This is a genomic window from Blautia caecimuris (assembly GCF_024622975.1).
Taxonomy (GTDB): Bacteria; Bacillota; Clostridia; order Lachnospirales; family Lachnospiraceae; genus Blautia_A; species Blautia_A caecimuris.
The window spans coordinates 1-57,671 of the sequence record NZ_JANJZT010000006.1 but is presented as its reverse complement, the minus strand read 5'-3'; the positions used below and the strand labels follow the sequence as shown (position 1 = coordinate 57,671).

Here is a 57,671-nt window from a genome sequence, read left to right as displayed (position 1 = left end):
GCTCCATGCGTTTCCACCAAATTTTGACACCCAGTTTGTAGGCGGAAGACCATTTTTTCCTTTTTTGAAGATATAATAGTTTCTGTATTTCGGATCACCCTTCAGAGCCTTCTGAAACCACTCATGCTTTGTGGATGTATGGTTCAGAACCATATCCATCATCAGGTACATGCCGCGCTTGGCAGCCTCCCGTACCAGCTCGTCAAAGTCCTCCATAGTTCCGTATCTGGGGTCAATATTTCTGTAATCCGCGATATCGTATTCGTTGTCATACTGAGGAGAGGTAAAAAACGGAGTGATCCACAGATAGTCCACACCCAGCTCTGCCAGATAATCCAGATGCTCAATTACGCCTCTCAGATCTCCGAAACCGTCTCCGTCTGTATCCTGAAAAGACTTGGGATAAATCTGATATACTACTTTTCCGCCTAATTCCACCATAGTTTTTCTCCTTTAGTTTTTCTTTCTGTTTTCACTGTTCAGTGATGTTTTTGATAAAAGCAGCGTAAACAGAATTGATAATACAATACAAAGCGCCATAACTCCAATATATGGAAGCATATACTGGGCTTTCATGGAAAGGAATGCAGGAAGTCCGCCGACACCTACACTGTTTGCAATTACTCCGATCAATCTGGAAATCATTCCTGTAACTCCTGTTGCAAGCATGGCTCCCACAAACGGATACAGATATTTCAGGTTAATACCGAACATTGCCGGCTCTGTAACTCCCAGATATCCGGAAATAAACGCCGGAACACCAACCTCTTTTGCCTTTGCATTTCTTCTGTTGATGATTACAAAAGCCACTACTGCAGAAGCCTGGGCAATATTATTGAGAGCAACAACCGGGAAGGTATAGATTCCGCCTACAGTTTCCGCAGCCTGAAGGTCGATAGGAAGCATTGCATGATGAAGTCCTGTAATAACCATAAGTGGATACAGAAGGCCGTAAATACCACTGACGATCCAGCTGAAGGAAGAATCAAAGCCTACCTGAATGATCTTTGCCAGTCCGTCGCCGATCACACGTCCGAAAGGTCCGATCACTGTATGGGCCAGAAGAACCGCCGGCACCAGTGAAAAGAACGGTACTACGATCATGGAGATCATTTCCGGCACATGCTTTTTCAGGAATTTATAAAGCACAGAAAACAGAATTCCAACAAGGATTGCCGGAATTACCTGTGACTGGTATCCTACCATATTGATATGGAAAGCGCCAAAATCCCATGTTTTGATGTCCCCGCCTGTAGCCACTGCCTGCACATAGTCACTGGCTGACATCAGCTGCGGAGAAACCAGAGTAATTCCAAGGACAATTCCGAGAACCGGATCAGAATTCATTTTTTTGCACACAGAATAAGTGATAATTACCGGAAGGAAGGTAAAAATTGCCTCACCGATCAGCCAGAGGAAATTATACACACCGTTCCAGAACGGATACACTGCTGTGATTGTTTTTGTTCCATTTTCCAGAAGCGCAATATCGCCGATAATGTTACGGAATCCAAGAATCAGACCACCTACGATAATTGCCGGGATAATCGGCGCAAAAACCTCTGCCAGGTTTGCCAGAAGGCGCTGAAGAAGATTCAGATTGCCTTTTGCCTCTGTTTTTACTTCTGCCTTACTTACGCCTTCAATTCCGCTTGCCTCTACAAAATCATCATAAAAAGTAGAAACCTTGTTGCCGATAATGATCTGAAACTGTCCGCCCTGAGTAAAGCTTCCTTTTACACAGGAAAGCTCCTCAATCGCCTTCACATCTGCCTGTTTCTGATCTTTAAGTACGAATCTCATTCTTGTTGCACAATGAGTAAATGACACAATGTTTTCTTTGCCGCCCAAAAGCTCTAGCATCTTTTTTGCATCATTTGCAAATCCTGCCATCTTTCCATCCTCCTTATACGTATATCTTTTTTCTTTATTATATTTGTACGTACAACTTATATTTATATATTAATTTATACGTTCATTTATGTCAAATACTTTTGTGTTGTGTTTTTGAATAAAATTTTGACTTTGTTTTTGTGTACTTTGTCCAATAAACTCCCCAGAATTACAGGAAATGACTTTCTTATTTATCCTGGATTTTCCGGTTCAAAAAATGTATCTGCCGGATTCAGACTGCCATGTGAAGTCCTGTTCCGCATATATCCGACCGTCTCCTCACGGAGCGTTTTCCGGGAAGATCCGTACAGAATATACTGCTTTCCTGATCAGTAAAAAATAAAACTGCCCCGGTTTTAAAACAGGACAGTTGTTATTTCCATAAACTATATATAATTCTCAAAAACTCTGCCGGCAGGAATCTGGAACTGCGGCTGAATTCTCCTACAGTTTTCTCTTTGCCAGATCTACAAATCGGAATTTATCCGGCCTGTGACGGGATTCTGTACACTGAAACAGCGTATTATTTTCCAGATATGTGTGGCTTTTTACCACCACGACCATGTTATAATCCCCCATGTCCAACAATTCATAATCCTCTGCATTTGCCTTCTGCACCGTAATTTCCTTTACCGCATAGCTGATCTGAAGCCCAAGCTCTTCCTCCAGATAACGGTAGACGGACACCTTACATTCATTCAGAGGAAGACGAGGAACAACATCCCTTACAAAATAGTCCTTATCAAGAATAACTGCCTCATCTTTCATGCGCCTTACCCGGATCAGTTCATAAACCTCTCCGTTTACACTCTGCTGAAAAATTTTTTTAATTTTGTGGGAATCCTGCAAAATATCAAGATTTACCACCTCTGTCTCCGCATGGGCATTTGACAGCTTATTTACCTCCTGAAAGCTTGCAATTTCAGAAAGCGGGAACGTATACCTCTGTTTTGGCATTACCAGCGATGCCCGTCCTCTTCCTCTCTGAATATATCCGTTCTGCTCCAGTAAATTCAGGGACTTGCGGACAGTATCCCGGGAAACCTGATAGCTTTCCATCAGACTGCTTTCTGTAGGCAGCCGTTCTCCTTCTGCAATCTGACCGCTTTCGATTTTTTCCTTCCATTCTTTATATATAGTTACATACTTACTTTCTTTCATATGTGCTCCAAACCTTCCACTGCTGTCTTATCCTGCCTCAGTAATTTTCTGCCGCAGGCTGAACCATAAGCCGCACCGCTCTGTTCAGTTATGCCACGCCAGACGCTTTACATCTGCATGGACTTCTCCTGTCATCCAGTCCACATCATTTGTGATCCAGTCCATAATCTCAAGCTGACGCATTTCCCAGGAAACCGTTGCTTCTCTTGAAGCAATCGTTTCCTCTGTTTCCATGGTAGTGTCAATTTCATCATAGCCGAAAATATATCCTCCGGCGCTCCAAATACTGAAATTACTGTCCGGACCGGGATCTGCAGTCTCTCCCCGCTCTGCGACCAGCCTGTCATGGCGGGCCTTATACTCTTCTTCGCATCCGTCTTTCAGTCTGGTCATAAAAACTCTGTGGCGGATCAGTTCTTTGTTTTTTCTCACAATGCCAAAATTATGATACATCAGCCGCATATCCTGACCCGGAGTGGAAATCCAGTCAAACGTATCCTGGATTTTTTCTGTAAGAACTGCAATTTCTGCCTTTTCCCCTTCTCCTTTGCATCTGTTATCCTGGTTTTCATAATATCCAAAAATCAGATCCTCCGCATTCCAGATACTGAAATTACTGATCTCATTTCTGTCCAGAAATCCGGTCAGCTCCGGCCATATTTCGCCAAGCTTTTTCCTGTATGCGTTCATCTGCCCTTTTTTTATTTTCATTGCAAATCCATGTCTTTCCATAAAAATCTCCTTCCTGTAAACCGCCTGCTGCTTTATCATAAATTCCTGCCTGTCGGCATCATGCCATACTTCCGGACCTGTGTAGATCCCTTGTCATATTTTGTATATGCCAAAAAATAAATAAAAAATTCGTACTCTTTTTAACCTGTTCATTTATAATTAAAAAATACATTACTTAAATTTTATCACATGCCTCCTGACTTTTCCAGATATTTGACAGATTCCAAACCGTTCTATATACTTAAATTACTGTTTACACCATTCACTGTAAGAAACCGGGGCTTGTTCCGGAGTACTTCTCACAACAAATTTTACATTTAACAGAAAAACCTTAAAATCATTGTTGCCGGCAGTATCGTTCACACCGGCTGCCCGTAAAAGGAGGCATAAATATGGATTTCTCCACACATTTTCCCATATGGGATAAACTGACACCTGCCCAGCAGAAAACAATTTCCCAGACATCTTTTCAGCGGTCTGTCTCTAAAGGGACCGTCCTTCACAACGGCTCTGTAAGCTGTCTTGGAATGCTTCTGATCCTTTCCGGACAGCTTCGGTCATATATCGTATCTGATGAGGGAAGAGAAATCACTCTTTATCGTCTTTTTGAGCGGGACGTATGTATTTTTTCCGCATCCTGCGTGATGCAGAACATCCAGTTTGAAGTTATCATTGAAGCCGAAAAAGACAGTGAAATACTGGTTCTTCCACCCCATATATACAAATCTCTGATGGAAGAATCTGCTCCAATGGCAAACTTCTCCAATCAGATCATGGCAAGTCACTTTTCCGAGGTAATGTGGCTGATCGAACAGATTATGTGGAAAAGCTTTGACAAAAGACTGGCCGCCTTTCTTGTGGAAGAAACTCTTCTGGAAAACACTGATATATTAAAGATCACTCACGAAAAAATAGCCAATCATCTGGGAACTGCCCGGGAGGTAGTCACACGGATGCTCCGCTATTTTCAGAGTGAAAATCTGGTGAGACTGTCCCGTGGAACCATCGAGATCACGGACAAAAAAGGACTGGAAGAACTTTCAGAATGAACATGTTCAATACAAAAACAGGGAACTCCTTTTCCGGACTGTCCGACCTGAAGGAAATTCCCTGTTTTGTACTTTTTATTTCGTTTTACTGAACCATGTCCAGGATCTCTTCTTTTGGCTTCACTCCCATAGAACGGTTCTGAATCTGTCCGTTTTTGATAACCACCAGTGTTGGGATTGTCATTACCTGGAACTCAGATGCCAGTTCCTGCTGCTCATCCACATTTACCTTGCATACCTTAATACTGTCATTTTCTTCTGCAATTTCTTCCACTACCGGGGAGAGCATCCTGCAGGGTCCGCACCATCCTGCCCAAAAATCCAGCAGAACCGGTTTATTACTGTTCATTACTTCTTCCTGAAAATTATTTTTTGTAATATTTAAAACTGACATATGATCCTCCTCCTGCCCGGCGTTCCGTCTCCTGCATCCCGGACATTGTGTATTTTTATTTATTATTTCCATTTTTACAGGATTTATTTTCATGCTCTGCTTTTACATCACACTTCTGTATCAGATTTATTTCTGTACCTTTTTCCTCCTGTTTATGTATGTATCATACACGAAGATTCTCGGCCAGTCTGTGACTAAATCACCTTACTTCCATTTTCAATATATTTCAGGCCTTTTCGCATCCTCAGATATTTCTCATATTTTTTTTCACAAAAACTTGCAGCTTTCCTGTCCGGTTGATAACAACATTCTGTTATTACATTGCCTTCTGTTATTCTTTGTAGTGATGAAAAATTCTCATTTTTATAAGATGCTAACAAAGCAATTCCAAAAGCAGGTCCTATCATTCCTTCCATTTTTTCAACTGAAACGTTAAGAACATTTGCCATTGTTTGAAGCCATACCGGGCTTTTCGCTCCTCCACCTACTACTTTTACACTTCCATATTCCCTGATAGGCAATTTCATTTTTTCTGCCAGTTCTCGAAATCCCATACACAGACCTTCTATAACTGCATAAAACAGGTCTTCCTGGGTAGTAGAAAGATTGATTCCTGTAAATGCTCCTCTCAGTTCTGTATCTGCATAAATTGTTTTTTCACCGTTTAAATGAGGATAAAACATTAATTCATTTTCTGCCATTTTACTAACATCCAGTTCTGTTGTCATTTTATGAAAATTCCTCATTTCCATAATATCACGATTCCACCAGTCAAATGTATTTCCATTACATTGAACTGCTCCCTGAACCAGAAAAGAATATTTTTTATCATCAAAAGAAAACAATATCTTTTTCCCTCTTGTCTGGCTCTCAGGCTTCTCTATTGGCATCATAAATATCCCGGATGTCCCCAGGGAAATAACAGGATATCCAAGACCCAGACATCCTGTAGAAATAGCTGTTGCAGGATTATCTCCTGTCCCTACAATCACCTCCACATCTGAACTGAACTGGAATTCCTCAGCTATTTCAGGTAAAATTTTCCCTGCTTTTCGGGCGCTTCCTTTTATTTCCGGATATGTATTTTTTTCTAATCCTATTAGTTGCCTTATTTCTTCTGACCATTCTTTTTTATCAATTCTATAAAGACATGAGGTTGATGCTTCACAGTAGTCTGTTACTGTATTTCCGGTAAGGCAAAATACTAAATAATCCGGTCCTATCAAAAACTTTTTTATTTTTTCCAAATTCTCCGGTTCATATTTTTTCATCCAGTAAAGATTTGCTGCCGGACTTCCTGTTGAAATTGTTTTAGACAAATATTCCCCTTCTGGAAACTTTCTGATTTTATTTTTTAACTCTGGAAGAATTATTTTTGTTCTTGTATCATTCCACATCATTGCAGGACGGACAGCTTTCCCATCTTCTCCCAGAACAATCAGCGTATGCATCTGACCGGTAACCCCAATTCCAGCCAAAGCACTTGTATCCTGCCCTTCCATTATTTTATGGATACCTTTTTTCATAGCAGAATACCAGATTACGGGATCAATCTCACTCCATCCGTCTCCTGCATGCACTGCTTCGTATTCCTCAGAAACCTGTCTGAGAACAGCCTTTTCCGAGTCAATAAGCACCATTTTCATCGCGGATGTTCCCATGTCTATTCCCAAATATGTATGTTTCAAACTAACACCACCTACAGAAGAAATTTAGTGTTCATTAATCATTGTTACCAGCTCCCGTGCCCGTCTGCTTACCTCTTCCACTGCCTCCAGGCTTAAATGTATTACATCATGTTCATTATGATTACTTTCATATGCACTTCCAAATGTCTTAATATATTCTTTACGAAGATCAGAGCCGTAATTAATTTTTATCAGTCCGTATTTTTTAGCTTCCCATATAACTTCTTTAGGTATTCCAGATCCACCATGTAAAACCAGCGGCACCTTACTCACCTGATTAATTTTCTCCAGAAGTGGTATATCAATCTGAGGATTCAAACATAACCCATGAACATTTCCCACAGACACAGCTAAAGTATCACATCCTGTCCGTTCCACAAAATCTGCTACCATATCGGGATCTGTTTTACATTCTGCCTCATTTATAATATCCTCTTCTTTTCCCTTCAATGCTCCCAGTTCTGCTTCTACTGGAATTCCATAAAAATGGCAGTAGTCTGCTGCTTTTCTGCATTCCTTTATATTTTCTTCAAAAGGAAGGTAAGATGCATCAATCATAATTGATGTAAACCCCGCATCTATACATGCTTTTACATCCTCAAAAGATTTCCCATGATCCAAATGCAAACCAATAGGTGTCTCTGACTTTTTGACCGCATCTGCTGCCATTTCGGCAATAATCTCCGGATTTGACAATCTCAAATTGTTTGAAGAAATCTGAATATATCCTGGAAGCTCTGCTTTCATTAGCCCATCCGCAATAGCATACGTCATTTCTAAATTTGTCGTATTAAATGCGGGAAGTACATAATGATACCTTTTTGCAAATTCCATTAATTTAAAACCATTTACCAGCCTCATTGTTTTAACCTCCACATTTTTATCTAAATCTGTGCATTAACTCATATAGTTCCTTATATTTTTTAAATTTTTCATTATAATACCGATGCATCTCCGAATCTGGTTTAAAACATTTTTTTATTCTTACTGTCTTTTTTATCCCTGCTTTCAAAGACTTATAGGCTCCTGTAGCAACTGCTGACATCAACATACACCCCAATGTTCCAGCCTCTTCACTTTCCAGAGAATATACCTCCATTCCAAACACATCTGCTCTTATCTGAAGGGTCAGATCTGAAACTGATCCGCCTCCTGTTGCTGCAATCTTTTTCATCTTCGTACCAATTACATTCATTCTTTCATACGCCAGATACATCTGAAATGCCATTCCCTCAAGAATCGCTCTGTATATTTCCTCTGGTTTTGTATGAATTGTTAATCCTGTAATTGTTCCTTTTGCATCCATGGAAAGATCCGGATTTCCTGCCGAGCCAAATTGGGGTAATAACAGTATGTCTGTATGTATATTTTTTGCCTTATCCTCCATTTCTCCCCAAAAATCCTTACCCTGTTTTTGGCACTCCATAGATATACCCTGAAAAATAGTATCTCTTGCCCAGTTTTTCAGTATTCCACAGGTAGTTACTTCAATACTGGATAAATATGTATTGTTCAACACATACGGAATACAGGTAAAATTATTTTGTATCATATAAGGAGTCATTTTTATTTCCGGCAGCATTGTAAACATAAATTCACAGGTACCCATGCCAATTTCGCCGTTTTCTGAAGATATCAATCCACTCCCCAGAGCCGCACAGGTCTGATCGTGCCCACCTGCTATTACTTTTAGCTCATGATTTAATCCCAGTCTTTCAGCTATCTCCGGCAAAACAGTTCCAATAACTGTAGACGGTGCCACAGGTACGGACATCTGTTGTAAAGAAATACCAGCTGCCCCCAGAAGTTCTTCTGACCACTCCTTTTTTCTGATATCAAAAGCCATACTTCTTGCCGCCGAGGAATAACTCACCATTCTTTTTCCTGTAAGGATATATCCAATAAAATCTTCATAATATAAAATAGCTTTTGCTTTTTTTATCACATCTGTATTCTGATTCAGCCACATATATTTCGGAAGACCATATAATTCATTTGGCGGAAGCCCTGTTATTTCAAAAATATGCTGTGCTCCAAAATGCTGAATCAATTCCTGAATTTCTGTGATTCCCCTACAGTCTCCGGTAAGCATCGAATTGGCCAGAATATTATTATTCTCATCAAGACATACAACTGATTCGCCAAGACTGGCTACTGCCAAAGCTTCTATATTTTCCGGACAATTTTTTCCGGCTTCTGATAAAATAATCTTGACATTTTCCAGAACCACTTCAGGATTCAGTTCTCTAAATCCATCCCTTCCCTCTTCCCGATACTTTCTGGATGATCGAAAAATCACATGTCCTTCCAAATCATATACCAGCAGCTTACATCCACTGGTTCCTATATCAATTCCTGCAAAAGCCATTTTTCTCACTCTTTCGTTTTTGTTTTTCTTACTACATCAATAACGACAGCAACAAGAATAATAATGCCTTTAAATACTTCCTGCCAGAAAGAATTGATGCCCATAAGATTCAGACCGTTTGTGATTACCCCAATAATTAAAACTCCAATAAAAGTTCCTCCAACAGTACCAACACCGCCTGACATACTTGTTCCGCCAATAACAACAGCTGCAATAGCATCCATCTCAAATCCACTTCCCAGAGTTGCAGCTGCACTTCCCAGTCTTGCTGACCAGATCAATCCACTGAGGCCACAGAAAAGACCAATAAGAACATACGGAAGCATATTATATTTTTTTACATTCACTCCGGAATACTGAGCTGCCAGTTTATTTCCACCAATCGCATAAATATAGTATCCGAAACGTGTACGGTTCAATAAAAACCATGTAAATACCAGAATCACTGCAGCATAAATAATAATAACGGAAATTCCTCCTATGGAAGTATTGCCAATAGCTGTATAGGAATCATCTCTTACACGAATAGTAACTCCTCCCGAAATAATTTCCGTAAGCCCACGTCCAATACTCTGTGTTGCTAAAGTTGCTACAAAAGCAGGTACCTTTAAATAAGAAATTGCAATGCCATTTACAATACCTACCAGGGCACCTACCATAAGGCAGATACAAATTGTTGGTCCTGCCGGAAGCCCCATATTTGTCATCATATAAGCCCCAATAATGCCTGACAGACCTACTGTAGATCCAACAGAAATATCAATCTCTCCCATAAGAATTGCCATCAGCATTCCACAGCTGATAATCGCATTTACAGAATTAGATTTTAGTAGATTTAATATATTCGAAGTTGTCAAAAATCTTGGCGTAGATATGGTAACAACTATGATTAAAAGAATTAAGCCAATAATTGTTCCTATATTTCGTTTAAAAAAATACATGCCTGGTATTCTTTTTTTCTCTGTATGCATTTCCAGACCTCCTGCTTCTTTTTTGTCTACTGTTTTTGTTAAATAAATATTATCTCTGTGTTGCCAGCTTCATCATCGTTTCCTGAGAAAATTCATTTTCACTGATCTCTCCTGTAATCTTTCCCTCACACATCACATAACATCTGTTGCACATATTAATAATCTCCGGAAGTTCTGAAGAAATCATAATAATACATACGCCACTTGCAGCCAACGCATCAATAATTGCATAAATCTCTGCCTTTGCTGCAACATCAATTCCCCTTGTAGGCTCATCCAGAATAATCACTCTTGGATTATTTGCCAGCCATTTACTTAATACGACTTTTTGCTGATTTCCTCCACTTAAATTTCCTGTAAGCTGTTTTGAAGATGTAATTTTAATAGAAAATTTTTTTCTGTACTCTTCTACCATTGAATTCCACTCTTTATTTTTTACACGAATTCCTTTTACAAAATCCTTCAAACAGACAAGACCCATATTGAATTTCACATCATTTTTCAGGATAAGCCCTTCACCACGTCGATCCTCTGAGACATAAGCAATACCATTTCTGATTGCATCTTTCGGATTTTTAATTTCAAGAGACTTCCCATCTAACTGTATCTCTCCATTCTTTTTAGCATAAGCTCCAAAGACTGTTTTCATTAATTCTGTTCGTCCTGAACCTACCAGTCCGGCAAAGCCTACAATTTCTCCATATCGTGCTGTAAAACTCGCATTACTGAAATATTTTTCATGAGAAAGATTTTTTACCGATAATGCTATTTCCCCAATGTGATGCTTGTTTTTTGTATAAAAACTATCCAGTTCTCTTCCTACCATCAGATTAATCAAATTATCTTTTTCTGCTTCTTTTGTTTTAATATCTCCCACCATTTTCCCGTCACGAAGCACTACTATTCTGTCTGTAATTGCAAATAATTCTTCCAGTCTGTGAGAAATATAAATGATGCCTATGTTTTTTTTCTGAAGCAGCTGAATAATTCCAAACAAAATCTCCACCTCTCCCTGTGATAAGGAAGATGTTGGCTCATCCATTACTACAATTTTAGCTTCTGCTGAGATTGCTTTTATGATTTCAACCAATTGCTGCATTCCCATTGTCAGGCTTCTGACTAACTGATCTGCCCTGAGGTTCAGGTTAAGATCATCAATCAGTTTTTGTGTCTGTCTTTCCATCTCAGGTACATCTACCAATCCAAACTTATTTCTTGGTTCTCTCCCCAAAAATACATTGGCAGCAATAGTTCTATCCGGAACAAGAACAATTTCCTGATGAATGATTCTGATCCCATTTGCACCGGCTACTGCAGCAGAAGATATATTCTTTACCTCTCCATGTATACGGATTTCTCCCGAATCAGCTTTATAAATTCCACCCAAAATTTTAATCAGAGTTGATTTTCCTGCACCGTTTTCACCGAGGATAGCAACGACCTCTCCTTCATTTACAGAAAGCTTCACACCGTTCAACACAATATTGGATGAAAATGCTTTGGTTATATCATTCATTTCCAACAACTTTGTTTCGCTCATATTTATGCTTCCTCTCATAAATTCTTTAAAAATTGGGCGTTGCAATACACCCGCAACGCCCTGCTTTAATCCAGCTGTATTTAGCCGAATGTTTCCATATCAATTACTCTTCCAGAGAATCCCATGCGTCCAGGTCATAATCATCAATGTTGTCTGCAGTAATGCTGTAGGACTCAATCGCTGTATTAAATTCAATTTCTTTCCCTTCCAGAAGATCTATTGCTTCTTTTACTCCAAGATATCCCATATAGGTAGGTCTTTGTGCAGATGTCTGAACCATAGTTCCATCTTTGACTGCATGCTTTCCAATAGGCGCTCCATCTTTTCCAAGAATATCAATTTGACCTGTTTTTCCGGCATCTTCTACCGCCTGTACTGCTCCCAGTGCAGAAGTGTCATTAATGCAGTAAATAACATCAATATCATCATGAGCCTGAAGTGCATCTGACACTACATTAAACGAAGTTTCTGTTGAACCTTCTCCTTCTACTACCTGTACTTCTTTAAATGCCTCAGCATTTTCTGTATTATCCTTTATTCCTTTCCAGAAGCCATCTACATTAATAATACAGGATTCTGCAGTCTGCAAATGAACAACCAGTACATTTGCTCCATCCGGATGATTTTCTGCTACCCACTGACCTGACAAATAGCCAAGCTGGGTATTATCTGAAGCAATGATTCCATCTACCAGCTCATAATCATCTTCTGTAATAACATTATCAATATTAATAACCTTTACTCCTGCATCCTTACATGTCTGAAGTACAGTCTGCGCTCCTGCTGAATCGTAGGGAATATAAATCAATGCATCAATTCCACTGGCAATCATATCGTCAATCTGAGAAGCCTGCTGTGTTGGATCATTCTGAGGATCAAAATAAATCAACTCATTTCCTGTCTCATCACAGGCTTTTTGTACTCCATCAAGAACAGCTGTAAAATATTCATTTGTCAATGTATACGGTGAAAATCCAATTGTATAACTCTCTTTTTCATCAGCTTTTACTGTAATACCTGACACCATAGATACTGCCATTGCTCCTGTAAGAAGCACTGCCATAAACTTTTTCTTCATATCTGAAAACCTCCCTTTGTCTTATAATTTTGTTTGTTTTTGGAATTGGCCGTTTCCTTTTTGTTTATATGAACATATTATCATAACATTTTTTTTAATTCAATGTGATTAATTACCAATTATACTTATTATATTTTGTGCATTTCATCTTTTAAGTGTTTGATTTTCTCTATTATATTGTTTGTATTTAATTTATTTTTCCCTGTTTCCCTCTCATTTTTCATAGTTTTTCACACTTTCCCCAGGCACATAATGTTCGTTTTTAGTTCGCAAAATGTTCGTTTTTAATTCATGGAAATTTATAGAATAAATTGTTTGTTTGAACAAAAAAAGTCTGATACAGAACATATTTCTGTACCAGACCTCAGAGCCTTACATTTATTCTGTTATTCTGCAATCATCACATTTACGCGATGACGCTTCATTAAAATCATTCCTTCTTCATCTATCCCTGCGTCTGTTATTAATCCATCTATTTGAGACAGACTTCCAAATTCATTCAAATCATATGTATTAATCTTAGAAGAATCAGCAAGTACATAAACCTTTTTGGCAACTGAAAAAAGGGAACTCTTTAGCCGTGCTTCCGGCGAATATCCATCATATAACTTTCCATCTGTACCAATAGCTGCTGCTCCGATAAAAGCAATATCCAGCTGATAATTTTTTAACTGTTCTTCTGCCACCGGACCTGAGCTGCAATTTGTAATTCGAATCATATCGCCTCCCAACATAATGACCGACAGATTTTCGAACTGCAACGCCTGTTCCGCAACTTTAAGATGATTTACAACTACCACGGCCTTCGTTTCCTCATTCAAATAATTAAGAATGATTCTGGTAGTTGAGCCTGCATCTACAAATATCCTCTGACCACTTCGTATCATTGTTGCCGCCATAGCTGCAATTTTTTCTTTTGTTTCTTTATGAGCAATTCTGGCTTCATCAAATGAAATCATTCTTACTACAGGCTGATTACCCAATTCAGCACCTCCATGAGTTCTGGAGATGTTATATTGACGAGCCAGAAAATTCAAGTCTCTCCTTATTGTCATTTCTGATATTCCGAATCGCTGCGCTAAATCAGTAACTGTTACTTTATGCTGTCTCTGTAGTATTTCCAGAATAGCAAGGCATCTCTCACTCTTCTTCACAGGAGTACCATCCTTTTCAAATATTTACCTGTTTCTATTATAGCATTTAGGTAAGCTTTTTCAAGCGATTTTATATTAGCTTTAATCAGATCTTCCTGTGACTAAATCACCTTACTTCCCTGTACTTCTGTATTTTTCCACCACCAGCGTCAGGCACACAAACACCACTCCGAATACAAGCTGAATACCAACCGCCTGGTATATCTGTATTTTTGCGCTGCCGGTCAGTACAGTAAACTCTCCCAGAATTTCATTTGCGGTTTCATACCAGTATACAGGAAGAAACTGACTGACGTTTTTTACTCCTGTGGAAATATAGTCCAGAGGAACAAATACTCCGCAGAGGAAACACATTCCCAGAGAAATAATGTTCATGGTTCCTGTCAGTGCATCCTTATTCGTTACAAGACTTCCTGAGAAATAGGCAATAGAAACAGCTACAAAAAACAAAGCTGCTGTATTCATAACAAGATATCCCCAATTACCATTTGCACACAGTTCTTTTCCATACCAGATCAACGCAACCAGAATAATCAGTACAAACAGTGCTGTGCCGGTCACGATCATACATAGGATTCCCTCCAAAGCCTGGCGTCTGGAAGAAACCGGAGATGCCAGCATTCTGTGCTTCAGGCCTTTTTTACGAAAAACAAGAAGCACATTTCCTATCACAAAACCCAGAAGGGCCAGCGCCAGGTATGGAACATACCGAAAATAATAAATATACTGAGGTGTCTCTCCGGAACCCATTGACGTGTCAAGCTCTACTTTCACCGGTATGTCCTTTACGAGAGCATCTGCCATTTCCTTCTCTGTAAATCCTGCTGTCTGACAGGTTCTTGCATTGTTCAGAAAGCTGTTGATCTGCTGATCCACATAAATGCCGGAATAGGTATCCGGAACAGTGGTAACAGGAAGCATTCCTCCACTCACAATACATTTCCGATAAAAATTTTCCGGGATTCTTACAATATACTCCACATCACGGTAAAAAAGCTTTTCCTGCATAGCAGAAATGTCATTTTCCAGCGGTATCACTTCATGAAAGTTATCCAGATATGTTCTCAACGCCATAGCAAACGTTCCTCCGTCCTCATCTGCGATTCCTATCTTCAAAGACTCTGCCTGAAAGCTTTTCTCCGTCTTTCCTGCCGCTGACTGCATCAGAAGCGTGCAGGCAAAAAAGATTGCCACATACATAAGTATCAGCCATCTGCTCTGTCTGATCACTTTCATATAGCCTTTAAATACTGTCATAGCGAACCCTCCTTACTACCAAAAATGAACCGGCCGTCAGTACCACAGCCATGATCAGAAGCGTAATAAGATTCGTCTTCATTCTCTCCGGATCATCATAAACATTAATGCAGTAAAATGCATCTGTGATCAGAGCTGCCGGATTCAGTTTATTGATGATCGGCATATTCTGGTCTACTGCAAATTTAATTTTAGAATTCATTAATCCTGCAAGAGTACTTCCTGTCATGGAAATGCCAAGCATGATCGCCACTTTCATGTTTTCGCTTAACTTTGACGCACTGGAAACAAAAACTCCCATACTGACCCCCACAATACACCCAACCAGGGAAATCAGGAGCATCTGCGCCATACTTTCCTGAAATTCCATACGAAGAACATATCTCAGATAAAGCAGGAGAATCACTACGTTCAGGAAATGGATAAAAAACGAAGTCAGCATTTCTGTAAGGATCATAGTCATTCTGTGTACAGGTGACACACACTGCCTTGCCGCAAGATCTGTTACATTTGCCTGAAGCCAGAAAGCCGATCCCATTCCCACAAAGCAGCCATAAAGGCAGGCCATACCTACCAGAGCATAAAAAAACACAGAATTATTATTTGTACTTTTTCCTCCAAGAGATACATTTTCCACAATTTCCTTATAATCCGACATGGCTGCCACTGCCTGCTCCATATTTTCCGGATGGATCTCTGCCACGGTTTCCAGCGTATTCTTACCGTTCAGGTAGCTTTCCAGAAGACTCTGCATCACACTTTGCGCCATTCCGCTTTTTGCAACCTGCAGATAAGGTGTGTCTGCTCCGAAAAAAATCCCGTCCAGCTGTCTTTCCTTCAGCTGTTTCTTTGCCTCCGTTTCTGTCATAGTCTCCACATGGATAAGAATTCCACCTTTTTCAATTTCCTCAAGATACTGAGAAAAAACAGGATTGCCCGCGCCTTCCTCTACATATCCGGCCTGAACAGTCTCAAAATCAGACTCTGACATATTTCCAAATCCAAAGTAAAACAGAGTTCCCATAATAAGGGGAAAAATACAGGGCCAGAATATAATGTTAAAGTTCTTTATTTTACGGATAATGCTGTATTTAATTAACTGAACCATAAACCTTTCCTCCTAATCCCGAAGCTCTTTTCCTGTAATTTCCAGAAATACATCATTAAGAGTAGGAAGCTCTGAGTAAACTCTTCCAAAACTGATCTCCTGATCTTCCAGATACCGCAGGATCCTCACAAGATTATGCTTTGCCTCTGTACACTGCACCCTGAGAATGTCGTTTTCATAATCTACCTTAAATACATGAGACAGTTCCCGAATCTGTACAAGCTGCTCTTCTTTCAGTACAACAGCCTCTACCGTCACCTTTTCCCCTGTTTTTATCATTCCTGTCAGCTGTTCCTTTGTTCCTGATGCAATACTTCTTCCATGATCCATAATTGCTATTCTTGTACAGATCTGCTCCACCTCTTCCATATAATGAGAAGTATAAATAATAGTGGAGCCCTGTCTGTTCAGCTGCTGGATTCCTTCCAGAATCCGGTTCCTGCTCTGAGGATCCACAGCTACAGTAGGTTCATCAAGAATGATCAGCCGTGGTTTATGTGCGATTCCACAGGCAATATTCAGACGTCTCAGAAGCCCTCCTGAAAGCTTCTTTGGGCGTATTTTCCTGTAATCCTCAAGTCCCACAAATGCAATTGCTTCCTCCACAAGCTGTTTCCTTTTTTTCCTGTCGTTTATATACAGGCCGCAGAAATAGTCAATATTCTCATACACAGTAAACTCATCAAATACTGCCACATTCTGCTGTACAATACCAATCTGCCTTTTTGCCTCATAATTATCAGGCTCCATCTCCTTACCAAAAATCCGGATGCTTCCCTTATCATATTTTAAAAGAGCAAGTATGCAGTTGATGGCCGTTGTTTTTCCCGAACCGTTTGGTCCCAGAAGACCAAAGATTTCTCCCTCCCGGATATCCAGATTCAGATGATCCAAAGCCACCAGAGAACCGTATCTTTTTACCAGATTTTCTATATGTACAATTCCTTCTTTTGCATAATCTGTTCCGCTCATCTTTTTCCTCCCGATAAATTTTTATTTTCTGTTTCCTGTCTGTAAAGGAGCAAATATAAAATTCTTCGCAGACAAATATGCCATATACATACACCAAAATATGCGAACCTCTGTATGTGTCCCCCTGCAAAGACACGTAAATAAAAGCTTTTGTTTATTTTCAGGCTCCATACCTGCTGCTTATCCTGAGCATGAAAAAATTATAACCTCTGACAGCTTCTTCCGGTAGTGAATACCGTCATTTTCTCATATGACAAATGTCACTTTCTTCTTTTCTTCCTTTGTTTTCTTTGCCCCGGTGATTGTTTTGTATTATACTGAAACCATCTGGAACATAGGATCCATAAGGATTCTTAACAGAAATAATAATCAGGAGAGGAACTGTCATGCGCCATCTTGAGAATACAGGATTACTTATCTTATCAGGTTTCTTTTTTCTGTTTTTTCAGAAACCAGATGAAACGTTTATCTGCGCTTTCCTTCTGAGTGTGGGAACCTGCTGCGCAGGCTATTTCTCAGAATCAAAAAAACTTCATCTGCTTCTGTGTGCAGCTTTTATGAGTGCAGCGGTTGCAGTCCCTGAAATGTCTGCATTTTTTCCTGCTATATTTTATATTCTGATCCAGGATCATTTTTATCTTCCTGCCCTTGCAGGAGGCTTACTTTACCTTTATGTGATCCAGACAATGAACTCAGATATTTTTCGTTTTTCCTTCTGGGGCATCCTGTTTTTTATTGTGGCGTTTTTCCTTCAGTTCCGCACCGAAGCCGAAGAAAAGCTCAGACAGGATTTTATGAAGCTCCGGGATGACAGCACAGAAAAAAATCTTCTTCTGGAAGAAAAAAATCATATGCTTGTGGAAAAGCAGAATTATGAAATATACACAGCCACTTTAAAAGAACGAAACCGGATTGCCAGAGAAATCCACGACAATGTAGGTCATCTCCTGTCCCGTTCTATTCTGATCACAGGAGCCGCAAAAGCAGTCAGCAGCTCTGAGGCTGTTTCTCCTCTTCTGGACAGTCTGGATATTTCTCTTAATCAGGCAATGACCAGCATCCGGACAAGTGTCCACGATCTTCATGATGAGTCCGTCAATCTCAGAGAATCTGTAGAGGGACTGATCAGCGAATTTCAGTTTTGTCCTGTTTCTCTGGATTATGATATGGGACTTGAAATTCCCCGCGATGTTAAATACTGCTTTATCAGTATTGTAAAAGAAGCTCTTTCCAATATGGCGCGGCACAGCAATGCCACCAGCGCATATATTGTCATGCGTGAACATCCTGCTCTGTATCAGCTTTGTATAGAGGATAATGGTAAAATTCCAGGAAGCTCCTGTATCTCTCAAAGTTTTTCCGAAAATAGAACATCAGATTCTTTTTTCGGAAATCCCAGGCATCTGCAAAATACCGGGTGGTATGACTTTTCCACTCAAAACAGAGGAATGGGGCTTTCCAATATCCATGACAGACTTGCCCCTTTACATGGAACTGTTCAGATCACCACGGACCATGGCTTCCGTATTTTTATTACCATTCCAAAAGAACAGGAGACCTAAACTATGAAAATTGTAATTGTCGATGATGATATTTTTGTTTCCGGCGCACTGACAACCATTCTGGAAGCCAGTGGAAAAGTTACTGTGGCTGCTTCCGGTACAGACGGAAAAGAAGCTGCAGAATTGTACAAAATCCATCAGCCGGATGTACTTCTTATGGATATTCGAATGAAAGAAAAAAGCGGACTTGATGCGTCCGCTGAGATACTGGAAGAATTTCCTGATGCGAAAATCCTTCTTCTTACTACCTTTTCTGATGACGAGTATATTGTAAAGGCCCTGAAGCTTGGGGCAAAAGGCTATCTGCTGAAACAGGATTATGCAAGTATCCTGCCTGCTCTTGAGGCAGTCTGTTCCGGTCAGACCGTTTTTGGCACAGAAATCATGTCCAGAATTCCGGAGCTTATTCATTCCGGTTCTTCCTTCCATTATGAAGATTATGATATCAGCCGCCGGGAGCTTGAAATTATCCGTCTTATTGCAGACGGGCTCAGCAATAAGGAAATCGCCTCACAGCTTTTTTTAAGCGAAGGAACCGTTCGTAATTATCTCAGCTCTATTCTGGATAAATTACAGCTGAGAGACCGTACTCAGGTTGCTGTTTTTTACTACAAACACAAATAAAAACTGTTTTCCTCTTAAATCAGCAATAAAACCGGGAAATAAAAAACGGAATCCCGGCACAGATTCCGCTTTCCAATTTTGTGATTATACATGATCCTACATTTCTCCAGCATAAAGACAGCAGCTTTTCAGAAAATATGCCGTTATTCTGAAAGAACTTCCGGCTTATAAATAACTCTGAGTCATCAGTCCAGAACCTCATCAATCAGTTCTGCAGCGTCTTCCAGGGCGTCCAGAGCCTCTGTAAGGGCATCCATTCCGGCGCTGTCTGTATCCGTATCCTCAGATGCAGACAGCAGCTCTGCCAGCTCATCTTTTAAAGTATCCAGCTGCTCCAGAATTTTCTGAAGTGTTTTGTTTTTATCAGCATCTCCATTTAGATTGATTAATTTTCCCATTCCGTTATTCCTTTCCGTTTCTTTTTAGTTAATTAATGGTTTCCACATCCACCTTGCGGTTTCTGCCTTCTGTTTTCCAGATCATCAGATGCACCTTATATTCTACAGAATCCTTTGCATACAAAAAAGGCTCTTCTTTCAGCATTTCCACCTTTTTGCCGGAACACTCCAGTTCTCGTTTTCTTGCTTCCGCCCTTTCCTGTATATTTCGGATCTTTGTCTGTTCTGTAGCTTCCTCTTCCTGTAAGCCACCCTCTTTTCCATCTGTGGAAAAGCTGTGTTGCTCCTTTTTTTCTGTCACAAACTGCCGGTCCTGATATACGGCCGCCGCCTGGGCCAGTTTTCTGTCTATAAGATCTACAAGCTCTGTATGCTTTGTCCTGTGCAGCATACAGGCAATTTTCCTTGCGATCACCCTTCCCGGAACATAAGAATACACCTTCAGCCATCTGATAAGACTGTGGTCCCCTGCTTCCTGCGCCAGTTTCATCATTTCATTAAGCGCTTTTTCAGATACTTTCCACTTAGGGTAAGAAGGCACAATATACTTTTCTGACACCGCAGGATAACAGCAAAAATTTAATGGAGGAAATTCTGCCAGATAAGAAAGCTTTTCTTCTTCCTCCGTGCAAAATTCTTTTCCAAGATATTCTCTTTTATCCCTTAAAATAGCAATACGATATTCCAGCTGTCTCAGATATTCATACTCCTTTACCCAGAAATGGCCTGTTTTCCCATAATTAAAAAGATGAGTTTCCAGATCCAAATCTCTGAAAAAAACAGTAAATACAGAATTTTCCTGATGGACGATCAGGATATACTGATTTCCCCTTTTCTCAAGATCTGCTCTTAACTCCCCCTCAAAATCAGGCTCGTAAGTACCTGTCAGCTTTGCCTGCCGGAAAATCAGAAAGCTTTCCACAGCATCATTCATCAGATAGACAAGACGAATATCTCCCTTGTCTGTTTCCGGCAAAACAAGTTCAAATACACCCTGGGAGATCAGAAGCTTCAGTTTTTCGTATTCCTCCTGAAACGGAATTGTTATCTCTGCTTCCATGTTCTTTTTAACTTCCATTCATTATTCCTGCATTTTTCCTGTCTGTAAAATTTTCCCACAAAACTGTACAGTATATACTTATTTTTCATATGGCTTCGCAGCATGCGAATCCCCTTGGCATAAAACTATAAATGAGGCAATACAGAATTTTGCACAATATACGTACGTTGTGTTGTTTTTCAGAAATACGTATTCGTAATTCTGTTAATAATATACCGCGGAACACTCTGCCTGTCTACGGCAGTTTCGTAAGTTATAAAAATTCTGTAAAATCTGAAAATCCAGTTGCAGCTTCACACCAAATTTTTATTTAAATCTCTTTACATATTAATGTATACTGCCTTTTACCAGGAAAAACAACACATCTGTCTGCTACAAATGCCTGGAAATCATGTCAGCCATGCGACGCACCTCGCAAACACTTTTTGTAAGGTATCACCAATTTTTTTGTGGACAAATCATTTTTTTATGTTAAAATTAAATTAGTTGTATCGCAATAATAATTAATTTTATGGAGGAACAAAAAAAGTGTACAAAATCATTTAAAAAGGAGGCACTCTGTTATGAAGAACACCAAAAATGCAGACATTTCCAACATTTATCGTCTGGATGGGCAGGTTCCTATCATGAAAGCAATCCCTTTTGGTCTTCAGCATATTCTGGCAATGTTCGTTGCCAATCTTACGCCGATCACTATTATTGCCGGTGCAGGAGGTCTTAAACAGGCTGAAATTGCCATTCTTCTCCAAAATGCCATGTTTGTTGCAGGAATTGCAACACTGATCCAGCTTTACCCAGTCTGGAAAATTGGATCCCGCCTTCCTATTGTAATGGGAGTCAGTTTCACCTTTGTAACAGTACTCAGTACAGTTGCCGCCAATTACGGATATCCTGCAGTTGTGGGCGCAGTCATGATCGGCGGTATTATGGAAGGTACGCTGGGATTACTGGCAAAATACTGGAAAAAAATTATTTCTCCAATTGTTGCCGCATCCGTTGTAACTGCCATCGGATTCTCTCTTTTTACTGTTGGTACAAGATCTTTCGGCGGAGGATACTCAGACGACTTTGGTTCTGCCCAGAATCTTATTCTCGGAACCATTACGCTTCTGGTCTGCCTGATCTGGAATATAAAAGCAAAAGGATACTGGAAACAGCTTTCCGTTTTAGCAGGCCTGATCGTAGGCTATATCGTGGCTGTTTTTATGGGAAAAGTAGATCTCTCTGTTATCTTTTCCGGAGGAATCATTTCCTTCCCGAAAATCATGCCATATGCGCCTGAATTCAATCCCGGAGCTATTTTCTCTGTTGCAATCATTTTCCTTGTTTCCGCAGCAGAGACAATCGGCGATACTACAGCAATGGTTTCCGGCGGTCTGGACCGTGATATTACAACAGAAGAAATTTCAGGCTCCCTTGCCTGCGACGGTTATGCCTCTGCATTTTCTTCCTGTCTGGGATGCCCGCCGGTTACGTCCTTCTCTCAGAATGTAGGACTTATCAACATGACAAAGGTCGTAAACCGTTTCACCATCATGACCGGTGCCGTTTGCATGATCCTGGCCGGACTGCTTCCTCCTGTAGGAAACTTTTTTGCTTCCCTTCCGGATTCTGTTCTCGGCGGATGTACTATTATGATGTTTGGAACCATCCTGACTTCCGGAATCCAGATGATAGCAAAAGCAGGTTTTACCCAGAGGAATATTACCATCGCTGCTCTTTCTCTTTCCATAGGTATTGGATTTACCACAGCAAGCGAAATCGGTATCTGGCATATTTTCCCGGAAATACTTCAGTCTGTATTTTCCGCAAATGTAGTTGCTGTTGTATTTGTAATGGCAATTATATTAAACTTAATTCTCCCAAAAGATATGGAGATTAAACACATTCAGTAAAACAGTATACAGAGCTTATTAATTCCGGTACATATTGAACCCTCCATAAAAGAAAACCCGAAAATGCTTTACAGAAAATCTGTAAAGCATTCTCGGGTTTCTTTTTTATAACTCCTTATCTGCAGATATTTGCTGATACAGCCGATACCCTTTCTTATTCTCCCGCTTTACAGCAAGCAGCATTTCATCTGCTTTCTGTGACAGCTCTTCATAAGTCACACCATGATCCGGAGCTACTGCAATTCCAAAAGAAGCAGAAACATTGATCACTACTCCGTCTTTTTCATAATTTCTGTCACATTCCTTTACAAGACGTTGAAATACATACTCCATTCTCTCAAATCCTCTTGTATTGGGAAGGAAAGCCAGAAATTCGTCCCCGCCAAATCTGCCTACAATGTCACCACTGCGGAACTGATTGGAAAAAATACCGGCCATTTCAACCAGTACCTCATTTCCATACTGATGCCCAAAGGTGTCATTAATAGCTTTAAAGTTATCATTAAGAACTTTGGGATCAAAGGCTATTTTTTCTGATTCAAGCGCGGCATCTCTATTATCTATGCACAACATATGATACCCATGTTTATATTTTTACCTAAGGGTATAAAAGCAGGCCTCCGAAGAGACTCATCTTTAATGGTCTCCATCTTGGCTGCCATTAACCATTAGGGCGCATCAGGAAAATGACCAGAGTCTCCCTGTACCACATTGATGTCATCGTCATTTAACTTCCGCTTGTAAGTAACACTGACGACATTGCCCACACAGCAGGTGGTTTATTTGTTTTTCAAAGTTTCGTTTTTCGGAGCAGCCAAAAGCTCCACAATGTAAAACAGGGCCTTGCCCTAACAAAAAAGAGCACTCTTTGAAATTTTTTCTTTCAAAAAGTGCTCAAATCATCGGTTTCCCGATATAGTTCGCAGATAACAACTCTTCACCACGCTTCATGATACTTCGTGGTTATTTCGAAAATTGTTGTCAAAATGAATTTTTGCTGTCAGATCTGAAGGTCATTTCTTATCCTTAGTAGAGCTTCGCTCCTGCCGGAATATGGTCATCCACCATCAGAAGATGAAGTTTTTCTTCTCCCTCTTCCTCATGGATTGCAGATAACAGCATACCACAGGATTCAATTCCCATCATAGCTCTTGGAGGCAGATTTGTGATAGCGATCAGTGTCTTGCCTACCAGTTCTTCCGGCTCGTAATAAGCGTGAATACCGCTTAAAATCGTACGATCTGTGCCTGTTCCGTCATCCAGAGTGAACTGTAACAGCTTCTTGGATTTCTTAACAGCTTCACATGCTTTTACCTTTACAGCTCTGAAATCAGACTTGCTGAAAGTCTCAAAATCAACTGCTTCCTCAAACAATGGCTCAATCTGAACCTTTGAGAAATCAATTGCCTCTTTTACAGCCTCCGGAGCTTTTTCTGCTGCAGGCTTCGCAGCTTTTTTGGACTCTGCACCGCCGATCGTTTTCATGGTCGGGAAAAGCAGCACGTCTCTGATCGCCTGGCTGTCAGTAAGAAGCATGCACATACGGTCGATACCGAAGCCGATTCCGCCTGTAGGAGGCATACCAAGCTCCAGAGCATGCATAAAGTCTTCATCTGTAGAGTTTGCTTCCTCATCACCCTGTGCCAGAAGCTCTTCCTGAGCTTTAAAACGCTCGCGCTGGTCAATAGGATCGTTCAGCTCGGAATATGCATTTGCCATTTCCCATCCATTCATAAAGAACTCAAAACGCTCTACATAATCCGGATTTTCCGGTTTTTTCTTTGTAAGCGGAGAAATCTCCACCGGATGATCCATAACAAAGGTAGGCTGGATCAGATGATCCTCTACAAACTCCTCAAAGAAGAGATTCAGGATATCGCCCTTCTTATGGCGCTCCTCATACTGTACATGATGCTCGTCCGCTGCTGCTCTTGCTTCTTCCAGGGTATGGATCTCATTGAAATCAACACCTGAATACTTTTTAACAGCATCAAGCATGGTAATTCTTTCAAACGGCTTGCCCAGATCCATCTCAATTCCGTTATAGGAAATCTTTGTTGTTCCCAGAACTGCCTGGGCAACATAACGGTAAAGATTTTCTGTCAGATCCATCATGCCGTGATAATCTGTATATGCCTGATAAAGCTCCATCAGTGTAAACTCCGGATTGTGACGGGTATCAAGACCCTCATTACGGAATACACGTCCGATCTCATATACTTTTTCAAGTCCGCCTACAATAAGGCGTTTCAGATAAAGCTCCAGAGAAATACGAAGCTTCAGATCCTCGTCAAGTGCATTGAAATGTGTTTCAAAAGGTCTTGCAGCGGCTCCGCCTGCATTGGAAACAAGCATAGGAGTTTCCACTTCCATAAATCCTTCGCCTGCCAGATAAGTACGGATAGCGCTTAAGATTTTGGAACGTTTGATAAATGTATCCTTTACTTCCGGATTCATGATAAGATCCACATATCTCTGACGATAACGAAGATCTGTGTTTGTCAGACCGTGGAATTTCTCCGGAAGAATCTGGAGGCTCTTGGACAGAAGAGTAACCTCTGCAGCATGAATAGAGATCTCGCCTGTTTTTGTGCGGAAAACCTCTCCTCTGATGCCGATCACATCACCTACGTCAAGTTTTTTGAAATCTTTATAAGCTTCTTCTCCCAGGCTGTCTCTTGCCACATAAGACTGGATGCTTCCCTCCAGATCCTGTACATGACAAAAAGAAGCTTTTCCCATTACACGTTTGGACATCATACGGCCCGCTATTGTAACTGTCTGACTTTCAAGCTCATCAAAATGATCTTTAATTTCCTGGCTATGATGTGTCACATCATATTTTACGATTTTGAAGGGATCTTTCCCGTTTGCCTGCAGATCTGCCAGTTTTTCCCGGCGTACCTTCAGCAACTGGTTCAGATCCTGTTCCTGCTGCTTCTTCTGCTCTGCCACTTCCGTGCCTCCTTGTTTTTGTAAATATTCTGCGTTTGCTTCCTTCGTGCTTTTCTTCCTTCCTCTCATCTCCGAAATTTCCCTGCTTCGCAGGAAAACGTCCTTGCGGACTTCCTATTTCGTCGATGTACGCTCGGGTGAAAGAAAATACTCACTTCGTTCGTGCTTTCTTTCCTTCCTCGCTACACGTTGCGTTGGATTTCCAGAACTTTGTACTTCATGATTCCCGCAGGCATTTCAACTTCCACAATATCCCCTGTATGAGCGCCGATCAGCGCTTTTCCTACCGGAGACTCATTGGAGATTTTGCCTTCCAGGCTGTTTGCCTCTGTGGAACCTACGATTTTTAATTCCATATCTTCTTCAAAGTCATAGTCATGGACTTTTACCTTACAGCCTACGCTGATACGGTCCAGATCCACCTCGTCCTCAACAACGACTTCTGCATTCTTCAGTATTTTTTCAATTTCTTCAATACGTGCTTCGATGTCTCTCTGTTCATCTTTCGCTGCATCATACTCTGCATTTTCCGAAAGATCGCCCTGCTCTCTGGCTTCTTTGATTTTTTCAGCTACTTCTTTTCTTTTTACTACCTTTAAATCATGCAGCTCTTCCTCTAACTTTTTAAGTCCTGCATAGGTTAGTAAGTTTTTCTTTTCTTCCATATTACCTTACTCCCTTTCAATATCCGTAGACTATTAGACATCAGCTCCCAGATACGTAATACCGCCCAAAAGGCAGTCTTATTCTAGGATATTCACAATTTCAGTATTATACCCAAATATATCTCTGTTGTCAAGCGGAAAAGCGCCCGATTCTCCCCTGTTTCAGGCAAAAATCCGGCGTTTTTTATTGCAGATTATTTCCCAGATTCTGTTCTGTCATGCGGTCCAGAAGCACTTCCAGCTCCTGATAGCTGGAAATAAGATTTGACTCTCTTCTGAGCCCGGCGCTGTGTCTCATGCCAGCCGTATACCAGGCCACATGCTTTCTCATTTCCCGGATTCCTGTAAACTCTCCTTTTTTCTCGATCTGCCAGCGTGCGTGACGCAGTATCACTTCCCGGATTTCCTCAGCGGATGGCCGCCCGAGCTTTTCCCCTGTAGAAAAATAATGGTTCATTTCTCTGAAAATCCAGGGATTTCCGCGAACTGCCCGCCCGATCATCACAGCGTCGCATCCGGTTTCTTTCAGCAAAGCTTCTGCTTTTTCCGAGGAATCCACATCTCCGTTTCCAATTACCGGAACCGAAACTGCTTCCTTGATTCTGCGTATTGTATCCCAGTCTGCATGTCCGGAATAATACTGCTGTCTTGTTCTTCCGTGGACTGCAATGGCGGCTGCACCGGAATCTTCCACGATCTTTGCAATTTCTACCGGATCTACAGGAAATCCTTCAAACCCGATTCTCATTTTTGCTGTTACAGGCTTTTTAACCGCGCCGGAAACAGCAGTCACGATTTTTCTGATCAGTTCCGGATTTTTCAAAAGAGCAGAACCCTCTCCATTATTTACAACCTTCGGAACCGGACAGCCCATATTAATGTCCAGAATATCAAAAGGCTGATCTTCAATACTTTTTGCCACCTCAGCCATCAGCTCCGGTTCACTGCCAAAAAGCTGAAGAGACACAGGATGCTCTGAAGGGTCGATCTCCATAAGAGCCGCTGTATTTTTATTATGAAAAGAAATTGCTTTTGCACTGACCATTTCTGTACAGAGAAGACCTGCCCCCTGTTCCTTGCAAAGTCTGCGAAACGGAAGATCCGTTACCCCTGCCATGGGTGCCAGCACAAAAGGATTTTCTATTTCAACCTGACCGATTTTCCACATCATATCCATAAATCAGTCTCCGTTTTCCACAGAATCCACAGCTTTTCCCTCTGAATCTTCGGATTTATCTTCTGTTTTCTCATCCTCCGGCGCTTCCCCAAGGAAAAATACGCGGTAATACATTTCCAGAGATTCCAGAAGCTCTCTTTTTTCGCTCTGAAGCTGCTTGATCTTTAAAACGCTTCCGATTTCATCATACATGGCATCTGCATCAAGCGCCTCTGTCTTAAACTGAAGATTTCCCTCTTCATCAAACTCCAGTGTCAGAATTCCTCCGATATCCTCTGTATAAAGAACACACATGATCTGCAGTTCCTGTTTTACCGCATCCGGCAGAGAACTGAAATCCTGATTAAAATAATACTTCTGCTCATAAGCGCTAGCGCCGCAGAGCACAATTTTATCCTGATACATTCCTGAATATTCCTCCTGATGTTTCTCTTATTTCGTTAGCGTTCACAGTAACCTGGTCAAAATACATTCCAACTCACTCTCGATGGTGACATTTTGCCCTGTATGTCTGGGGATTTTGGCAATACATGCCAAAACACCTGACGGAATAGTACCGTGTGAGCAGTAATGACTTATCCCTGTACCATTTACAGAATATGTCTCTTCTGTACGCATCTGAAAACAACATTACACATAGCTGTACAAACCTCTTACCGACACCTCGCCGGCACGGACGGTCTGTATTGTACCCTGTTCGTCCTTTACCAGAAGCTCTCCCTGTTCATTAATTCCCAGGGCCGTTCCCTCCCAGGGCTGATTCGGATCAAGAATACGGACAGGCTGATTCCTGTTTGCCAGAAGCTTATTATATTCTTCCACCATTCCGGAAAGGCTGCAGGTCCGGATAAACGTCTCATAATTTTCTTCAAAACATTCCAGCACCTGAGCCAGAATCTGAATCCGGTCATATGTCTTTCCGGTTTCCAGATAAAGAGAAGTCGCTTTGTCCTGAAGCTCAGACGGTATTTCTTTTAAATTCACGTTAATCCCCACACCAATAACAACTTCCCGTATCTTAGCCCCGTTCAATCCCATTTCTGTAAGAATTCCACAGATTTTTCTTCGGGACATTACCACATCATTAGGCCACTTAATCGAAACCTCTATTCCGGTTTTCTGCATTGCCTGAGCTACGCTCAGCCCCATAACTACAGTCAGCATTGAGGCGTACCCGGGTTCAAACTCAGGCTTCAGAAGAAGAGACATCATAACAGAACTTCCTTCCGGCGCCTGCCAGCGTCTTCCCAGACGGCCTTTGCCCGCGCTCTGAAATTCTGCCACAGCCAGCGTTCCATGAGGCGCGCCTTCCTGAGACAGTCTTTTTGCCCATTCATTGGTAGAATCTGTTTCTTTTGCAAAATGGACGGTTTTGCCCGCCCATTTTGTCCTGATTTCTTTTAAAATTGTTTCCTGATCATACATTATCTGTTCTCCGGCTCTCCCAGAGTTGCAACCATTACAGCTTTAATCGTATGCATACGGTTCTCTGCCTCGTCAAATACAAGAGACTGTGAGGATTCAAACACCTCGTCAGTTACCTCCATGTCTGTCAGATTAAAGCGTTCGCCCATTTCCTTTCCGATCTTTGTTTTAAGATCATGAAAAGCAGGAAGACAGTGAAGGAAAATTGCCTTCTCTCCGGCATTTTTCATAACTTCCTTTGTCACCTTATAAGGAGTCAGATCACGAATGCGCTCTTCCCATACCTCATCAGGCTCTCCCATGGATACCCATACATCTGTATAAATTACATCTGCATTTCTGGTTCCCTCTTCTACATTTTCTGTAAGGGTAATACTTCCGCCTGACTCTGCAGCATAGGTGCGGCAAAGCTCTACAAGCTCCTTATTTGGGAAATATTTTTCAGTGGTGCAGGCAACAAAGTGCATTCCCAGCTTCGCGCAGGCGATCATAAGAGAATTTCCCATATTATAACGGGCATCTCCCATGTATACAAGACGGATTCCTTTCAGTTCCCCAAAGTGCTCGCGGATAGTAAGCATATCAGACAGCATCTGTGTCGGGTGATACTCATTGGTCAGACCGTTCCATACCGGTACTCCCGCATGAGCGGCAAGCTCCTCAACAATTTCCTGTCCAAAGCCTCTGTACTCAATTCCATCGTACATTCTGCCAAGAACTCTGGCTGTGTCTGCAATACTTTCTTTTTTGCCGATCTGGGATCCTGAAGGATCCAGATACGTGCTTCCCATACCAAGATCATGAGCAGCTACTTCAAAAGCACATCTGGTTCTTGTACTTGTTTTTTCAAAAATAAGCGCAATATTTTTTCCTTTGTAATACTCATGAAGCTCTCCGGCCTTTTTCTTTGCTTTCAGATCTGCTGCCAGATCAATAAGATAGCGGATCTCATCCGGTGTAAAATCCTTCAGTGTCAGGAAATTCCGTCCCTTTAAATTCATAATAACCTCTCCTCTTTTATCTGATTACTCCTGTAAAAACTTCAGATCATTCCTGATCCGGAACTATTTTCTCCAGAAGCTCTTTTTTATCATCTGTAACAAATTCCTTCAGAGATGTGGCAAGACCTGCCAGTCCCTGGATTTCGGAAGGAATAATGATCTTTGTTGCTCTGCCGTCTGCAGCCTTTGTAAACGCTTCCAGACTTTTCAGAGTAAGAACTGCCTGATCGGCTCCTGCTTCACGGATCATTCGGATACCTTCTGCATTGGCATTCTGAACTTTAAGAACTGCCTCAGCCTGACCTTCAGCTTCACGAATCATACGCTCCTTCTGTGCCTCGGCGCGAAGGATAGCCGCCTGCTTCTCTGCCTCTGCGTCAAGGATCGCAGACTGTTTTTTACCTTCCGCCACAAGGATCGTAGATCTCTTTTCGCCCTCTGCAATAAGGATCGCTTCACGGCGTTCACGCTCTGCCTTCATCTGTTTTTCCATTGCATCCTGGATTGCTGCGGGAGGAATGATGTTTTTCAGTTCTACTCGGTTGACCTTAATACCCCATGGGTCTGTAGCCACATCAAGAGACGCCCGCATTCTGGTATTGATCACTTCACGGGAAGTCAGTGTCTCATCCAGTTCCATATCGCCGATAATATTACGGAGTGTTGTTGCAGAAAGATTTTCGATAGCCATGATCGGATTTTCCACACCGTAGGCAAAAAGCTTCGGATCTGTGATCTGGAAAAACACAACCGTGTCAATCTGCATTGTTACATTATCTTTGGTGATTACAGGCTGCGGCGGAAAATCCACTACCTGCTCCTTTAAATTAACCTTACGGGCCACACGCTCGATAAAAGGCATTTTAAAATGGATACCCGTATTCCATGTTGTTTTATATGCGCCAAGACGTTCCAGAACAATAGCATATGCCTGGGGAACGATCTTAATGCAGGATGCCGCAACCAGCAGCGCAATGATTCCTACAATAACAATAAAAACAAGAAATGACATAACTAACCCTCCTTTACTTCCTCTACAATAAGTTTCACACCCTGTACCTCTTTGATCACCACCACTGCCTTTTCCGGAATCTTCATTTCATCAGATTCTGTTCTTGCCATCCATTCTACATCTCCCACCTTCACCTGTCCGGTCTGGTCCAGGTTACTGATTTTCTGGATAACAACAGCCTTTTCTCCGATCAGTCTGTTTACATTAGTCCGCTCTACACCTCTGTTCATATACCGTACCGCCAGAGGTCTGGTAAAAATCAGAAGTATCACCGACACGGCAAAAAACAGGATCCACTGAACTGCCTGACTGGCCCCCAGACCTGAGGCAACTGCTGCAACTAAAGCGCCACCTGCAAACCAGATGGTTGTCAGTCCCACAGTAACTGCTTCAATAACCAGAAAAAGCGCCACAATTCCAAGCCACATGAATGGTTCCATAACAAACTCCATGAAATTCCTCCCTTCCATAAAGCATTTCAAGAGGTATGTTTAACCTCTCCGCTGTCTTGCCGCCTCATACATCAGTATCCCGGCAGCCATAGCTGCATTCAGAGATTCCACCTGACCACACATGGGAATCCGTATCAGACAGTCTGCCGCTTCTGCCGCTTCTTCTGTCAGTCCCTTTCCCTCATTTCCTATGAGAAAAGCAGTTCCCCCTGTATAGTCTTCCTCATGATAGGCATTTTTACCCTGCAAATGAGCGGCAAAAAACCGAATTTTGCTGTCCCGGAGCATCTCTTTCAGGGATACCACATCTTCCACATACACAAAGGGCATTCTGTATACTGATCCCATTGTAGCACGGATCACTTTGGGATTTGTAATATCCACACAGGTTTTTGTAAGAAAAATACCATCCACGCCAGCGCCCTCCGCTGTACGGAAAATGGTTCCCGCATTTCCCGGATCCTGCAGATCCTCCAGAACCATGATCAGAGGTTTCTTCCCTTTCAGAATATCTTCAGGCTCATAAGACGGCTTACGAAGAACAGTCATAACTCCCTGAGGTGTCTGTGTATCACTCATCTGTCTGAAAACAGAATCTGTTACCGCCTCCCATTCTGTCCGGGAAGCTTTTTCCATCACCTCAGTGTCCTGTTTTTCCACAGTCTCTGACACATAAACCTTTTCAATCCAGTGAAGAGGCGCCTCCAGAAACATCTTTCTGCCTTCTGCAATAAAAAGTCCCTGTTCCCGTCTTGCCTTCGCCTTCTGATTCAGTTTAATGATATTTTTTACCTGATTATTCTGTAAACTGGTGATCATGGAACTCTCCTTTTTATACACAATAGAGGCCGCCTGACGGTAGCCTCCGTTGTATCATAATTTATTTATTTTTTTGCATGTTTATCATAGTTATGAGAAAGTGAATTGCAGATTTCCCACATATATGGAGAAACATCTTTTTTCATTGCAAGAGCTTCATTGATATCAAAATCAACAAACTCTCCGTGACGATAGCCTACAACACGGCAGTTTTTGCCCGCAACAAGAAGATCGACTGCAAGCGCACCCAGCATAGACGCATATACACGGTCCTTACATGTAGGGCTTCCGCCTCTCTGCATGTGACCCAGGATAGTTGCCCGTGTCTCGATTCCTGTAGCTGCTTCAATACGTTTTGCCATAGCTTCAGAATGACCGATACCCTCTGCATTGATAATAATGTGATGTTTCTTACCTGCCTTACGGCTGGCAATAATATTATTGATCAGTTTCTGCTCATCATAATCATATTTTTCCGGAATCAGAACGTCCTCTGCGCCATTGGCAATACCGCACCACATTGCAAGGTAGCCTGCGTTACGTCCCATAACCTCAATGATACTGCATCTCTCATGAGAGGTAGAAGTATCACGCACCTTGTCAATAGCTTCCATTGCTGTATTTACAGCTGTATCAAAGCCAATTGTGTATTCGGTACATGCAATATCCAGGTCAATGGTTCCCGGTACACCGATTGTGTTGATTCCAAGATTCGCAAGTTTCTGAGCGCCTGCAAAAGAACCATCTCCACCGATAACAACAAGACCATCGATTCCATGCTTTCTGCAGATCTCAGCGCCGCGCTGCTGTCCCTCTGCTGTACGGAATTCTGAACAGCGTGCAGTATACAGGATTGTACCGCCGCGCTCAATTGTATCAGACACATCTTTGGCAGACATATCTACAATTTCTTCATTTAACAGACCATTATATCCTTTATAAATACCCTTTACATTTAATCCGCTGCTCAGTCCTCTTCTTACAACAGCACGGATCGCAGCATTCATTCCCGGCGCATCTCCTCCACTGGTCAGTACACCGATGGTTTTTATCGTTTTTTCTGCCATGATTTCATTCCTCCATCTTCCGGATTTTCTGCTTTCGGCGCAAAAAACCCCATCTGTTTTACACATATTCGGTTTATAGTTTATAGCATTTTCAGAAGTTTTTCAATACTCTTTCCAAAAGTAAGTATGAATTTTTCGCCTTAAACATTATGTTTTTGCAATGCTGATTATTTTGATCCAAAACAAAAAATAAGGTAATATACTTCCAACTGTACAAGCCAACAGACCTTAAAGTTTTGCGTATCATTCTCATGTGTGCTGTGATATAATTTTATTGCTGCCGAACCTCCAGCAGGAAGGAGGTGCTGTTCATGTTTGAAATCATTATCTCATTTCTTGTTTCTGTCACAGCAGGTATAGCCAGCTACTATATCTGCAAATGGCTGGACAGAAACAAAAGGCAGTAACAGCCTAAAGGTCTAAGCCGCCTTACATAAATGGAACAGAAAACCCCGGAAGTGGTCGAGACTTCCGGGGTTTTCGTTTTTTGCTCATGCTTGATTATCTCATTTCTTAGCTACTGTTAGCATATGCTATTCTGAGCAAAAAGTCAACCTTATTTTCAGGGAATGTTCTGGTATCATTCTAGTATCACAGCATATCAAAAATATTGGATTTTCCACATTTTCAGAAGTTTTTCAATACTCTTTCCACAACTTTAACATTGGAGCTGCCATATTTTGCCTTCATCTCTTCTGTCCAGGAATCCGTGATCTGCACGTGATATCCTGCCGGAAGCCTCTTCATGGCATTGACATCCTTCAGATAGATCACAACACTGCTGTTTCCCGGCACCGAACGCAGATTTCTCAGAAGCTCTTCCTCATTTTTTCCATAATCATCCCTGTCCTTAAACTGGATCCATACTTCTTTTGGCATTTCGTCAAAGGAACGTACTTTTTCCAGAATCAGCTTGGACGCCCTGTCATCACCTGCGTCCACATGTCCCTGAACAAAGACTCTTGCATCCTCATTCAGATATTTCTGCCATTTTTCATAATCTCTGGGGAAAACAACAACTTCTACTGTTCCCACCAGATCTTCCAGGGTAAAAAACGCCATGACCTTGTTAGTTTTTGTATATTTGATTGTTTTATCCGCGATCATTCCGCCTACGATCACTTTCTGACCGTCTGTGATTTTGGGAATCCCGCCTTCTTCATCCGCCTGGAAATCTGTTGTTTTTGCAGAGATCATTTTTTCCATCATACTGCTGTAACGCTCCAGAGGATGTCCGCTGAGGTAAATACCAAGAACCTCCTTTTCATAGGAAAGCAGGGTATCCTTATCATATTCTCCCACATCAGGCATACGGATCTCAAAATCTTTTTTTACATCCTCTTCCGCAAAGTCAAAAAGGCTCATCTGTCCGGCAACGGTATTCTTTTTGTCCTGGGCAATACTGTCCACGATCTGTGCGTAAACGGTCATTTTCTGTCTTCGGTTGCCTTCCAGACAGTCAACTGCTCCTGCTTTGATAAAATTCTCTATAGCCCTTTTATTCACAACTCCTGTCAGCCTCTGAATAAAATCCTTCAGCGACAGATACGGGCCTCTGTTTTCACGTTCCTCCACAAGAGCCTCGATCACAGGCCGTCCCACGCTTTTGATGGCAGATAGTCCATAACGGATTGCTCCATTATCCACGGAAAATCCATAGATACCTCTGTTTACATCAGGAGGAAGAATCCTGATATTCATCTGGCGGCATACCTGAATATACTCAGAAACCTTATTGGGCATTTCTATTACAGACGTCATAAGCGCCGCCATAAATTCTACCGGATAATAATACTTCAGATAAGCAGTCTGATAGGAAACCACAGCATAAGCTGCCGCATGAGATTTATTAAACGCATATTTTGCAAAATCGATCATGTCATCATAAATCTTATTGGCTACGTTTTCCGGAATCCCATTGGCAATACAGCCCGGAACTCCTTCCTCCGGATTTCCGTACACAAAATTCTGCCGTTCTTTTTCCATAACAGAAGCCTTTTTCTTTGACATGGCGCGGCGCACAAGATCGCTTCGTCCCAGAGTGTAACCAGCCAGATTCCGGACGATCTGCATAACCTGCTCCTGATACACAATACAACCGTAAGTAGGTTTCAGAATGGGTTCCAGCTGGGGGCAGTCATAGCTGATGGTATCCGGTCGGTTTTTGCCCCGGATATACTGAGGAATAAAATCCATCGGCCCCGGCCGGTAAAGGGAAATACCGGCGATCACGTCTTCAAGGCTTTGCGGCTTCAGCTCCTTCATGAAGTTTTTCATTCCCGCACTTTCCAGCTGAAACACACCGTCTGATCTTCCTGTCCCCAGAGAATCCAGAACCTTTTTATCATTGTAATCGATCTGCTGCATATCCAGAAGTTTTCCAGTTGTCCTCTCGATCTGATGAACAGCATTCTGAATGACAGTCAGCGTACGAAGCCCCAGAAAATCCATTTTCAGAAGTCCCAGTTCTTCCAGTGTAGTCATAGTAAACTGTGTGGTAATAGAGCCGTCCTGCGCTCTGGATAAAGGTACGTACTCATCCACATCCTTCTGGCTGATCACCACACCTGCCGCATGCATGGACGTATGCCTTGGAAGCCCCTCCAGACGTTTTGCCGTATCGATCAGCCCGTGGATATCCTCCTGCTCTTCATAAGCTTTGCGAAGCTCAGGATTCATCTGAAGAGCCTTGTCTATTGTAATATTCAATTCCTGTGGAATCATTTTGGCAATGGCGTCTACCTGAGCATAAGGCAAATCAAGCACCCTGCCAACGTCACGGATCACACCTCTGGCAGCCAGTGTTCCAAAGGTTACAATCTGAACCACCCGGTCTTTTCCATATTTCCGAACAACATAATCAATGACCTCCTGCCTTCTCTCAAAGCAGAAGTCCACGTCAATATCAGGCATGGAAACTCGTTCCGGATTCAGAAATCTCTCAAAAAGAAGGTCATAACGGATGGGGTCAAGCTGGGTAATTCCCAGAGTATAGGCCACAAGACTTCCTGCCGCAGAGCCCCGCCCCGGCCCTACCATAATGTCATTGTCACGGGCATATTTGATAAAATCCCATACAATAAGGAAATAATCCACATAACCCATGTTTTTAATAGTAGAAAGCTCATAGTCAAGGCGTTCCCGAAGTTCCCGGGTAACAGGCTGATAGCGTTCCTCAAGTCCCTCAAAACAGAGCTTGTTCAGGTATTCCCAGGAAGTATAGCCTTCCGGCACGTCATACTTGGGAAGTTTTGTCACCCCAAATTCGATTTCCACATGACATCTTTCTGCAATCTTATGAGTATTTTCCAGCGCCTCTGTGGCATAAGGGAACAGCATTTCCATCTCCTGAGGAGATTTCACATAATACTGTCCTCCTTCATATCTCATACGGTTTTCATCTGCCAGCTTCTTTCCTGTCTGAAGACACAGCAGAACATCATGAGGCTGGGCATCCTCCGCCAGAGTGTAATGCACGTCATTTGTCACTACCAGATCGATCCCTGTTTCTTTGTGCATTTTAAGAAGCTGCTGATTTACAGTCTGCTGCTGAGGAATCCCATGATCCTGCATTTCCAGAAAGAAATTTCCCTTTCCAAAAATATCCTGATACCGAAGCGCGGCAGCTTTTGCATCCTCGTACATTCCTCTTGTAAGATATTTGGCCACCTCGCCTGCCAGGCAGGCGCTGAGAGCAATAATTCCCTCATGGTACTTTTCCAAAACCTCAATATCTACCCTGGGTTTATAATAAAAGCCTTCTACAAAGCCTTTGGAAACAATCTTCATCAGATTGCTGTAGCCCTGATTATTTTCTGCAAGAAGCACCAGATGATAATAACGGTCCTCACCGCTTCCTGCTTCTCTGTCGAACCGGGACCCCGGCGCCACATAAACCTCGCAGCCCAGAATGGGATTGATCCCTGCTGCCTTTGCAGCCCTGTAAAAATCAATCACTCCATACATAACGCCATGATCCGTAATAGCCGCACTGTCCATCCCCAGCTCTTTTACACGGGCCACATATTCCTGGATCTTATTGGAACCGTCCAGAAGACTGTATTCTGTATGAACATGAAGATGTGTAAAATTCATAATCTGCTCCTTATTTCTTTGTCTGATAAATCCTCCGGTCTCTGATCTCAATCTTTCCTTCTTTCAGAAGATGGCCTACCGCTCTCTTAAAAGCGTTTTTGCTGAGCCCGAATTCTCTTTTTATCACCTCCGGTGATGCCTTATCGTCAAACGGCAGCACACCTGCAAACTCTTCAATGATCTGAAGGACGCTTTCCGCATCCTCATTGATCTGAATATAAGCTTTCTGGCGATCGGACACATTCAGCTTGCCGTCTTCCTTAACTGCAGAAACACGAAGATCCATAACAGTTCCCGGACGATATTTTCCCGCAGCCTCCCTTGCAGGGATCAATGCGGAAAATCTGTCGTCAACTGCCACAAACACACCAAAATTATCACTTACCTGATAGATACGTCCCCTTACCTGATCTCCTTCTTTATAAGGAGATTTTTTCTCAAGATATGGGTACACCTTCATTGTTGCACACAGACGGCTGCTTTTGTCCACATAAAGGGCTACCAGACATTCCTGTCCTTCTCTTACCCGGACAGTCTGCTCATGATAAGGGAGAAGCAGATCCTTCTCCAGTCCCCAGTCAAGAAAAGCGCCGATTCTTGTTACCTGGCGCACCTTCAGAACAGCAGTCTGACCTACTGTAAGCACAGGTTCCCTTGTTGTGGCAATCAGACGGTCCTGTGAATCTTTATAAATAAATACTTCCAGGCAGTCGCCTTCTTTCGTTCCCTGAGGTACCTGCTTTACCGGAAGAAGTACACGGCTTTTCGCATCCGCCTCCTTATTTTCTGCCAGATAAACTCCAAATTCTACGGTTTTTACTACAAGGAGCTTCTGTTTCTTTCCTATTTCTATCATTATAATCCTCCAAAATATGCTTCTGAATATCTTTCTTACGCATCTGATACAAACCAGCAGCTTTATGAGTGTTATTGTATCATAAAACATCTTTAAATAACAGAAAAAACTGCCGTTTCCGGCAGTCTCTACTTCTTCTCCTGAAATTCCAGCAAGGATGCAACATCCACTCCAAGAACTTTTGCAAATACAAACAACTCATAATCCGCAACGAATCTTGTTCCGCTTTCTATTCTGCTGATGCTGTCCCGTTCCAGCATCACTCCCTCTACCTGAACCCTTGCCGCCAGATCATTCTGGGACATGCGGTTCTTTACTCGCAGTTGACGAATCATGTCGCCGCTGACATTTTTCTTTCCCTGATAATCGTAAATCTTCATGTATGCAAGCTCCCCGATATGTGGTAATCTTCAGTAATTTTCCTGACATTACCACACATATCCCGGAAAGATATGCTAAAGTTCAGCATACAGAAAGTTTTTCTCTTGCTGACAGGGAAAAATTGCTATATAATATATTCAGAAAAACCTTTTTCTTTGATTTGTCCCACTTAAAAGGAGGAATATGTAATGGACAAAAATATTGAAATTTTGAAAAAGCAGGAAGACCTTCTTCAGTTTCCGCATTTTAATCACAGCACTGCCTATGAATTTGGAACATTTATGGTTTCCTGTGCTCAAAATCAAAACATCACGATCGCCATATCCATACGCATGAATAATGGATGCATAGCATTTCAGTACTGTCCAGACGGAACCAATCTTCTTAACCAGAAATGGATGGAGCGTAAGTTCAATACGGTATCCATGATGGAACGCAGTTCACTTTTGTCTGCACTGACCTTTGAGCAGGATTATGATACTCTGGAAAATCATGGACTTTCAGCAACAGATTATGCTTTGTGCGGGGGAGGCTTTCCCATTCGTATCAAGGGAAACAGCGTGGTGATTGGAACTATCATTGCTTCTAATTTATACCATATTGCCGACCACGAATTTATCATTAACTGTCTGAAAGATTTTCTACAGTGTCCGGAAGCTCCCAACTTTCCATATACACTTCCAGACAAATAAAGCCGGGTAAAACCTATTTCGCTTATTTGGTTATAAAAAACAGACTTCCAAACTGAGAAGCCTGTTTTTTAACCTCCGGCATACTACTGCCAAAATAATCTATTTTTTCTTTTTATACATCCTCCTGCACAAAAATTTTATTTGTCACTCTGTCCGTAATATGCGTTTGCGCCGTGTTTTCTGTAATAATGTTTGTCCTGAAGTTCCTGAGGCGCAGGTTTTACCTGTGGGTTAATAAGCTCGCAGCGGCTTGCCATTTTTGCAACTTCCTCCAGAACTACTGCATTGTGTACTGCCTCATGAGCATCCTTACCCCAGGTAAAAGGACCATGATTTTTACAGAGAACTGCCGGTACAGCCTCGTAGTCCTTGTCCTTAAAGTAGTCGGCAATCAAAATGCCTGTATTTTTCTCATAGGCCTCCTCAATTTCCTCTTTTGTAAGATTACGCACACATGGAACCTCTCCATAAATATAATCTGCATGAGTGGTTCCATAGCAGGGAATTCCTCTTCCGGCCTGAGCCCAGCTTGTAGCCCAGGAGGAATGTGTATGTACGATTCCACCGATATTGGGAAATGCATTATAAAGAACTACATGCGTAGCTGTATCAGAAGATGGATTATACTTTCCTTCCACCTTATTTCCCTGAAGATCAACCACTACCATATCTTCCGGTGTCAGTTTGTCATAATCCACACCACTTGGCTTAATTACAAATAATCCCTTTTCTCTGTCAATTCCACTGACATTTCCCCAGGTAAATGTTACGAGCCCATATTTTGGCAGATCCATATTTGCCTTATAAACTTCCTCTTTTAATTTTTCCAGCATTATTTTCTCCTCCTGTTTAAGTTTTACACCTAAAAAACACCTGATTACAGTATATACTTTTTGCTGCAACAATCCAATATATTTCTGAAAAAACAGATAATATCAAGCTATCTGAGCGTCAAGAATGGGACGCATCATTCCTACTGCAAAATCCAGATCCTCTTTCCAGCCGGGATTTCCGGTATACCAGAATTCTGTCACATATCTCCTAACTCCTGCTTTCCAGGTTTCGCGAATCACTGCCGGAAAATCTACATGACCTGTCCCAAAAGGCACTTCACGAAAAACTCCCGGAACTGTCTCTTTCAAATGAACCGCATCCAGATGTCCCGTTCCTGTACGGATGTCTTTCAGAACATCCGTTCCGTATTTTTTTGCTGCATTTGTAATATTTCCCATATCCGGATAAACGCCCAAATATGGAGAATCAATCATCTGTACATACTTCATGGCTTTTTCTACAGTATTCATAAATTCCGTTTCCATGGTCTCAAAACCAAGAACAATCCCTGATCTGGCCGCCATCTGCTCACACTTTTTCAGATTTTCCCCAAATCGCTTTACAGTTTCCGGAGTAGACTCTTCATAATAAACATCATAGCCTGCAAGCTGAATAACACGAATTCCCAGATCATCAGCAAGCTGAATGGCCTTTTCCATAATTTCCATACCCCTGGCACAGATTTCTGGAACATTGCTTCCAATAGGATATTTTCTATGACCGCTGAGGCACATAGTACGAACAGGAATGCCAATCTGATACATCAGATCAACCAGCTCCCGTCTTTCTTCTCTCCTCCAATCAAGTCTCGCAAGCTTTTCATCAGTTTCATCAATACTAATCTCCACAAAGTCATATCCTGCCGCTCTAGCAGCTTCCAGCTTTTCTTTCCAGGTAAGAGTTTTGGGCATGGCTTTTTCATATAATCCTAATGTATATGCTTTCATATATATGCCCCCTTATTCCTGTACAGGGATCTCATATCCCCATTCCTTTCTGATTCCATCCATGATCTCCATTACGCGAACCGTTTCTTCATGGGGCATTTCTTCACATTCCAGCGCCCCATTTTCAAGGGCACGTACACATGCCTCCACCTCATACTCATACCCGGTAATCTGTTCGGGAGGAAAATAGGAAGCGATTTCCTGATACCGGTCATTAAATACTGTTATTTTTTCCGGATTATTGATGTTTGTAATCTCTATGTATCCTTTTGTTCCAAAAATCGCACCTGCACGATTAAGAACACCGTGGACATTACACTGCATAGACGCTGTCTTTCCGTCTGGGAAAATCATATCTATATTGTCAATCATATCTACACCGTTTTTAAAAACAGCCGATGTATGAATTTCTGCATCCCGCTCTCCAAATACCATTCTGGCAAAATTTACAAGATAAACTCCTACATCAAGAAGAGCCCCACCTGCCAGCTTCGGATCCCAGATCCTTTTTACCTGACTGAGTTCATATCCCAGATTAGCAGAAAGAGACGTTACTTCTCCAATCACACCGCTATTGATAATGTCATTAATCATTTTTCTTGACGGCATATATCTTGTCCAGATAGCCTCCGTGAGAAAAAGCTTTTTCTCATGGGCAACAGAAAATAACTCCCTTGCCTGTTCTGCATTTACGGTAAAGGATTTTTCACAAAGTACATTTTTGCCTGCTTCCAGACACATTTTTACACATTTATAATGATGAGAATGGGGTGTTGCAATATAAACAAGATCTACCTGAGGATCCTCAAGCATTTCCTCATAAGATCCATATGCCCGGGCAAATCCATACTGACCGGCAAAGATCTCTGCTCTTTCCTTATCTCTGGCCGCAATAGCATATGCTTCTACTTTCTCCATTTTTGTAATTGTTGCAGCCATTTTATTTGCTATAGCTCCGGCCCCCATAATTGCCATTTTCATCATATTCGTTACCTCCTGATCAATTCTTGAAATATTCCCATGCTCCTGAAAGACCATCTATTACAGCCCTGTATGCGGCATATTTTTTCTCATAGATTTCTTTATATTCTGGTCTTGGATATATAGTTTTTGTTATTTTTACTGTACGGCTCACTGCCTCCTGATAATCCTTATATATACCGGCTGCGATTCCTGCCGCCATAGCTGCTCCCTGAGCGCCCAGCTCCTTATCTCCCACAACGTCAATGGGAATCTGAAGTGCATCTGCAAAAATCTGCACCCATACATCTGAATTGGCAGCTCCTCCGGAAAGCCGTATACTCTTCGGAATTTCTCTGTTTCTCAGAAGCTTTTTCACATGGGTCACATGGGAAAATACGATTCCCTCATAAACTGCCCGAAGCATATGCTTTTTGTTGTGATAAGCAGTCAGACCTACAAAGGTACCTTTTGCAAGTGCATCTTCATTTGACCCGTTAAGAAATGGAAGAAAAATCACATTATTATCCTGAGGCTCTATAGAGGCCACCCACTCATTTGTAAGATCATAAATGGAACTGCCCTCTTCTTTTGCCTCTTCCTTTTCATAATTCATCAGGTTACGGATAAACCACTCCATATTTCCAGCTGACGTAGGACTGCTTTCCTCAATCAAAAAATATCCCGGCATACAGAACATGGAATTTAAATCAACCGTTCCATTTGTCACAGGTTTTTTTCCAATAAATTCATTAATACTCCATGTTCCTGCAATCATACACATCTGCTCTTCATCTGAAAGTCCTGATGCAATACCGCAGGCATTTACGTCAAACATTCCAGCTGCAACTGGCGTTCCTTCCGGTAGCAATGTTTTTTCACTGGCTTCTCTGGTCACATGTCCGCAGATCTCTGCCGAGTATTTCAGAGGCGGAAGCTTGTCATAGCAATCCTCAAGCCCGTACAGCGTCATCAGTTCTCTGTCATGCTGTTTTGTCATCATATTTACAAGATTTCCGCCTGAACAATCTGTATATTCACTGTAGGCTTCCCCGGTCAGCATATACCGGATATAATCCTTTACTGCAAAAATATATTTCGTACGCTCCAGAACCTCAGGCTGATTATCTCTGAACCAGGCCAGAAGACTTACAGGCTGAACTGCAAGAATTTCCTGAAATGTTTTTTCGTAAACTTTTTTATTAACTCCATCCCGATACCATTGTTCCACCTGTTTCCATGCCCTTGTATCCGTGGACATGATACCGTTGTAAGACGGTTTTCCATCATAGCCGACCATATAAAGCCCTTTTCCTGCGCCGGAAAAAGAAACACCTGCAATATCCGAAGGATCAATTCCACTTTTTTCTACTGCCTGACGAACCGCCTGCGCATTAACCCTCCACAGTTCATTCAGATCCTTTTCTGTGTATCCCGGCTTTGGTGTCAGAGTTTCTGTGGGAACACTGGCAACTGATATCTGGTTTCCCTCTTCATCAAAAATGGCTGCCTTTGAAAAGGTTCCTCCGTTATCAATTCCTACTAAATACTTCATATTTTTCCTCCTGCTATAAGCACAGCCCGGAATACTTACTTTTCCTGGCATTCCGGGCTGTCTCTGAAACAACACTGTATATAACAGTTTTTACTTAGGTCTTATTTTTCCGGTACTTCCTGAGGCACACCAGGACAATTCGGTCCAAAATGCTTTAATACAACAAGAGGTTCTACCTGACTGGTATTGGTAACAGTAACACCTTTCACTGCAGCCTGCTCAGAAACAAAAAATTCATCTGTACTCTGCTGTCCGAAGTGAAGAAGTGTAGGCGCTTCTGCATCATAAACACCAAATTTTCCATGTCCCTGAACAAAAATACATCCATATGCCGCTCCGTCGCTGATAGTAACTGTCTGTCCCGGATTAACAGTCAGCTCCTTTGCTGCAATGTATGGATTCGCATAGGTTATCCACTTCTGAACATACTGCTCTGTCTCTGTTTCCACAACCGGTCTGCGGAAATAATGCTTTCTGTAATGAGGATCCACATTCTTCTCCCAGTCAAGAAGCTTAAACACGTCCTCTACATCCTTCTGACCCTCAGGAAGCTCTTCATCCAGCATTTCAGGCGGATAAACCTCTCCGGAAACAATATTTTCGTAAACAGAGTTTACGTCAGAATTCCACTGAGGCTCATATGTCAGTACAGAAGCCGGCGCATGGATCACACCTGCTGGAGTGTACCAGCCTGTTCCCAGTTCTATTCTGTACGCTCTTGAAAGATCAGTAATTCTGGTATCATCATTTTCAAAACTTCTGATTCTGTCTTTGATCTCCTCCGGATCTACGTCCGGATCAAATCCAAAATATGTATAATTGGCTTCTCCAAAGTAATTGTTCAGCTGTTTTGGGAAATAATAGCATTCCGGTTTTCCAAGCTTGCCTACTCGCGCTGCGTCCTCAAACGTCAGATGAAGATGATGGAATAAAGGATTTTCATTGTCAAAAAACTTGGAATACATTGGCCATCCATTATATTTTTCCATCAGTTCTTTTCCAACCAGCTCTTCTCCCAGAACCTTCACTGCATTTCTCAGAGAAAACTTCTCATCGCTGTTATAATCCACGCATACATAAGCCATACCTTCATCAGCCTTAGCTGTCTCACCGTTCTGAGCAGCGATCGTTGATGCAAACCATCTCTCCGTAATAGAGCCTCGTGCCATTCCAAATGCAAAATAATCATCCGGATGAAGTTTCAGCCTGCGTCCTGCTTTTCCAAATCTTCTGGGCACAAATGCCGGAAACAGTCTGAAGATTCCTTCTCCTTTTTCAAATGTAGACCTGATTACACTTTCGTTCTCTGTTGCATCTTTCACCACAAGATTTCCTGTTTTTTTCGCCTCAGCAAGCTTTGCGTCTAATTCTTCTCCTGCCTTAATAATCAGTTCTTTTTCTGTCATTATTTCTGCCTCCTTATTTTTCTGTTCTTTTCTTTAATTCCTCAAATTCTTTTCTTCCCTTCAGAATATGAAAAGTAAGAGTATATTCTCTTGTTTCTCCCGGCTCCAGGTATTTCATTGATCCATTTTTTACTGCGTCATCTATTCCATCTATGGTGGAATTAGACGGTTCCAGACCCATTACATAGTCTCCTGCTCCCATCATTTTCCACTGCACGAAATGATCCAGTGTGCTGAGATCAATCTCAATAGCAATTCCCAGATCCAGATCCGGATTGTAAACAGCTGCTACTGAATGATTTTTCTCATCCGGTTTCAGCTTATGGTAATAACACATTTCCTCATAATCAGCATCCGCTTCCTGCACCTTCATCCAGCTGTCAATACCTTCCTGAGCATGAACATTCCTAGCCTTTGTCTCCAATGCCGGAATAAAAATCTCACTGTCCGGAGAAAGGACAGGATATCCGATATTGCAGTGATACAGAATCATCTGACGGACTCTTTTAAATCCTTCATTTGTAACCCTGTCCTTCAGCGTAATTTTTCTTTCCTTATAAGAACATCGAATCTCTCTTTCCAGACACATTTTGTCCCCGAAAATCACTGCATCACGGACTTTTCCTTTCATTACCGCACATGGAGAATCTCCATTTTCTTCAATTACTGCACTGACCTCTTCTGCCGGAATATGAGAAAGATTTCCATGAAGTCCATAAAAAGTTCCCTCATATTCACAGGGCGCACCTGCAACCTTCAGACCGCAGGTTGTAAGAAACCCGGCTGTAAAGCTTTTCAGAAAACCAAGCTCCTTGTCATCAAAATACTCAGGTGAAACAATCCCGCAGGGTGAAACGAAGCCTATATTTTCTCCGCAGAAGTCCAGATAAGGGATATCCATTCCCCGGCTTACATTCACATCAAAATGCATTCCCGAACGATTCTGAACATCCAGAAGTTCCACCCCTTCCGCTTTACCTTCCTGCATTCTGAACCGCTTTATACGCATAAGCTGGTCTCTGTGTCCCACATACTTTTTTTCTTCCTGATAATTCATAAATGCTCAGCAGACTCCTTTCTGCAGGATAATATTTCCATATCGAGATTCATCCCCTGTCTGAACGATCACAAAAGCCTCCTCTGCAGTTTTATAAAACGGAAGTCTGTCAATAAATTCAAAGTCGTGAAAGGCATCATCTTTATCATATTTTTTCAGCAGCTCCCTATAAGTTTCCCAGATTTCCGGAACCGGCTCTGTAGGAAGGTTTCTCATAAGGCGCACTGGATTTTCTATGAAATTATCCAACGGAAACAGCTGCAGTACTGCCTCTAAAAGCTCCGGAATCATAATACCGTCCATACGGATTATCTTTTTTGCATGAGCTGTCCCCGGAAAATTGGCATCTGCAATGATCAGTACATCTGAATGTCCCATTTCCATCATTGTCTTAACCAGCTCCGGTGGAATAATTTTGGGAATATTTCTAAGCATATCGGTTCTCCTTTCTCTGCTTTCCGACAAAATATACCGGATTTTTGGCGCACAAAGCACCGCCGCAAAGTCCTTTCCATTATTTTCTTTGCCAGCGGTGCCTTGCTCATATCATTCAGGTCTTATATTCTTTTGTACTTATTCAGCAGCTTCCTCTTCCGCTGCTTTTTCTTCGGTTTCTCCCTCTGTTGTTTCTTCTGCTGCTTCTTCCTTTGTTTCTGCAGCATCACCGGAAATAGCCTCTACGCCGCCTTCCAGATAAGCGTCAACATTGTCTTTTGTGATAGGACGGAACGGAATTCTTGTATCTTTTGCAATTTCTTCTCCCTTGGCTGCCGCAACTGCAACATCAACGCCTGTAGCTCCCTGTCCTGCAGAATCCTGAAGAACACTTACTCCATAGGTTCCGTCTTTTACTGCCTGTACAGCATCCTCAAGACCATCTACACCGCCAATGATAATATCGTCGCGGCCTGCTGCCTGAGCTGCTGAAAGAGCACCCATACCCATATCATCATTTTCGCAGATAATAGCCTTCAGATCTTCACCATAAGTTGTAATCCAGTCCTCTGCAAGTGCCATTGCTTCATCACGTTTCCAGTTTGCTGTCTGAGTTGCTACAACATCAAAGTAATCCAGAAGTCCGACCTCCTCAAATCCGGCCATACGTCCAACCTGTCCGGACTGTCCCATAGGTCCTTCAATAATAGCTACTTTATCGCCTTCCTTCAGGCCGGATTCTTCAATAAACCATTTTCCCAGAAGCTCTCCTGATTCCTGATCTGTACATCCTACAAACGCTGTATAATTGGTATCTCCAATATCCCCATTATCTACAATGATTGGAACGCCTGCATCGTTTGCCATTCCGACTACCGGTGCGCTTCCCTCCACACTCTGAGGAATTACAACCAGAGCATCCACGCCTGCCGCAAGAAGAGTCTCACAGTCACTGATCTGTTTGTTTACATCACCGCCGGCATCATACATCAGAAGCTCTACGCCAAGCTCTTTCGCTCTCGCTTCCGCTGCGTCTGCAATTGCAGCTACAAAAGTATCTGAATTATCTTTTGAAGAAAATCCAATTTTAATATCTGCATTATCCTTTTCTGCTGCTGCCACACTCATTGTTCCCATAGAAGCTACCATTGATACTGCCAGTAAACCACCAATAATCTGTTTTTTCATTTCCTTATTCCTCCTTAATAAATAAATGTATTTTTTAATATCTTCACGATATTAAGTTCATATTTATCAGTTTTTCTTTCCCTTTGTTCTCATATCAAGGAATACTGCAATAATGATCAGAAGACCTTTTACAATCTGCTGCCAGAAAGAATTAATGTTCATAAGGTTCATGGAGTTCTGCAAAAGTCCAAGAATTACGAATCCGCAAATCGTTCCTGTCAGGGAACCAATTCCTCCATTCATACTGGTTCCGCCAATTGCTGTCGCTGCAATGGCATCCATTTCGTAAGATTCTCCTGCAGTCGGCTGTCCGGAACTGATACGGGCTGCCAGAATCAGACCAACCATCCAGGCACATACAGAAGACAGGACATAAACCATTAACTGCACTCTCTGAGTCCGCACACCGGAAAGCTTTGCCGCATTAATGTTTCCACCAATTGCAAATACGTACCGTCCAAAAGTTGTCATGGTCAAAATAATCATTCCAATTACACAGAAAATTATAAGAAGGATAATTGGTACCGGTATTCCAAGAAAATTCCCCTGACCAATTACCTTAAAGGACGGATCAGAAATTGTATAAGGTTTTCCATTGGAATATACCTGCGCAAATCCTCTTCCAATAGTCATTGTTGATAAGGTTGCAATAAACGGCTGAAATCCCACATAAGAAATCAACCAGCCATTAATCGCTCCGCAGACCATGGAAATTGCCAGCGCTGCAAGGCTTGCAAGAAACCAGTTTGTACCACTCTGTAAAAGAGAACCTACAATAACTCCTGTAATAGCAACTACAGAACCTACAGAAAGGTCAATACCTCCTGTCAGAATAACAAATGTCATACCTACTGCCAGAATACCATTAATGGAAATCTGTCTCAGAATGTTTATAATATTCTGACTTGTCAGAAATACATCTGATGTTATACTCATAAAAATAATGATAATAAGAGCCACAAACACAAGGCCAAACTGCCTCAGAATTTTGCCCATATCTTTTTTCTGTGCCATTTTATTCTCCTCCAAATGCTAAATTCATAATTGTCTGCTGAGACTGCGCTTCCTGACCCTCCAGCTCGCCTCTGATCTTACCGCCTGACATAACTATGATTCTGTCACTCATTCCAATCAATTCAGGCATTTCTGAGGAAATCATTATAATTGCGATTCCCTGTTCTGCCAGTCCAACCATAATCTTATATATAGCAGCCTTGGCACCTACATCAATTCCCCTGGTTGGTTCATCCATAATAAGCACTTTTGGATCTGACAACAGGCATTTTGCAAGTACAACCTTCTGTTGATTTCCACCGGAAAGACTTGACACCAGATCATCAGTACCGTTCATTTTTGTAGACATCTTTTCCGTATATTCAGATGCCATCTTCTTTTCCTTTATTTTCTGAATAAATGATGCACTTGAAAGCTTATCAAAGTTCTGAAGTGATACATTTTCCTTAATACTTCGACAAAGTACTAATCCAAGTTCTTTTCTGTCCTCAGAAGCCATAACAATATGATGTCTGATTGCATCGTGAGGATGTTTGATTGATATTTTTTGTCCGTCCAGATAAATTTCCCCGGTGTCAAGAGGATCATAACCTACCAGTGCTTTCATAACCTCACTTCGTCCGGCTCCCACAAGACCTGCCATACCAAGAATTTCTCCTGCATGCACTTTCAGATTTACGTTTTCGAATACGCCTTTTCTGGTAAAATTTTTCAATTCCAGTACAACTTCACCTTTTTGAGCAGTATTTCGTGGATATCCTCCCTCCAGTTCACGTCCTACCATCATATTAATCAGCTGTTCTCTGGATGCATCTTTAACCTTCACACATCCTATGAACTGTCCGTCACGAAGGACAGAAACACGGTCTGCCAGCTGAAATACTTCTTCCATACGATGAGAAATATAAATAATTCCAACATCTTTTTTTCTAAGACTGTCAATAATCTCAAAAAGTGTCTCTGTCTCTTTTTCTGAAAGAGATGAAGTTGGTTCATCCATAATAATTACTTTTGAATTATAGGAAACAGCCTTAATAATTTCCATCATCTGAATCTGTGCAATATTCAAATCCTTCATTTTCATGGAAGGTCGGATAAACTGCTCCAGATTATATTCCTCAAGAAGTTCCTGTGTTTTCCTGTTTAACTCCTTTTTATCTACAAAAGGCAGACCTTTTATCTTTTTTTGCTCCCTGCCTAAAAATACATTCTCTGCAACTGTCATCTCCGGAATCGGGCTTAATTCCTGATGAATCATGGATATACCAGCATCAAGGGCATCTCTGGCTGATTTGAATTCTACTTCCTTTCCATCCAGTATTACCTTTCCGGCATCTTTTGTGTAAATACCCATGATAATCTTCATTAAAGTAGATTTTCCTGCACCGTTCTCTCCCATCAATGCATGAAGTTCACCGGGCTCAATACACAATTCTGCGCCATTAAGAACAGTCACTCCGGAGAAAGATTTCATAATTCCCGTGGCTTCCAGTATGTATTTACCTGCCAAAATTCCTCTCCTCCTTTAAGTCTTTATTGAATGATCAGATCCGGATTATCTGAAAAATGCTTCAGTATGACAATCGGATCTGTAAGGGAGGGATTTGTTATTACCACTCCCTCTTTTGCCGCTTGTTCTGTAACAAAATACTCGTCATGCGTCAACTCACCATAACGGATCAGAGCAGGAGACTCTATCTCCCATTTACCAAATGTTCCATGACCCTCCAGACAAATCAGGCCATATGGCGCGTTGTCTTTAATCGTTACGCTGCGTCCCGGAAGAATCGTCAGACGCTTTGCACTGACTGTCTCACATTTATAACAAATCCATTCCTCTATATAACCATCTGCCAGCATATCCTCCATCGGCTTCACTGGAATCGGCCTCATGAAACGGTTCTTATGAAATTCCGGATCTACGTTTCTCTCCCAGTCAATCACATCAAGTAAATACTCATAATTACCAACTTCTTTCTCCGGAGTATTTTTCCAGAGGAGATCTTCTCCGACAATCTGTCCATTCATGAGAACTGACTGATACATTGCATATACATCAGATGCAAACTGAGGTTCATAAGTACAAAGACTACCCGGTGCATGCATAACTCCCGGAGGAACATCCCAACCTGTATCAAGATCTAACTTATAAGCCATTGCCAGAGAAAGAATCTTGTTGTCTCCCTTCGGAAAATTTTTCAGTGCTTCAAGCACCTCTTCTTTTGTTGTTTCCGGATTAAAACCAAAGAATGTAAAAGGAAATTCACCTCCATGATTATTCATCTGAGAAGGGAAGAAATACATTTCCGGTTTTCCATCTGCCCCAACTCTGGCTGCATGTTCTGTTCTGTGATGAATATGGTGGGGCAGAGGACCTGCATTATCAAAAAACTTGGAAAACATTGCCCATCTGTGATACTTGCTCCAAAGTACTTCTCCTATAATCTCCGAACCCAGCAATTCAACTACATCCCTGAGAAGAACTCTGTCTTTCCCCTCCTCATCTACAACAACATAGCTTAATCCCTCGTCTTCCGGAGTATCAGGTCCATTTTCTGCCCATGTTGTAGAAGAAAACCATCTCTCATCGATTCCGCCTCTCTGTCCCAATATAAAGTAATCATCCGGGTGGAGTTTTATCCTTTTTCCTGGTCTGCAGAACGAACGCGGAACCCATGTCGGTGCCAGACGTAAGATTCCCTTCCCCTGTTCCAAAGCCTGCTCAGCCATTCTCATTTTTTCTGTCATATAATTCCTCCCTTTATCTGTTGCTTTGGTAAAACGTTTTTCTGTGATTTAAAAAAATAAATCCATAATTTTATTGTGCATTTCTTACATATGGATTCTGGTTTCCTTTCTTTTCTTGTTCAAGTTGGTTACATGATAATCTAGAAAAACGTTTTTGTCAATTAAAATTTCTAAAAAAATTATTTTTTGTGCAAATTAAAACGTTTTTCTACATTAAATCTGTGCAAAATGCACAGTATTAAGTTATATTATTTGTGAATATATTCAGAAAAACGTTTCTTAGTTTTAATTTTGTATTAAATTTATATATTTTATTAATAAAATTTTAAAATAGCTGCTAAGAATATTTTCGATTCTTAGCAGCTATCTTAATTAAAATTATTTTTTTGTAAAACTATACTCATTTTTCATTAGGTAGTCTTCTATATTCTCCTTTTCTTCCTTGCTTAACTCAGAAACATCGAATGATGTATATGGCTGCATCAGTCCCTTTCGAAAACAGAGATATTTTACAACAGCAATCCAATTCTTTGAAAACTCCAATACTTTTTTCATTTGTATAATTGCTTCCTGACATTCTTTTATCCCTTCTATATTTCCTTCACCAGCACATCTATATAATTTAGAATAAAAGTTCGGATAAGCATTTGCCAAACATGGAACACAGCCATCTGCACCAAATATTAAGGCGGCTCCGCATAAATCTTCGTTTCCACTTAACATTCCGCCTGTTTTATTTAAAACTAATGCTTTTTGAAACAAGCTCCAGTTACTTGTGCTGTCTTTTATTGCTATCAGCCTCGGAAATTTTAAGAGATATTTCATTGTTTGTGGCAAAATATCATAGTGAACGTAAGATGGAATATTATACGCAATCAATTTTCCCTTAATATTTTCTGTTAAAAACTGATAATGTTTGATAATTCCCTTCTGATCTTCTGGCTCAAGATAATAAGGCACTGCTGAAACAAAATATTTCGCCCCCAAATTCTCATATATTTTTATCTCTTCCAGAACTTTTTCTGAAGAGGTTTCCAGCGCCCCAACCAAAAGAGGAACTCTTCCATTAATATACTTCAATGCATATTTAACTACTGTTTTTTTCTTTTCAATACCCAGAGCTGATCCTTCACCACAAGATCCCAACACAAAAATCCCGGATACGCCACCATCTATACAATAATCAATTAGCTTTTTCAATGACTTTTTATCTATATTTCTATTTTCATCAAGAGGTGTCACTAACGGAGGAATAATTCCTCTGAGTCTTTCTTTTGTATCCATTATACTCCTCTCCTAAAACTGCCAACATTTTGGAACATTGACAGGATCCTGATAATTAAAATAGAGAATACCTTCTCTGTGCCCCATTTTTTCTGCATTTGTAAGTCTACCACAACAAATACTTCTAAGCTTCTTTAGCATTCGTTCCGTCATATCAGGCATGCTTTCAGTTCCATCAAGAAGTCCCGCCGCACAAAAATCAATATCGTCCTGCATTCTGTTATAAGTTCTCGGATTTCCTGTTACTTTGACAACAGGACTAACAGGAGTTCCTACCACATGCCCCCTTCCTGTTACAAGAAATACAATATGACATCCTGCCGCTATGAGATCTAACATATCAGAAGGATCTGCCGCTATAAAATGCGCTGGTTCCAATTTTTCATCAGGAATAACATCCAGGAGATGAACCCCTTTTCTTGTTGGTGACTGTGCAATTTTTAGAACACTCTGAATAGGTCTTCTTCCACTCTTCACCATAGCTCCCATGCTCTTTTCTTCAATAGTTGTTAATCCCCCATCCATATTTCCTGGAGCAATAGAAAACTGACCATATGCCGAACAAAAATCCACTGTTTTATCATAAGCATTTGCAATGTCCTGTTTTACCTTATCATCAATTCCTCTGCTCACAAGATAATCTTTTAGCCCAATTCCTTCGCTTAGTTCTTCAAAGACAGCAGTTCCCCCATGATCTGCCACATAATCAAAAACACTTCCAATCAATGCATTCCCCGCTAATCCTGAGGTAAAATCTGAGCCTCCACACTCGCCTCCTATAACAAGATCCTGAATATACATAGGAATTCTTGGAACATTCTTTAATTTGTCAAGCATATCCTGTACGATTGTAATTCCCCTTATAATACTTTTTTTCGTCCCACCTGCTTCTTGCTGGTAAAACCATGCCGCCTCTCTTCCTGACCGTTCTGCTTCCTTTGCCAGCATAGATGGATATGTATATTCACATCCATGCCCTATAACCAGTACACCTCCCACATTTGGGTGAGTACAATATTTCAGCATTCTTCGTATATTTACTTGATTATGAAGACAGGAATGAGAACCTATAGTCTCCACATCTTCTCCAATATTCTGAAAATATTCTGCGATTTTCCTACATACATATTTACTGCATTCCACAGTAAACACAATCAGCACTTTATTTCTAATTCCCTTTGTTCCATCTCTTCTTTGATATCCCTGACATAAAATCTTTTCGTTCATGCGTCATCCTCCCTAATACATTTTGTATTCTATATCTTTCGCATGTACAGTAACCGGATCTAGCTGCGCTGACCGGAAATCATATGCACTCTTCATATTATGAAGATGAACATGCATGCCTTTCCTTATCTTCTTTGTAGCAATACCAATACAAACACCATATTTTAAAATTTGATCTCCCTCTTCCATATCGCAAAGTGCGACCTTATGTCCAAATGGAATTTGTTGCAGTGCAATCATTTCTCCTTTTCTATTCTTATTTTCTCCGGTAAGTTTAATATCTCCTGCTGTAACATCCTCCATCGCAGTAGCTACATTATCTGTTTCATGCACAATATAACAGATCTGATCCATTTTTTTCATTTCATTTTCACCTAACCTTTCACGCCTCCTGCTGTTAAACCTGCAATCAAATCTTTTTGCACGATGACAAACATAATAACAACCGGTATAACTACTATAATTCCTCCTGCCGTAATCAAATCCCACCGTATATTATATTGAGACATAAAATTTGATAAAGCTACTGTCACCGTTCTGGAATCTTTATTGGTAAACATATTTGCATAAGTGTATTCATTCCAGGATGTAATAAAAATAAAACTTAAAGAAGCTACCATTGCCGGTCTTAGAAGCGGAAGAACAATTCTTATCATCCTTTGAAAAAGATTACAGCCATCAAGAGCTGCTGCTTCCTCTAGTTCATATGGCACTTGATTAATAAATCCGGTTGTGAGCCATACAGAATACGGTATAGAATACGTACTATATGCAATAATAAGACATAACTGTGTATGGAGAATTCCCATCTTATTAAAAATTGTATATAGTGGAATCAAAAGCAGCGTACTTGGCACCAAATACAAAAGAAGAAAAAAATACATAAGTCCATTCCTGATTTTAAATCTGTATCTTGACAATGCATATCCTGCCATAAATGATACTATTCCTGCAATAAGCACCGTTACAAAAGAAACAACCAAGCTATTCCACATGTTATGAATAAAATCTGTTTTCTCAAATAGCTCTCTATAACTGTTCAGCGTTGGTTCCAATGGCAAAAAATGGAATTCTGCTGAAAACATCTCTTTCTTCTCCTTTAATGAAGTCAAGAGAATCCATGCAAACGGGAATAAAACTGTCACCATAAAAAATACAATTGGTATGTAAAAAGTCCATATACTCTTTCTCTGTCTCATTTATCTATCATTCCTCCCTGTTCTCTTGTTATCCTGAGATAAATAAATATTACTATTGACATAAATACGGCGCCAATAATAGCTACAGCACTTCCATATCCGAATTTCATTGATTTTTGTGCCTGAAGATACGTATATACAGATAATGTAAGAGAGCTATATCCAGGTCCCCCTCCCGTCATGGTATAAATAATATCCACATTGTTAAATACCCATATCAAACGGATCATTACTGTCGAAACAATTGTTGACGCAATACCCGGAATCGTAATATAAAAATACTGTTTAATTCTTGACGCTCCATCTACACTGGCAGATTCATAAAGTTCCCGAGGAACCGACTGCATAGCCGCGAGAATCATAATTGTAAAAAATGGAATTCCCTGCCATATCATTGCAAGAATCTGAATCCATAGTGCTGTATTAGGTTGGGCAATCCAAGCAACATTTTCATTGATCAAATGTAGCTTTTGCAGAATCTCATTCATAACTCCATAATTACCATTAAAAATCCACGCCCACATAAGAGAGATCAGCACACAAGGAGTTACCCACGGTATTAATACAACAGACCGGACAATTCCTCTACCAATAAAAAATTTATTTAAAATATTTGCAAGTAACAGAGATAATAAAAGCTGAGAAATCACTGTAACGCTAACCCAGATTACTGTATTCTTAAATGCTGGCCAAAACGCAGGGTCTTTTGTAAAAATGTCAATATAATTCTGCAATCCCACAAATTTAACACCTTGAAGATTTGTTAAATCATATTTATACAAACTCAAAACAACCGCACGAACAACAGGATAGCCAATAATAAGAATTACGATTAATATAGCCGGTGCTAAGAGAATGAATGGCTGATACTGAAATTTCTTTTTTTTCATCATAAGATATTCCCCCTGAAATTTCGGGGGCTGTATTTTAATACAGCCCCACATCTTTATTCTCCTGCAAGATTATCTGCCAGAATCTGCATCATCTCTGCACTGTCAATCTCTCCCATTATTGCCCGCTGAATTGTTTGAGGCCATACAGTTTCTGACCAGTCCCCCCAGGTATTTACAACCGGAAAAATCTGTACATCGTCAAGATATTCCATCGAGGCTGCACAGAATTTATCTCCTGTAAATTCTGGATCCTCTGTAACTGGTGTCACAAATGGAACAAGCCCTGCATTTTTACATAACTCCTTATGTGCCTCTTCCCCTGACGCATATTTAAGAAAATTCACTGCTTCTTCTGTACTCTCACTATTTGCGGAAACAGCCCAATGACATGGTTCACTTGGGAGATATCTGCCTGCTGCTCCTTCTGGAAGCGCCACAACATCCACATCATCTCCCAATACTTCCGTGATTTCTTTTGCGGAATTCAAATGATGTACCAACATTCCTGTAACTCCGCTTTCGAAATTCTGCACAATTTCTGTATAGCCATCTGTAGGTGCTGTTTTTGGGGCCCACCCTTTCTGGTAAATATCCAGATACTTCTGGTTTGCCTCCACCATTTCAGGTGTATTCAAGCTTACTTTTCCTGCATCATCAAAAAAGTCTATTCCTTCATTTAACGTAAGACCTGCCCACATAAAATGACCGCCACGGGCACCGCGCATACTGAATCCGTATATGTCAGTAGAGCCATCTCCATCTGTATCCTTTGTTAATGCTTCACATGCCTGATAAAATTCATCCATTGTTTTTGGATATTCAAGTCCTGCATCTTCGAAATATGACTTCCTACAATAGAGATACAGTACAACCAAACTATGGGGCCATGCATATGTTTCTTCCTGTCCCGCTCTTGCCGATTCCCACATACTTTCCGGAATTGTATCTTTATCTTCCCATGAATCAATATATTCGTCTAATTTAGCAACTGCATTTAAACTCCTCAACTCTGGAATCCAGGTAGGCTGAATTTTATACACATCTGGAAGATCTCCAGATGCTGCAGCTGCAATCAGGGTATCATGATAACTGTTCCATGGAATAGCCTCCAATTCCAAATTTACATCGGGATATTGTTCACTCCATGTATCATATGCATCCGCATAAGAGCCATCATTATCTTCCCAATACCAGACGCGAATAGTTTCTTCCGGTTTGGCTTCTACCACTGATACCGAAAAAACAGGTAAAATCATGCATGCACTTAAGGTTATACTCAATAATTTTTTTATTCTTTTTTTCATTCTTTTTTCCTCCTGTCATTTATTGGTAGTGTCAAAAACTATCTGTTTTTATTGTTCTAAAATCCTTTAAAACCTTGAATTACAGGAGGTTTACAAATAAAAAGAGCATTGACCTCCCT

At 41.2% G+C, this 57,671-nt stretch carries 53 protein-coding genes (1 of these 53 running past the window's edge); 5 read left to right on the top strand and 48 right to left on the bottom strand.

Features of this window, described 5'->3' with window-relative positions; translation table 11 throughout:
- The 4 genes from treC to NSA57_RS05705 form a co-directional block, all read right to left on the bottom strand.
- Positions 1–441, bottom strand: partial view of an alpha,alpha-phosphotrehalase gene (gene treC / locus NSA57_RS05720; protein ID WP_257464277.1) — the start only. Its footprint begins 1,197 nt before the window's first position; the window shows 441 of its 1,638 coding nt (coding positions 1–441); its start codon is at positions 439–441; its stop codon lies off the left edge, out of view.
- A gap of 12 nt (positions 442–453) precedes the next feature.
- Positions 454–1,893: a PTS system trehalose-specific EIIBC component gene (treP, locus tag NSA57_RS05715; RefSeq protein WP_257464276.1), complete on the bottom strand. Its 1,440-nt coding sequence runs from the start codon at positions 1,891–1,893 to the stop codon at positions 454–456.
- 444 nt (positions 1,894–2,337) lie between these two features.
- Positions 2,338–3,054 (bottom strand): trehalose operon repressor, encoded by a 717-nt coding sequence (treR, locus tag NSA57_RS05710; protein ID WP_022067247.1) that lies wholly within the window; start codon positions 3,052–3,054, stop codon positions 2,338–2,340.
- An 84-nt stretch (positions 3,055–3,138) separates the two neighbouring features.
- A complete protein-coding gene (locus NSA57_RS05705) occupies positions 3,139–3,786 on the bottom strand; it encodes an L-rhamnose mutarotase (protein WP_173752554.1) in 648 nt (215 codons plus the stop codon).
- 392 nt (positions 3,787–4,178) lie between these two features.
- On the opposite strand from NSA57_RS05705, the gene NSA57_RS05700 reads away from it, so the two are divergent.
- Positions 4,179–4,835 carry a Crp/Fnr family transcriptional regulator gene (locus tag NSA57_RS05700; RefSeq protein ID WP_257464275.1) on the top strand — a complete coding sequence of 219 codons (657 nt, stop codon included), beginning with the start codon at positions 4,179–4,181 and terminating at the stop codon, positions 4,833–4,835.
- A gap of 85 nt (positions 4,836–4,920) precedes the next feature.
- Here NSA57_RS05700 and trxA read toward each other — a convergent pair whose 3' ends face one another.
- From trxA to NSA57_RS05645, 11 genes are all read right to left on the bottom strand, one after another.
- Positions 4,921–5,229 carry a thioredoxin gene (trxA, locus tag NSA57_RS05695; protein WP_257464274.1) on the bottom strand — a complete coding sequence of 103 codons (309 nt, stop codon included), beginning with the start codon at positions 5,227–5,229 and terminating at the stop codon, positions 4,921–4,923.
- Positions 5,230–5,423: 194 nt separating this feature from the next.
- Positions 5,424–6,917: a xylulokinase gene (locus NSA57_RS05690; protein ID WP_022067251.1), complete on the bottom strand. Its 1,494-nt coding sequence runs from the start codon at positions 6,915–6,917 to the stop codon at positions 5,424–5,426.
- Positions 6,918–6,941: 24 nt separating this feature from the next.
- The gene (locus tag NSA57_RS05685) at positions 6,942–7,778 is read right to left on the bottom strand and encodes a class II aldolase (RefSeq protein WP_257464273.1); all 837 of its coding nucleotides are present in this window, start codon (positions 7,776–7,778) and stop codon (positions 6,942–6,944) included.
- Positions 7,779–7,797: 19 nt separating this feature from the next.
- On the bottom strand, positions 7,798–9,285 hold the full coding sequence (locus NSA57_RS05680; protein ID WP_173752530.1) for an FGGY-family carbohydrate kinase: 1,488 nt from the start codon (positions 9,283–9,285) through the stop codon (positions 7,798–7,800).
- Between the two features lie 5 nt (positions 9,286–9,290).
- Positions 9,291–10,256: an ABC transporter permease gene (locus NSA57_RS05675; protein ID WP_257464272.1), complete on the bottom strand. Its 966-nt coding sequence runs from the start codon at positions 10,254–10,256 to the stop codon at positions 9,291–9,293.
- A gap of 49 nt (positions 10,257–10,305) precedes the next feature.
- Positions 10,306–11,796: a sugar ABC transporter ATP-binding protein gene (locus NSA57_RS05670; RefSeq protein WP_022067255.1), complete on the bottom strand. Its 1,491-nt coding sequence runs from the start codon at positions 11,794–11,796 to the stop codon at positions 10,306–10,308.
- 103 nt (positions 11,797–11,899) lie between these two features.
- The gene (locus NSA57_RS05665; RefSeq protein WP_022067256.1) at positions 11,900–12,874 is read right to left on the bottom strand and encodes a sugar ABC transporter substrate-binding protein; all 975 of its coding nucleotides are present in this window, start codon (positions 12,872–12,874) and stop codon (positions 11,900–11,902) included.
- Positions 12,875–13,260: 386 nt separating this feature from the next.
- Positions 13,261–14,028, bottom strand: a complete 768-nt coding sequence (locus NSA57_RS05660) for a DeoR/GlpR family DNA-binding transcription regulator (protein WP_022067257.1) — start codon at positions 14,026–14,028, stop codon at positions 13,261–13,263.
- A 111-nt stretch (positions 14,029–14,139) separates the two neighbouring features.
- Entirely contained in the window at positions 14,140–15,285 is a 1,146-nt protein-coding gene (locus NSA57_RS05655; RefSeq protein ID WP_257464271.1) for an ABC transporter permease, read from the bottom strand.
- Positions 15,272–16,393: an ABC transporter permease gene (locus tag NSA57_RS05650; RefSeq protein ID WP_257464270.1), complete on the bottom strand. Its 1,122-nt coding sequence runs from the start codon at positions 16,391–16,393 to the stop codon at positions 15,272–15,274. The genes NSA57_RS05655 and NSA57_RS05650 overlap by 14 nt, the downstream gene beginning before the upstream one ends.
- A gap of 12 nt (positions 16,394–16,405) precedes the next feature.
- On the bottom strand, positions 16,406–17,335 hold the full coding sequence (locus NSA57_RS05645; protein ID WP_354183517.1) for an ABC transporter ATP-binding protein: 930 nt from the start codon (positions 17,333–17,335) through the stop codon (positions 16,406–16,408).
- Between the two features lie 416 nt (positions 17,336–17,751).
- Between NSA57_RS05645 and NSA57_RS05640 the strand changes: the two genes are divergently transcribed.
- Together NSA57_RS05640 and NSA57_RS05635 are read left to right on the top strand one after the other, a co-directional pair.
- On the top strand, positions 17,752–18,927 hold the full coding sequence (locus NSA57_RS05640) for a sensor histidine kinase (RefSeq protein WP_257464268.1): 1,176 nt from the start codon (positions 17,752–17,754) through the stop codon (positions 18,925–18,927).
- A 3-nt stretch (positions 18,928–18,930) separates the two neighbouring features.
- The gene (locus NSA57_RS05635; protein ID WP_173752536.1) at positions 18,931–19,551 is read left to right on the top strand and encodes a response regulator transcription factor; all 621 of its coding nucleotides are present in this window, start codon (positions 18,931–18,933) and stop codon (positions 19,549–19,551) included.
- A gap of 185 nt (positions 19,552–19,736) precedes the next feature.
- Here NSA57_RS05635 and NSA57_RS05630 read toward each other — a convergent pair whose 3' ends face one another.
- Complete coding sequence (locus tag NSA57_RS05630) at positions 19,737–19,949, bottom strand: hypothetical protein (protein WP_022068582.1); 213 nt, start codon at positions 19,947–19,949, stop codon at positions 19,737–19,739.
- A 28-nt stretch (positions 19,950–19,977) separates the two neighbouring features.
- Complete coding sequence (locus NSA57_RS05625) at positions 19,978–21,027, bottom strand: DUF3878 family protein (RefSeq protein ID WP_257464267.1); 1,050 nt, start codon at positions 21,025–21,027, stop codon at positions 19,978–19,980.
- Between the two features lie 545 nt (positions 21,028–21,572).
- On the opposite strand from NSA57_RS05625, the gene NSA57_RS05620 reads away from it, so the two are divergent.
- On the top strand, positions 21,573–22,904 hold the full coding sequence (locus NSA57_RS05620) for a uracil-xanthine permease family protein (protein ID WP_257464266.1): 1,332 nt from the start codon (positions 21,573–21,575) through the stop codon (positions 22,902–22,904).
- A gap of 105 nt (positions 22,905–23,009) precedes the next feature.
- On the opposite strand, the gene NSA57_RS05615 is transcribed toward NSA57_RS05620, so the two are convergent.
- The 14 genes from NSA57_RS05615 to NSA57_RS05550 form a co-directional block, all read right to left on the bottom strand.
- Complete coding sequence (locus tag NSA57_RS05615) at positions 23,010–23,477, bottom strand: GGDEF domain-containing protein (RefSeq protein WP_022068579.1); 468 nt, start codon at positions 23,475–23,477, stop codon at positions 23,010–23,012.
- A gap of 453 nt (positions 23,478–23,930) precedes the next feature.
- The gene (gene lysS, locus NSA57_RS05610) at positions 23,931–25,859 is read right to left on the bottom strand and encodes a lysine--tRNA ligase (RefSeq protein ID WP_257464265.1); all 1,929 of its coding nucleotides are present in this window, start codon (positions 25,857–25,859) and stop codon (positions 23,931–23,933) included.
- 182 nt (positions 25,860–26,041) lie between these two features.
- Positions 26,042–26,524, bottom strand: coding sequence for a transcription elongation factor GreA (gene greA, locus NSA57_RS05605; RefSeq protein WP_022066556.1), 483 nt, complete (start codon positions 26,522–26,524; stop codon positions 26,042–26,044).
- 184 nt (positions 26,525–26,708) lie between these two features.
- On the bottom strand, positions 26,709–27,695 hold the full coding sequence (gene dusB, locus NSA57_RS05600; RefSeq protein WP_334304831.1) for a tRNA dihydrouridine synthase DusB: 987 nt from the start codon (positions 27,693–27,695) through the stop codon (positions 26,709–26,711).
- 9 nt (positions 27,696–27,704) lie between these two features.
- On the bottom strand, positions 27,705–28,106 hold the full coding sequence (locus NSA57_RS05595) for a DUF6145 family protein (RefSeq protein ID WP_022066558.1): 402 nt from the start codon (positions 28,104–28,106) through the stop codon (positions 27,705–27,707).
- A gap of 225 nt (positions 28,107–28,331) precedes the next feature.
- Positions 28,332–29,126, bottom strand: a complete 795-nt coding sequence (locus tag NSA57_RS05590) for a biotin--[acetyl-CoA-carboxylase] ligase (protein ID WP_257464263.1) — start codon at positions 29,124–29,126, stop codon at positions 28,332–28,334.
- Positions 29,126–30,127 carry an ornithine carbamoyltransferase gene (argF, locus tag NSA57_RS05585; RefSeq protein ID WP_257464262.1) on the bottom strand — a complete coding sequence of 334 codons (1,002 nt, stop codon included), beginning with the start codon at positions 30,125–30,127 and terminating at the stop codon, positions 29,126–29,128. Before argF ends, NSA57_RS05590 begins: the two co-directional genes overlap by 1 nt.
- Positions 30,128–30,173: 46 nt before the next feature.
- On the bottom strand, positions 30,174–31,139 hold the full coding sequence (locus tag NSA57_RS05580) for an SPFH domain-containing protein (protein WP_022066561.1): 966 nt from the start codon (positions 31,137–31,139) through the stop codon (positions 30,174–30,176).
- Between the two features lie 2 nt (positions 31,140–31,141).
- Positions 31,142–31,591, bottom strand: coding sequence for an NfeD family protein (locus NSA57_RS05575; RefSeq protein ID WP_022066562.1), 450 nt, complete (start codon positions 31,589–31,591; stop codon positions 31,142–31,144).
- Positions 31,592–31,630: 39 nt separating this feature from the next.
- Positions 31,631–32,410, bottom strand: a complete 780-nt coding sequence (locus tag NSA57_RS05570) for a TrmH family RNA methyltransferase (RefSeq protein ID WP_257464261.1) — start codon at positions 32,408–32,410, stop codon at positions 31,631–31,633.
- A gap of 65 nt (positions 32,411–32,475) precedes the next feature.
- Positions 32,476–33,477 (bottom strand): 6-phosphofructokinase, encoded by a 1,002-nt coding sequence (gene pfkA / locus NSA57_RS05565; protein ID WP_178709700.1) that lies wholly within the window; start codon positions 33,475–33,477, stop codon positions 32,476–32,478.
- Between the two features lie 627 nt (positions 33,478–34,104).
- Positions 34,105–37,572: a DNA polymerase III subunit alpha gene (locus tag NSA57_RS05560; RefSeq protein ID WP_257464260.1), complete on the bottom strand. Its 3,468-nt coding sequence runs from the start codon at positions 37,570–37,572 to the stop codon at positions 34,105–34,107.
- Between the two features lie 10 nt (positions 37,573–37,582).
- On the bottom strand, positions 37,583–38,428 hold the full coding sequence (locus NSA57_RS05555) for a CvfB family protein (RefSeq protein ID WP_022066566.1): 846 nt from the start codon (positions 38,426–38,428) through the stop codon (positions 37,583–37,585).
- 128 nt (positions 38,429–38,556) lie between these two features.
- Entirely contained in the window at positions 38,557–38,808 is a 252-nt protein-coding gene (locus NSA57_RS05550) for a helix-turn-helix domain-containing protein (RefSeq protein ID WP_022066567.1), read from the bottom strand.
- A gap of 189 nt (positions 38,809–38,997) precedes the next feature.
- On the opposite strand from NSA57_RS05550, the gene NSA57_RS05545 reads away from it, so the two are divergent.
- Complete coding sequence (locus NSA57_RS05545) at positions 38,998–39,501, top strand: heme-binding protein (RefSeq protein ID WP_147599956.1); 504 nt, start codon at positions 38,998–39,000, stop codon at positions 39,499–39,501.
- A 137-nt stretch (positions 39,502–39,638) separates the two neighbouring features.
- Here the strand turns inward: NSA57_RS05545 and NSA57_RS05540 are convergent, their stop codons facing one another.
- From NSA57_RS05540 to NSA57_RS05460, 17 genes are all read right to left on the bottom strand, one after another.
- Positions 39,639–40,334 carry an L-ribulose-5-phosphate 4-epimerase gene (locus NSA57_RS05540; protein WP_287575808.1) on the bottom strand — a complete coding sequence of 232 codons (696 nt, stop codon included), beginning with the start codon at positions 40,332–40,334 and terminating at the stop codon, positions 39,639–39,641.
- Positions 40,335–40,436: 102 nt separating this feature from the next.
- Positions 40,437–41,282: an L-ribulose-5-phosphate 3-epimerase gene (locus NSA57_RS05535; protein ID WP_257464258.1), complete on the bottom strand. Its 846-nt coding sequence runs from the start codon at positions 41,280–41,282 to the stop codon at positions 40,437–40,439.
- 12 nt (positions 41,283–41,294) lie between these two features.
- Positions 41,295–42,263: a Gfo/Idh/MocA family protein gene (locus NSA57_RS05530; protein ID WP_257464322.1), complete on the bottom strand. Its 969-nt coding sequence runs from the start codon at positions 42,261–42,263 to the stop codon at positions 41,295–41,297.
- A 19-nt stretch (positions 42,264–42,282) separates the two neighbouring features.
- Complete coding sequence (locus NSA57_RS05525) at positions 42,283–43,797, bottom strand: FGGY-family carbohydrate kinase (RefSeq protein WP_257464257.1); 1,515 nt, start codon at positions 43,795–43,797, stop codon at positions 42,283–42,285.
- Between the two features lie 101 nt (positions 43,798–43,898).
- The gene (locus NSA57_RS05520) at positions 43,899–45,203 is read right to left on the bottom strand and encodes a cupin domain-containing protein (RefSeq protein ID WP_257464256.1); all 1,305 of its coding nucleotides are present in this window, start codon (positions 45,201–45,203) and stop codon (positions 43,899–43,901) included.
- Between the two features lie 13 nt (positions 45,204–45,216).
- Entirely contained in the window at positions 45,217–46,260 is a 1,044-nt protein-coding gene (locus tag NSA57_RS05515; RefSeq protein WP_257464255.1) for an aldose 1-epimerase family protein, read from the bottom strand.
- Between the two features lie 6 nt (positions 46,261–46,266).
- Positions 46,267–46,695 (bottom strand): RbsD/FucU family protein, encoded by a 429-nt coding sequence (locus NSA57_RS05510; RefSeq protein ID WP_147599961.1) that lies wholly within the window; start codon positions 46,693–46,695, stop codon positions 46,267–46,269.
- A 138-nt stretch (positions 46,696–46,833) separates the two neighbouring features.
- On the bottom strand, positions 46,834–47,883 hold the full coding sequence (locus NSA57_RS05505; RefSeq protein WP_257464254.1) for a substrate-binding domain-containing protein: 1,050 nt from the start codon (positions 47,881–47,883) through the stop codon (positions 46,834–46,836).
- Positions 47,884–47,949: 66 nt separating this feature from the next.
- Positions 47,950–48,897, bottom strand: a complete 948-nt coding sequence (locus tag NSA57_RS05500; protein WP_147599963.1) for an ABC transporter permease — start codon at positions 48,895–48,897, stop codon at positions 47,950–47,952.
- Between the two features lies 1 nt (position 48,898).
- On the bottom strand, positions 48,899–50,407 hold the full coding sequence (locus tag NSA57_RS05495) for a sugar ABC transporter ATP-binding protein (RefSeq protein ID WP_306814047.1): 1,509 nt from the start codon (positions 50,405–50,407) through the stop codon (positions 48,899–48,901).
- Positions 50,408–50,430: 23 nt separating this feature from the next.
- Complete coding sequence (locus tag NSA57_RS05490; protein WP_257464253.1) at positions 50,431–51,645, bottom strand: cupin domain-containing protein; 1,215 nt, start codon at positions 51,643–51,645, stop codon at positions 50,431–50,433.
- A gap of 378 nt (positions 51,646–52,023) precedes the next feature.
- Positions 52,024–52,929: a dihydrodipicolinate synthase family protein gene (locus NSA57_RS05485; protein WP_147599965.1), complete on the bottom strand. Its 906-nt coding sequence runs from the start codon at positions 52,927–52,929 to the stop codon at positions 52,024–52,026.
- A gap of 12 nt (positions 52,930–52,941) precedes the next feature.
- Positions 52,942–54,156, bottom strand: coding sequence for a UxaA family hydrolase (locus NSA57_RS05480; RefSeq protein WP_257464252.1), 1,215 nt, complete (start codon positions 54,154–54,156; stop codon positions 52,942–52,944).
- A 12-nt stretch (positions 54,157–54,168) separates the two neighbouring features.
- Positions 54,169–54,519: a UxaA family hydrolase gene (locus NSA57_RS05475; RefSeq protein ID WP_257464251.1), complete on the bottom strand. Its 351-nt coding sequence runs from the start codon at positions 54,517–54,519 to the stop codon at positions 54,169–54,171.
- A gap of 11 nt (positions 54,520–54,530) precedes the next feature.
- On the bottom strand, positions 54,531–55,355 hold the full coding sequence (locus NSA57_RS05470) for a carbohydrate ABC transporter permease (protein WP_118040847.1): 825 nt from the start codon (positions 55,353–55,355) through the stop codon (positions 54,531–54,533).
- On the bottom strand, positions 55,352–56,248 hold the full coding sequence (locus NSA57_RS05465) for a carbohydrate ABC transporter permease (protein ID WP_257464250.1): 897 nt from the start codon (positions 56,246–56,248) through the stop codon (positions 55,352–55,354). Before NSA57_RS05465 ends, NSA57_RS05470 begins: the two co-directional genes overlap by 4 nt.
- A 53-nt stretch (positions 56,249–56,301) precedes the next feature.
- The gene (locus NSA57_RS05460) at positions 56,302–57,552 is read right to left on the bottom strand and encodes an ABC transporter substrate-binding protein (RefSeq protein ID WP_257464249.1); all 1,251 of its coding nucleotides are present in this window, start codon (positions 57,550–57,552) and stop codon (positions 56,302–56,304) included.
- Between the last annotated feature and the right edge of the window lie 119 nt (positions 57,553–57,671).

What these genes read in the sequence shown, in the direction of transcription:
- treP (WP_257464276.1), bottom strand. Translation starts at nt 1,893, where the DNA reads ATGGCAGGATTTGCAAATGATGCAAAAAAGATGCTAGAGCTTTTGGGC.
- treR (WP_022067247.1), bottom strand. Translation starts at nt 3,054, where the DNA reads ATGAAAGAAAGTAAGTATGTAACTATATATAAAGAATGGAAGGAAAAA.
- NSA57_RS05705 (WP_173752554.1), bottom strand. Translation starts at nt 3,786, where the DNA reads ATGGAAAGACATGGATTTGCAATGAAAATAAAAAAAGGGCAGATGAAC.
- NSA57_RS05700 (WP_257464275.1), top strand. Translation starts at nt 4,179, where the DNA reads ATGGATTTCTCCACACATTTTCCCATATGGGATAAACTGACACCTGCC.
- trxA (WP_257464274.1), bottom strand. Translation starts at nt 5,229, where the DNA reads ATGTCAGTTTTAAATATTACAAAAAATAATTTTCAGGAAGAAGTAATG.
- NSA57_RS05685 (WP_257464273.1), bottom strand. Translation starts at nt 7,778, where the DNA reads ATGAGGCTGGTAAATGGTTTTAAATTAATGGAATTTGCAAAAAGGTAT.
- NSA57_RS05680 (WP_173752530.1), bottom strand. Translation starts at nt 9,285, where the DNA reads ATGGCTTTTGCAGGAATTGATATAGGAACCAGTGGATGTAAGCTGCTG.
- NSA57_RS05675 (WP_257464272.1), bottom strand. Translation starts at nt 10,256, where the DNA reads ATGCATACAGAGAAAAAAAGAATACCAGGCATGTATTTTTTTAAACGA.
- NSA57_RS05670 (WP_022067255.1), bottom strand. Translation starts at nt 11,796, where the DNA reads ATGAGCGAAACAAAGTTGTTGGAAATGAATGATATAACCAAAGCATTT.
- NSA57_RS05665 (WP_022067256.1), bottom strand. Translation starts at nt 12,874, where the DNA reads ATGAAGAAAAAGTTTATGGCAGTGCTTCTTACAGGAGCAATGGCAGTA.
- NSA57_RS05655 (WP_257464271.1), bottom strand. Translation starts at nt 15,285, where the DNA reads ATGACAGTATTTAAAGGCTATATGAAAGTGATCAGACAGAGCAGATGG.
- NSA57_RS05650 (WP_257464270.1), bottom strand. Translation starts at nt 16,393, where the DNA reads ATGGTTCAGTTAATTAAATACAGCATTATCCGTAAAATAAAGAACTTT.
- NSA57_RS05640 (WP_257464268.1), top strand. Translation starts at nt 17,752, where the DNA reads ATGCGCCATCTTGAGAATACAGGATTACTTATCTTATCAGGTTTCTTT.
- NSA57_RS05635 (WP_173752536.1), top strand. Translation starts at nt 18,931, where the DNA reads ATGAAAATTGTAATTGTCGATGATGATATTTTTGTTTCCGGCGCACTG.
- NSA57_RS05630 (WP_022068582.1), bottom strand. Translation starts at nt 19,949, where the DNA reads ATGGGAAAATTAATCAATCTAAATGGAGATGCTGATAAAAACAAAACA.
- NSA57_RS05625 (WP_257464267.1), bottom strand. Translation starts at nt 21,027, where the DNA reads ATGGAAGTTAAAAAGAACATGGAAGCAGAGATAACAATTCCGTTTCAG.
- NSA57_RS05620 (WP_257464266.1), top strand. Translation starts at nt 21,573, where the DNA reads ATGAAGAACACCAAAAATGCAGACATTTCCAACATTTATCGTCTGGAT.
- NSA57_RS05615 (WP_022068579.1), bottom strand. Translation starts at nt 23,477, where the DNA reads ATGTTGTGCATAGATAATAGAGATGCCGCGCTTGAATCAGAAAAAATA.
- greA (WP_022066556.1), bottom strand. Translation starts at nt 26,524, where the DNA reads ATGGAAGAAAAGAAAAACTTACTAACCTATGCAGGACTTAAAAAGTTA.
- dusB (WP_334304831.1), bottom strand. Translation starts at nt 27,695, where the DNA reads ATGATGTGGAAAATCGGTCAGGTTGAAATAGAAAATCCTTTTGTGCTG.
- NSA57_RS05595 (WP_022066558.1), bottom strand. Translation starts at nt 28,106, where the DNA reads ATGTATCAGGATAAAATTGTGCTCTGCGGCGCTAGCGCTTATGAGCAG.
- NSA57_RS05590 (WP_257464263.1), bottom strand. Translation starts at nt 29,126, where the DNA reads ATGTATGATCAGGAAACAATTTTAAAAGAAATCAGGACAAAATGGGCG.
- argF (WP_257464262.1), bottom strand. Translation starts at nt 30,127, where the DNA reads ATGAATTTAAAGGGACGGAATTTCCTGACACTGAAGGATTTTACACCG.
- NSA57_RS05580 (WP_022066561.1), bottom strand. Translation starts at nt 31,139, where the DNA reads ATGTCATTTCTTGTTTTTATTGTTATTGTAGGAATCATTGCGCTGCTG.
- NSA57_RS05575 (WP_022066562.1), bottom strand. Translation starts at nt 31,591, where the DNA reads ATGGAGTTTGTTATGGAACCATTCATGTGGCTTGGAATTGTGGCGCTT.
- NSA57_RS05570 (WP_257464261.1), bottom strand. Translation starts at nt 32,410, where the DNA reads ATGATCACCAGTTTACAGAATAATCAGGTAAAAAATATCATTAAACTG.
- pfkA (WP_178709700.1), bottom strand. Translation starts at nt 33,477, where the DNA reads ATGGCAGAAAAAACGATAAAAACCATCGGTGTACTGACCAGTGGAGGA.
- NSA57_RS05560 (WP_257464260.1), bottom strand. Translation starts at nt 37,572, where the DNA reads ATGAATTTTACACATCTTCATGTTCATACAGAATACAGTCTTCTGGAC.
- NSA57_RS05555 (WP_022066566.1), bottom strand. Translation starts at nt 38,428, where the DNA reads ATGATAGAAATAGGAAAGAAACAGAAGCTCCTTGTAGTAAAAACCGTA.
- NSA57_RS05550 (WP_022066567.1), bottom strand. Translation starts at nt 38,808, where the DNA reads ATGAAGATTTACGATTATCAGGGAAAGAAAAATGTCAGCGGCGACATG.
- NSA57_RS05545 (WP_147599956.1), top strand. Translation starts at nt 38,998, where the DNA reads ATGGACAAAAATATTGAAATTTTGAAAAAGCAGGAAGACCTTCTTCAG.
- NSA57_RS05540 (WP_287575808.1), bottom strand. Translation starts at nt 40,334, where the DNA reads ATGCTGGAAAAATTAAAAGAGGAAGTTTATAAGGCAAATATGGATCTG.
- NSA57_RS05535 (WP_257464258.1), bottom strand. Translation starts at nt 41,282, where the DNA reads ATGAAAGCATATACATTAGGATTATATGAAAAAGCCATGCCCAAAACT.
- NSA57_RS05530 (WP_257464322.1), bottom strand. Translation starts at nt 42,263, where the DNA reads ATGAAAATGGCAATTATGGGGGCCGGAGCTATAGCAAATAAAATGGCT.
- NSA57_RS05525 (WP_257464257.1), bottom strand. Translation starts at nt 43,797, where the DNA reads ATGAAGTATTTAGTAGGAATTGATAACGGAGGAACCTTTTCAAAGGCA.
- NSA57_RS05520 (WP_257464256.1), bottom strand. Translation starts at nt 45,203, where the DNA reads ATGACAGAAAAAGAACTGATTATTAAGGCAGGAGAAGAATTAGACGCA.
- NSA57_RS05515 (WP_257464255.1), bottom strand. Translation starts at nt 46,260, where the DNA reads ATGAATTATCAGGAAGAAAAAAAGTATGTGGGACACAGAGACCAGCTT.
- NSA57_RS05510 (WP_147599961.1), bottom strand. Translation starts at nt 46,695, where the DNA reads ATGCTTAGAAATATTCCCAAAATTATTCCACCGGAGCTGGTTAAGACA.
- NSA57_RS05505 (WP_257464254.1), bottom strand. Translation starts at nt 47,883, where the DNA reads ATGAAAAAACAGATTATTGGTGGTTTACTGGCAGTATCAATGGTAGCT.
- NSA57_RS05500 (WP_147599963.1), bottom strand. Translation starts at nt 48,897, where the DNA reads ATGGCACAGAAAAAAGATATGGGCAAAATTCTGAGGCAGTTTGGCCTT.
- NSA57_RS05490 (WP_257464253.1), bottom strand. Translation starts at nt 51,645, where the DNA reads ATGACAGAAAAAATGAGAATGGCTGAGCAGGCTTTGGAACAGGGGAAG.
- NSA57_RS05485 (WP_147599965.1), bottom strand. Translation starts at nt 52,929, where the DNA reads ATGGATACAAAAGAAAGACTCAGAGGAATTATTCCTCCGTTAGTGACA.
- NSA57_RS05480 (WP_257464252.1), bottom strand. Translation starts at nt 54,156, where the DNA reads ATGAACGAAAAGATTTTATGTCAGGGATATCAAAGAAGAGATGGAACA.
- NSA57_RS05475 (WP_257464251.1), bottom strand. Translation starts at nt 54,519, where the DNA reads ATGAAAAAAATGGATCAGATCTGTTATATTGTGCATGAAACAGATAAT.
- NSA57_RS05470 (WP_118040847.1), bottom strand. Translation starts at nt 55,355, where the DNA reads ATGAGACAGAGAAAGAGTATATGGACTTTTTACATACCAATTGTATTT.
- NSA57_RS05465 (WP_257464250.1), bottom strand. Translation starts at nt 56,248, where the DNA reads ATGATGAAAAAAAAGAAATTTCAGTATCAGCCATTCATTCTCTTAGCA.
- NSA57_RS05460 (WP_257464249.1), bottom strand. Translation starts at nt 57,552, where the DNA reads ATGAAAAAAAGAATAAAAAAATTATTGAGTATAACCTTAAGTGCATGC.